Source organism: Fibrobacter sp. UWH6, from assembly GCF_900142465.1.
Lineage (GTDB): Bacteria > Fibrobacterota > Fibrobacteria > Fibrobacterales > Fibrobacteraceae > Fibrobacter.
Genome location: NZ_FRAX01000016.1, coordinates 57,672 through 101,438 on the forward strand (window position 1 = coordinate 57,672; position 43,767 = coordinate 101,438).

The window sequence follows — 43,767 nt, forward strand, 5'->3', positions numbered from 1 at the left end:
ATTGGCCTCGGACTTGATAACGCGAACGCCACCGGCATTCTTCTTGAACATATCTACGACAGCGGTATAGATGTCGTTTGCCAGCACCGGATCCAGAGTCTTATCGTCAACTTCATGGATGTTCACCGTCTTGATATGACTGGGAAGCGTACTCGCAGTAAAGCTATAACACCCCGACAGAACCGTCAGGGTGCATAGCCACAAAAAAGCTAGAGCGACTTTCAGGCAATACTTCATCGCTCTTAAATTTAGTTAAAACAACCTACTTTACAGAGAATATCCTGTTTAGAGCGCCGTTTTTCACAATGTACAAGCCCTTGTTAAGGTTCATGGAATTCAGTCGAGTCTGAATTTCACCGGGGCGAGAATTGAGCTTACATACAAAAGCCCCTTTCAAGTTGTACACGCGGAACGAGGTTTCGCTAGACAGCATAAGACGGTTCTTGGCCAAGCCCACCTCGTCAGAAGTAACTTCGGTCAGCTTGACATTATCGATGAACACAGATCCTGTGGCAAGACCAGCATTAATGGAAATACGGCCATTTTCATCGGTAGGTTCGTTCATGGTGAACATGATTTCATAAGTCTTGGATGTTGTGCCAAGGTCGAAGGTGGCGGCTTCGCCCAGGTAGCTGGTCCACGGGTCCGTATCCTTTTCCAGGTTCACTTCGAGAGTTCTTGCGACGGAAGCATAGGCATCAAAGGTCAGCTTGTAGCTCTTGCCCTTTTCGTAATGCATGCCGTTCTGAATCACCTGTACGTCGTAGGCGTTGGCACCCACCTTGGTCACATTGATTTCGCCCTTGCCTTCGTTAAACTTGAAAGTACCGTCACCGCTATGAACGGTCAGAGACCAACCAGCCAACTTCAGGGAATCAGAGAAAGTACCGTTGAAAACGGTATCCCTATTGGTGGGAACCACGATCGGTTCAGCCACGCCATCCAGGGAGTATTGCTTCACGAAATTCCAGATGTCGGAAACATCGGCCTTGGACGGGCTATGACCACGGCCCTGAAGTTTCAGGTGCTTGATATAGACGCCATCATCGCAGGGGCCCCAACTGTAAAGGGTTGCCCGGTTTTCGCTATTGGGATAGTTTTCCGTGACTTCGGCCTGAGCCGGGCAGTTAAACTGGTCACGATAATTCTTCAGGAAACTTTCCAGCGAGCTATACTGCAACACATCGTCATTGGTTCCGTGAGGGTGGAAAATGGGAACCGGGCGCATGGCCTTGGACGCACCATACACATTGGGGCCGGAACAGGGAGCGAAAGCGGCGATCTTGTCGGCAATCTTGCTCATGGCGTGGTAAGTAAACATACCTCCCATAGAGAAACCGGAAAGGTAGACGCGCTTGGTATCGATATCGTAATCCTTGACCATCTGGTTAATAATTTCGGTCACCCACTTGGTATCCTTATCGCCCTGGATATCCCAGGTAGACATTCCCGTACCGCCTCTAGGGTACACCACCACGAAACCAGCCGTATCGGCCACAGTTTCCCAGTGGGTCATATCCTGCTGGTAATTGGGATCCTGGTCCATGCCGTGCAGCGAAAGAAGCAGCGGGCTCTTCGGCGCCAGATTCGACGGGGCGTACACATGGATGTTGCGCCCGGAAACAGACACCTTCTTATAGTCATTCAGGGATTTTCCGCCTCCACCCCACTGGGCGAAAGAAACGGTTGCGGCAATCATTAGCAGGGGAAGAATTCTCATTTTTTGCACTCCTTTTAAATTCCCATTCCAATTTGGAATATATATGTGGGCATTCAAATTATTACTGCTACCTATAAAAAAATGATGTAAACCTCAACAACACCGCAGCCATTTTTTATTTTCTGTTTCGTATGAGGATTTCTATGGATTTAAGACAACTTACCACCATCGCCGCCATCTCGATTTTCACGGCATCTGGAGCCTTCGCCACAAAGGTGGCCTGCGTCGGCAACAGCATCACATTCGGATACGGCTTAAACTGGGACGAAAAAACATATCCGCAAAACCTGCAGATTATGCTAGGCGATGACTTCGAAGTGGGAAACTTCGGGCATTCCGGTATGATGTTCCATAAAAAATCTAACGAATCCTACTGGACGTCCCCCAAATTCAAGGAAGCCTACGAATTCCAGCCCGACATCGTGGTCATTGAACTGGGAACCAACGACAGCAAGTATTTCCACGACGGTGCAGGAAGTTCCACGGGGTACAACTACTACGCCTACGATTCCAAGGGCTATTCCCGGGCAGACCTCCTGGACGAAATGAAGAAGGACTACGAGGCCCTTATCGACACCTTCGCCCACCAGCCCCAGGCCCCCACCATTTACGCCACCCTGCAGCCCTACGCCAACAACTGGGACTGGTTCATTACAGACACCGTTATCGTGAACGTCATCAACCCCCTGATCAAGGAAGTGGCCACCAACAAGGGCGTACAACTCATCGACCTCCACGAATCCTTCAATAAGCCGGAATGGCTGCTGGATGACAACGTCCACCCCAATGCCAATGGGGCATACGAACTGGCAGCCATTATTGCGAAATCAATCAGACCGGCCAGCGGCAACGAAACACCCGCCAACAGTTCCAATTCGGCAGACATTTCCAGCAGTTCCTCTGCAAATAACGTATCGGACAACGAAGAAACAGGAATTTTGCACGAGACCACGGCCTTAAAAACCTACACCGGAGACGTCTCTATTTTTGATTTGAATGGGAATTACATCAAAAAGGTATACGCAAACGGTTCTTTAGACATAAAGATTGGCCATAAAGGAACGTTTATTGTGAAAGCGGGACGGAATACGCAGAAAATTATCCTAAAATAATTGCTATTATTACATCCGAAAATTTTTATCTAACCGAGGCATAAAATGCTTGACATTAAGAAGATCCGCGAAAATCCGGAATATTATATTGCTGAAACCGAAAAGAAGTATACTACCGTGAGCCTGCGCGATGTTCTCGCCATCGACGAAGAACGCCGCCCCCTCCTCACCGAAGTGGAACGCCTCAAGAGCGAACGTAACGCTCAGTCCAAGCTCATTGGTGAACTGAAGAAGAAGGGCGAAAATGCCGACGCCGCCCAGGCCGCTACCCGCGAACTGGGCAACAAGATCGACGAAATGGACAAGAAGCTGAAGGATCTGGAATACAAGCAGACCGAAATGCTCATGCACGTCCCCAACATCGCTCCCCGCTCCATCGAAGGTAAGGACTCCAGCGACAATAAGGTCGAAAAGGACGGTCCGATTCCTTTCGACTACTACACCAAGAACGATGACTTCGCCCGCGTCGACCACAAGACCCTCGGCGAACGTCTTGGCATTTTCGACTTTGAACGTGGCGCAAAGATTTCCGGTTCCGGCTTCCCGGTCTACCGCGGTCTCGGTTCCCGCCTGGAACGCGCCCTCATCCAGTTCTTCCTGGACGAACACCAGAAGGCTGGCTTCGAAGAATTCACTCCTCCGTACCTGGTAACCCGTAACACCATGCGTGGTACCGGTCAGCTCCCCAAGTTCGAAGAAGACATGTACCGCTGCGACAAGGATGACGACCTGTTCCTCATTCCGACCGCAGAAGTTCCTCTGACCAACCTGTACTCTGGCGAAGTGATTCCCGAATCCGAACTGCCCAAGCGCATTTGCGCCTACTCCGCTTGCTTCCGTCGTGAAGCAGGTTCCTACGGTAAGGACACCCGCGGCCTTCTCCGTCTCCACCAGTTCAACAAGGTTGAAATGGTTTACTTCGCTCATCCGGAACACTCCTACGAAGATCACGAAGAACTGACCCGCTTTGGCGAAATGCTTTTGGAAAAGCTGGGCCTCCCCTACCACCGTCTGGCACTCTGCAAGGGCGACCTCGGCTTTGGTGCAGCAAAGTGCTACGACCTGGAAGTCTATGCTCCGGTGGAAAAGAAGTGGCTCGAAGTTTCTTCCTGCTCCAACTTCGAAGACTACCAGGCACGTCGCGCAGGCATCAAGACCAAGATCAACGGCAAGAACACCTTCATCCACACCTTGAACGGTTCTGGCCTTGCTACTCCTCGCGTGATGGTTGGCATCTGCGACAACTACCAGCAGAAGGACGGCTCCCTGTTGATTCCTGAAGTGCTGCGTCCCTACATGGGCGGCATGGAAAAGATTGAGCCTAAGAAGTAATCACTTCGTTAGACCAATTTACAAAGGCGAAATTCCCTAGGGAGTTCCGCTTTTGTTTTGTAAAAAAAACACAAATAAAATCGTTTTTTGTTGATAAATGCTACAAAAAAGCCCGTAATGTTTTTTTTCTTCTCCGTAACCTCGAAAAAAAGCAAATTATATGCTAAATTGTAGCTCAAACTAATTAAGGAGTATATATGAATTTCAAACTCGTTTCCGTTGCTGCAGCTCTTGCAGTTTCCGCAGCCGTCGCTCAGGACTATGACGACGAATATGAAGAAGCAGCCCCCGCCGCTGCCGAAGAACAGGCTGAAGCCGCTCCGGCACCTGCTCCGGCACCCGCAGCTCCCGCTGTAGAAGATTCCTGGGACAAGACTGCAGAAGCAGCTCCCGCACAGGCAGCCGCAGCTCCTGCAACCGGTTTCAACGTTCTGCATGCCAATGCCTATAACGCTGTAGGCAACGAAGCTGCTGCAGCTACCATCAATGGCGATATGTCTATGCCTCACAAGATGGCAGGCCGTACCCTCTTGTACGTTCAGCCGTCTGCAAGAGAAGGCGTTGTCTCTCTCGCTAGCGGTGGCATGACCTACTTGATGCAGTACACCAACAACGGCGGCCCCGCAATGCTCACCGCCGGTATCGCAACTGGTGGCCTCGGTGTTACCGTTGATTTGGCTCTGAGCAAGACCTTCACCTCCCACGAAGTTTCCACTCAGGCAGGCACCGCTGAATCTGACGCCTCTACCACCGGCGCAGGCGACAACATCGGCGTGAACTTCTCTATGAACCTGGGCGCATTGGAATTCGGCGCACACGCATTCTGGGAAACCTTCCAGGATGAAACCGACACCGAAAACGATCAGACTGAAGTCGACCGCGACTATTGGGATATCGGAATTTCTGCCGTCGTTTCTAACGCACCTTCCGCCAAGAGCCTCGCCTGGTCTGCAGGTCTTTCTCTCATCCGCCATGCAAGCACCGAAGAAACCTCTACCGGAAACCAGTCTACCGAAGTCACCAACCCGGAATCCAGATTCACAATCACCCCCAACTTCAACCTTGCATTCCCCGTTGCAAGCGTAGCTAACGCTCAGCTGTTCCTCGGTACCAACACCTACCTCCCCATCGTGATGTACGATGAAATCAAGGATGATGACTCCAAGAACAACCGTTCTGAATTCGGTCTCTACACTACCCCCAACATGCTGGCAGAAATCACCCTGAACGACAACTGGATGTTCTTCGGTGGCGCAAGCTTCACTTGGGTCATCTTCGACCGTCTCGGCGAAGAAAACAAGGCTAACCTCCATACCGAAGACGATTCCACCATTCGTCTTGCAACTTCCACTGCATACGCAAACGCTGGTGCTCGTTTCTCCTTCAAGAACTTCGTCCTCGAAGCTTCTGTTAGCCAGACCAGTTCCCTGGATAACTTCGCAGGAAACCTGGGTGCCTTCATCCACTTCTAATTTGAGGTTGTCATGAAAGTTCTCGTAACAATCGCTGTCGCCACCGCCATGGCCGCCTTCGTTGGCTGCTCCGGTGATGGTGATGTGTCCAAGGCCTCCGGCAACTTCCAGGAAACCATTCCTAGCAGTCCTACCGAAGACGTCCCTGCAGCAGGTGACGAAGATTTTGACGGCGGAAGCAACGCAAATTTCGTCAACTGCAGTGCAAACGGTGAAGACTTCTCCATTTGCGTCGAAGCCTCTGAAGAAATCTACAACCAGTACGGTGCCTTCTGCGAAGCATTCGAAGGAAGCAAGGGTTCTGGTAAGTGCACCAACAAGGGCAGCAAGTCCTGCCAAATCAAAGGTGCCACTGTATACGTAGGTGGTGAAGCAGCCGAATCCTCCTGCGCAGAACTCGAATTGATTGTAAACGCAGTAATTTCCGGCCTATACGATTGGGAATAAGTATTTTACTTTAAATCGAATCGTTTAAACGTCAAAAATGGGACTGGTGAAAACCGGTTCCATTTTTTTTGTGCAATCTTTTCTAAAATTAGGCCCATGGTTTTAAATGTTATCTGGCTTGTATTCTTTTTTGGTGCATTCGTCGCCTGTATCGTTCAATGGTTGGCCTTCGGCGACACCGGAATTTTCAACAAAGCCATTTTGGGCGCATTCGACATGTCCAAGACAGCCTTCGAAATAGCCATCGGCCTCACCGGCATTCTCAGCCTCTGGCTTGGCATTCTGAAGATTGGTGAAAAGGCTGGTGCCGTGCAGATTCTCGCCAAGATCGTGCAGCCGCTGTTCAGCCGACTGTTCCCCCAGATTCCCAAGGGTCACCCTGTGGTGGGCACCATGCTCATGAACATCAGCGCCAACATGCTGGGCCTCGACAATGCGGCCACCCCCATGGGCCTTAAGGCCATGAAGGAACTGCAGGAAATCAACCCCAACGAAGACAAGTCCGTGGCAAGCGACTCCCAGATCATGTTCCTGGTGCTGAACGCCAGCGGGTTGACCTTGATCCCTGTCAGCATCATGACGTACCGCGCCCAGATGGGAGCGGCCAACCCCAGTGACGTATTCCTCCCCCTGCTGCTCTCTACATTCTTCAGTACCATCGCGGGCATCGTAGCCTTGAGCTTTTTCCAGAAGGTGAAGCTGAAGGACCCTGTAACGGTAGCATGGCTCGGCGGTCTTTCGGCCTGCGTTATCGCCATCATGGTCTACTTCAGCCACCTGACAGCAGAAGCCATTGGCGCCAGCAGCCTGTTCATTAGCGGTTTCGTGCTGTTCGGCGTTATCGTGGCCTTTTTGGGTCTGGCCTGCTACAAGAAAGTGCAGGCTTACGAAGCCTTCGTAGAAGGCGCCAAGGACGGCTTCCACACCGCCGTCATGATCATTCCCAACCTGGTAGCAATCCTTGTAGGCGTTGCGGTGTTCCGTGCCAGCGGCGCCATGGACCTCTTGATGAACGGCATCGCCGCCCTGCTGAACATGATCGGTGTCGGCAGCGATGTGGTTCCGGCCCTGCCCACCGCCATCATGAAACCCCTTAGCGGAAGCGGTGCCCGCGGCATGATGATCGACGCCATGAAGACCTTGGGCCCCGACAGTTTCGCCGGCCGCCTAAGCTGCATGTTCCAGGGAGCCGCCGACACCACCTTCTACATCATCGCAGTCTACTTCGGTTCCGTAGGCGTCAAGAAGACCCGCCACGCCGTGACCTGCGCCCTGATTGCCGATGCCGTGGGCGTTATGGCAGCCATCGCCATCGCCTACATCTTCTTCCCGCCGATGTAGCGGTTCCGTAGGCAGTTCACGTCAGCGTTATAGACGCTCCTATTGCTCCATAAACTTTAAAAGGGTTCCGCAGTTGCGGAGCCCTTTGTTTAAAAGTATGCTTTTCTATTCTGACTCTCACCCCAAAAAAGGCGAAGCCTATTTCAAATTAAATCGCGCCAGAGGCCTGGGCAATAAGCAATCCAAGGTAACCCACATATATGGCCAGCAAGACACCGCCGGCAATGCGGTTAATGCGGCCATCGCCCTTGCGGCGGAAGCCCAGCACCAGCAGCGACAGGGTGAGTACAGCCATCAGGGGAAGGTCGCGGGTCACCATGTCTCGTTCCACGGCTTCCATGGGGTCCAGGGTTGCGGCGATGCCCACCACCATCAGGGTGTTGAACAGGTTGGAGCCGATAATGTTTCCTACGGCCAGGTCGTCTTCGCCTTTGCGGGCGGCGGCAATGGAGCTGGCCAGTTCCGGCAAAGAGGTTCCAATAGCCACGATGGTAAGGCCTATGAGCAAGTCGCTCATGCCAAGGCTGCGGGCGATTTCAACGGCGCCCCACACCAGCATCTTGGAACTGACCACCAAAAGCACCAGGCCAAGAAGCAACCAGAAGATGGACTTGCCCAGACTCTTTGAAGAACCGTTGTCGGTATCATCCGCGGCACTTGCAGAAGCGTCTGCATTCAAGGTCTTGGAGCCGCGCATCTCGCTTACGATGTTATAGCCCATGACAGCAAAGAACACAGCCAAAAAGGCAATGCCGTTCATGCGGGTCACGCTTCCGTCGGCCACAAGGATAATGGCCAGGGCCGTCACACCGATAAGGATCGGCAAGTCCTTCTTGAGAACGGAGCGCTTGACTACCAGCGGGGTTATCAGGGCGGTAACGCCCAGAATCAGAGCGATGTTCGCAATGTTGCTGCCATATGCGTTACCCAAGGCCAGCTCAGGATTCCCCTGCAAGGCAGAAAGGGCAGACACCACCATTTCGGGGGCGCTGGTACCAAAGCCAACCACCACCATACCGATCAGGAGCGTAGACATACCACAGAATTCAGCAACGCCAACGGCGCCATCCACAAACTTGTCGGCGCTCCAGACCAGAACGGCAATGCCAGCCACCAGGGCAAGGATAGGCAAGATCATAAAGCGATCGTTCCTTTTTTACGAGTTATTAGAACGGGTAGAGGGTAAGACCAATGCCGAAGGAGGAGCAGCTCAGGTCCAGGCTGGGGAATTCGCTGTAACCTTCGTACAGGTCAGACAGGCCCACATCGGCCTTCACGTCGATGGACAGGCGCTTATGAGCCATGACAGAGAATCCAAAGACCAGGCTCCAGTCCATGTTCGTGCGGTAATCTTCATCCATCAAGTCAGTCGTTTCCTTGATTTTCTCCTGACCGTTCTTGTAAGACACCTTCAGTTCATCCTTCACCGGAATAGAAATCTGGGCACCCAGATCGAAGTAAAGGTTGGAAGATGCACCCTTGAAGGTAAAGAGTACCGGAATGTTCACCTTCATCTGGTCGAAGTTGAAGCTTACCGGAACAGCCTTGTTGTTGTTGTCGTAGTAGTCGTAAGTTTCGCTAGACTTGCTGCGTTCAAAGATTACACCCAGCTTGATACCCATAGTGTAATCATTCAGGGGAATGATGGACATCAAACCTGCGCGCCAGGAAATGCCATAGTAGTCATCATCGTCCCACTTGTCACCGGTCAGGTAATAGGAACCGATAGAACCATGAGCACCGATCTTGAACTGCATGGGAACAAGACCCATCAGCTGATCCATAGAAACGGTATCCTTAGAAGAGGACCTGTGCTGAGCCACATAGACAGTGCGCACGGGGGTACCATCTTCGCGGGTGTAGACGGTTTCGTAGTAAACGGTACGGGGAGCATCATCTTCGCCACGGACAGCCTTGGGGGCGGGGGCCGCAACGGGTTCGGCTACCTGGGGAGCGGGAGCTGCAACGGGTTCAGCGGCAGGGGCAGCGACGGGTTCAGCAACTTCTGCTGCGGGGGCAGCATCTTCGCCACGGACGGCCTTGGGGGCAACAGCCACATCGGCAGGTTCAGCTTCCTGGGGAGCGGGGGCAGCGACCGGTTCAGCTACCTGGGGAGCCGGGGCTGCAACGGGTGCGGCTTCGGCGGGGGCAACAGCCGGTTCTACGGCAGGAGCGGCAACTTCAGCAGGGGCGGCCACTTCGGCAGCGGGAGCGGCTTCAGTTGCAGGAGCAGCAGTTTCCTGGGCAAAGGCTGCAGAAAGAGCCAGTGCAGACACAATTCCAACATACTTAAGATTCATATAAAACCTCCTGTTCTTACATGGAATATAATAGCATTTTTTAACTACATTAATGACATATGAAATTGAATATTGTTAAAACTCCGTCGGGCAAGGCCAATGTGTCCGCCCTTCTTTTTGTCAAGCAGTCCATCCAGTTCTCCAACGTCCTTTCCGAAACCGCCGAAAAGCAGGTAGAATCCGTTCTGGCCGGCATGCAGGAAGGCCCCTTCGAAGACCTGGAACTTCTGGAAATCGATGGCACCTCCACCATTTTCGTCAACGCCGCCAAGGAGCGTGGCATCTCTAATCTGGACCGCTTGCGCATGGCCGCCTATCGCCTGGCCAAGAAGGCCATGGCCCGCCAGATTCCCGTAGTAAGCATCATGCTTGCCGATGCCGCCCCCGAACAGTTCAAGGCCATCGCCCACGGCCTCCACTACGCCGATTACAAGTTTGACGCCTACAAGAGCAAGCAGAAAGAAAACTTCCAGGTCACCTTCGAAATCGTCGCCGGCGAACACGTTGCCGAATTCAAGGCCATCGCCGAAGACGTAGCCATCGAACAGAAGGCCATCGCCCTGACCAAGAACTTGATCAACACTTGCGCCAGCGACCTTTACCCCGCCGAGTTCGTCGAACGCGCCAAGACCATCGCCAAGTATACTCCGGGCCTTTCCATCAAGGTCCGCGACATGAAGCAGCTGGAAAAGGAAGGCTTCATGGGCCACGTTACCGTTGGCAAGGGTAGCTCCCACGAACCCCACATGATTACCATGACCTACGACGGCACCAAGGCTGCAGCAGGCAAGCGCGGAGACCGCAGCTCCGCCGACCACCTGGTCATCGTTGGCAAGGGTCTCACCTTCGATACCGGCGGCCTCTGCCTCAAACCGCCCAAATCCATGCCCGAAATGATCAGCGACATGAGCGGTGCCGCCACCACTCTGGCAGCCATCCAGGCCATCGCCACCTTGAAATTGCCCATGAAGGTCAGCGCCATCTGCTGCCTGGCCGAAAACGCCATCGGCAACAAGTCTGTGCTCCCCGGCGATATCTTTACCGCCAAGAACGGTAAGACAGTCATGGTAGACAACACCGACGCCGAAGGCCGCCTTGTACTTTCTGACGGTCTGGCCGAAGCAGGCCTCATCGGAGCCACCCACATTATCGATCTGGCCACCCTCACAGGCGCCATGGTCCGCGCATTGGGTTATGCCGTTACCGGATTCTTCAGCAACGACGATGCCCTGGCCCTGAACGTCATCAACGCCGGCGAAGCCTGCTGCGAAAAGTTCTGGAGCATGCCTCTGGAAGAAGAATACGCCGATGCCCTGAAGGACAAGTTTGCAGACCTCAAGAACACCGGAAGCGACGCCGGTGCCATCAGCGCCGCCCTCTTCCTGCAGGAATTCGTACCCGAAAACACCGCCTGGTCTCACTGGGATATTGCAGGCACCGCCTTCGTTACCAAGAAGTGGAAGTACACCGAATACGGTGCCACCGGCTTTGGCGTGCAGACCCTTATCGAACTTGCCCGCCGCATGTCTACAGCATCTGAAACAACCGAAGAATACAAGGAGGTTTAACCATGTTCTCTTACGAAATGAAAGTGACCGACTCTATTAAGTACGTTGGTGTCAACGACCACGAAATCGACCTTTTCGAAGGCCAGTTCGAAGTGCCCCTGGGCATGGCCTACAACTCCTACGTCATCATGGATGAACAGATCGCCGTGATGGATTCGGTAGACCAGAATTTTGGAGAACAATGGCTTAAGAATATCGCCGAGACCATTGGCGACAAGCAGCCCGCTTACCTGGTGGTCCACCACATGGAAATGGACCATTCCGCAAACATCAAACTGTTTATGGAAAAGTATCCCGCCGCAAAGATCGTCTCTTCCAAGATGGCCTTCACCATGATGAAGAACTTCTTTGGAACCGACTTTGCCGATCGTCAGGTTGTAGCCGGCGAAGGCACCAAGCTGGAACTGGGCGCACACACCCTGAACTTCGTTACTGCCGCCAACGTCCACTGGCCCGAAGTCATCATGAGCTATGAATCCAGCGAAAAGGTCCTGTTCTCAGCAGACGCTTTCGGCAAGTTCGGCGCTAACGACGTTGAAGACCCGGAAGGCTGGGCCTGCGAAGCCCGCCGCTACTACTTCGGCATCGTAGGAAAGTTCGGCGCCAACGCCCAGGCTGTGCTTGCAAAGCTTTCTGACATTCCCGTAGAAAAGATTTGCGCCCTCCACGGTCCCACCATCGTGGGCAACGTAGAAGAGTACCTGAACTACTACAAGATCTGGACCAACTACGACGTGGAATCTGAAGGCGTCATGATCGCCTACACCTCTGTCTATGGCAACACCAAGCAGGCTGTAGAAAAGCTGGCAGAAATCCTGAAGGCCAAGGGCTGCAAGAAGGTAGTCGTCTCTGACCTTGCCCGCGAAGACACCTACGAATGCATCGAGAACGCCTTCCGTTACGGCAAGCTGGTTCTGGCCACCACCACCTACAACACCGGCGTGTTCCCCAAGATGCGCGAATTCATCGACCACCTGCTGGAACGCAACTACCAGAAGCGCACCATCGCCTTCATGGAAAACGGTTCCTGGGCCCCCGCCGCCGCCAAGAACATGGCCACTATGTTCGATGCCGCCAAGGACATCACCATCGCCCAGAACAAGGTCAGCATCAAAATCGCCATGAAGGACGATAACATCGCCCAGATGGAAAAGCTGGCCGACGAACTGTTGGCATAAATTCGAGAATTTGAACTCGTAAAAAAAGCCGCGGATCAATCAGATCCAGCGGCTTTCTCTTTAAGGGGAAAAATTATTCCCATTGCGCTTTCGCTTTGCTCAAGCGCTGGTCGCGCGGCTCGGTCGAGCCTATGCTGAATAATGTATTGATGGCTGTGATGCCGTGTGACGTCAATAGCACATACGCATCTTTGTATCAAATGGTTGCTAGCCAATTTGATTGGTGGCGGCATTTGGATGCGTCCGCTGCTCGAAATTGGCAATGCATACCCGCGATTTTGGATCGCGGCAGTCCGTACAAGTACGACGTACATGAGACAGACAAGTGTATTGACCTTGGGTGCGGAAACTTATCTGCTGAGTATTTGCGTCTTGCTCAGGCTGAGGCTGCCAACAAAGAACACCAGTAGCCCGCAGCCTAGAACCACGGGCAGTAACAGGAGGCCGAGAATGCAAACAAGAATGATGATTACAGGTGTAAAGGCTGACATGTCTTGCTACTGATAATCCTTTATGTCGTATCCGGGAATACGTCTGGCGTCCATAAAGTAGAACTTGTCCTTGATGTTGCCGGCTTCGTCGGTTACCACGTTCATGACAGAATCCAGGGTTGTGGCAAAAACGGAGGAATCTTCTTCCGAGCGGATATACCTAAGTATAGTAAAGAGTTCATCTTCTTCTTTTGTGGTGGCGCCTGTGGGCCAGGCGACTGCAAGGACTTGCACCGAGTCTTCGGAGGTGCTTTCGTCGATGAGTCCGTCATAGACATCTTTCCAACGCATTTGATGCATGACTCCAAGAGATGTTGTATGGTACAGTCCATAGGATTCGGAAGCGAAAATCTTTTCCCCCTTTACGGTGGTTCGTGTGAATAGGAAACTCACCAAATTGGAGGGCTCGACTGTACTTATATTATAATCATTAACGACTAGGTCTAATAGACGAAGTTTTTCCGCTTTCTTGAAATGGATGGAATGATTGTAGTATTTGAATTCCTTATTAACCTGTGCGGGTACAAGCCAGTCCTGGAAAATGAGCGCGCAGGACAACGTTGCGCTGGTATCGCCATTCAGGAAGTTGACCAAGGTGGCGCTGTCAAGAGATACTTCACCTCTCTGATAGCGACTGGAATTCATGATGTCGTAATCTTTTTCAAAATCAATCTTCAGTTCCATGGATTCCGATTCGGTTTTTAGGAAACATCTGGATTGGAGTGTATCTACGTAGGTGGAATAAAAACCTCCGTAGTAGCATGGAATGACCCTGGAGTAGAAATATCCCTCTACGTAAGTGCTAAAATAGTCATCGTAGTTGTAGCAGACTTCTGTAAAGTGAGCTTCACCTGGATTTTTTGATGGAACCAACGTGTAGGTTTCCTTCAGGTTTCCACAGTTGGCGGAATCCAACTGAATTTCCAGACGATGTGTTTCATCCTGCTTTTCGAAAATGTCGCTGAAAAGGAGTCCTCCGTAAGAGTCTGAAGATTGTTCACCTTTGATCTCTTTGCCGTTTAATAAAAACTTTGTGTTTTTGTAATTGCAGACCGTAGGATCGCTAAAGCGAATTTCTACGATCATATCCTTGACGAACTTATTGATTTCGATAGTGGTATCGGTATTGCGGGAGGGGCGGAATCCATCGGAAATATGTGTTCCGTTGCCTCCGCTGGAATGGTTTAATCGAATGACGGAACTCATCCCTCCAACGATGCTGTCGAGTAGATCTCGCTCAGCACGATAGGCTTCCAGTTCCTTTTCTCTTTCCTTTTCTTCGGGGGTCATGCCGCTGTCTGTGCAGGCCGTAAATGTGCAGAACAAAAAGGAAACAAGTGTAAACCACCTTATGTTTTTCATAGAATTTGCTAGTCCTTTATGCAACGAATAGAAAGAAATGAATCTGAGCCTACTCCGCTATTGCTAACGTTCGGGGTCCAATTTTCGAATGTTATGATTTCGGCCACGAAATCATTTCTGCGATCGGATGTCCAGAAAAAGGCTACGCCACCTTGATCATAGGGATTGATTTCTCCTATGTCATCGGCGCGGCCGGCCGGTAGCACGCAGAATCCGTAGTCGTCATAACCGTTTGCGTCGCGATTGTTGTATTCACTCCAGCCATCAAGGGACTTCAGTGATTTTTCAACATTGGTCCAATCAGGATATCCCGGTATTTTATGTCCTCCGATGGCGGTAAATAGGACCTGATATTCATTGACGTTGGGCAGATGCCAGCCTTCAGGACAGATTCCACGGACTGTGCCCTTGTTATCTTCGTTAGCGCATTTCCTGTAATCGTAGCCGCAGCCTTTACCGCTTTCTGAAAATACGGCTGCGGAATCCATGGCAGCAGACCATAGGTAAAGACGGCCGTATTTTTCGCAATTTCCTTCAGCTTCACTGTTGCAGAAACTGGAGGAGTCCTGTGTCTTTGTGGGTTCCGTATAGGCGTATGCAAGATTTTCGGCCATCCAGGTTTGACTGCCGATGGTCACGGTTTTGTATTCGCGATTGTCCCGCTTATCGACCATGGTTCCAGCGACAGCTTCTGAGGGCGGCACGTAGGCGATGCTGCTGGAAGATTCCCTGGGGTATTCCATGCTTGAGGAAGATTCCTCTTCGGCCATGGAACTGGAACTTTCCGCTAAGATTTTCGGTGCGCTGTTGCGATAATAGGTCTCGCCCTTTTCTTCCTTGCAGAGGCATCCGTCCAGTTTCCATTCAGGGGCCTTTGCGATCAAGGTGTTGAAGTCGCCGTCGCTTCCTAAATTGTATTTACAACCGTCAAGGGTAACCCAGACTTTCCTATAGCCATATTCAGACGAAAGGAATATTTCCAGGCGGTTATATTCGGAATTGTATGTTAATTCGTGACAAACCGTCTGAACGCCACCCTTCTGGTCGATGAATTCCGTAGCCTTGGAACAGGCAACGTCCTTGATCAAGGATGAGTCGGTGATCGTTTTCGACCAGGAGTTACTTCCGGAAATGCCATAACGATCTTCGCATTGGGCTATAGACAGACTGTTGGAAGAATTAGCCTGGTTTTCCTCCGGCGAATTCGGACTTCCTGAGTCGCTATCGCCGCAGGCTGTAAGGAAGACCGATGCAAGGATCGATGCAAGCAGGCAGGTGCAAAAAGACTTTTTCGTATAGTTTAGCATATAAACAACCTTCTCTCCCAAAAATCAAATTAGTTGTGGACGCAGCGAACGTTCATTCCCATGATTCGTTCTTCGAGGTCGACTCTTGCGGGTTCCTTGGCGTAATCGAACATTAATAGATAGGAAGAGAATTCATCGTCAGGGAGGAAAGACTTTTGGCGGCTCCAAATATTTACCAGTTCTCCGTAACCAAAGAAATATTCTTCTATCACGTCGCAAGCATCGCCACAATAGCCCGCCTCGTCAACGAATATTCCAAGGGGCAATGCGGAAAATCCGCTTTCGTTTGTTGCTGGGCTTTCTTGCCAAGTCCATTCCGCTGACTTAAGGGAGGCGTCGCTTACTGTTTCCAGAAGGGTGTAGATTTCATCACTGAACGGAAGATGCCAACCTTCGGGGCATGCCTTCATGGCCGCCACCTGGGTGTAAAAACGTCCAAAGATTTCACAGCTGTCGGGGTCGTTGCCTAGACAATGGGTTTTCCCTGCAAAGAAGGGGTGGGCGATGGAGTCGACATAGTTTAGGTTTTCTGCCATCCAGACCTGGTCTCCGATTTTGACACTCTTGTAACAATGGCCGTCTCGGTCATCCTGGAAAACATCATACTTTACTTTGGAGCTCAGATACTTCCAGCTCTCTTTTTGTACACTGGCGCAGACTTCTTCACTGGATGAGGGGGCGTCTTCTGATGAACTGGACAGCTCAATAGAGGAACTGGATGCGACGGAGGAACTGGAGGGAATGATCATTTCCATGAGCAAGGTATCCTTGACGCAACGTAAAGAAAATCCGTGGGATTTGGAGGATTCGTTGATGGAGTTGTCTTTTGGGTCGACGCCGAAACTGTTCACTCTTGATTGAGGTACCGTTTCGTCGAAGAAAGTATCCTGATTGTAGTCTACATAATAGTCCATTTCATCACTTTCGGTAGAAGTGATGAATCTGTCTGCGTCAGGCCAGTACGAGAAAAAATAGTTGTTGTAAAAACCGCCATGGAGAACCTTGAAACCGTAAGGGTCTTCTTTCATGATGTCGGTATAGCTCATCAGGTATTTCCATTCCAGAGTGTCGGGGACATGCCAACCCGGCATACAGATTCCCTGATGGTAGGGCTTTTTGATGGAATCCTCGGCTGTGTTGCGCAGGAAATAGGGTTTAAAATCCATGGCCTGCGTCCAATTGTACAGACGGCCGAACTTGACGCAGTTTGAATCATTGTCTTCGAAACAGCGGCTACCCTCGACCTTGTAACGAAGGTTCTCGGATGTCCAGATCAGTGCGCCAATTTCCGTGGTGTGGTAAATCTTGAAATCGCGAGGGTCGCAAATTTCATTTTCACCAAGCTTCTCGGGGCAGGATGTTGGAATATCAGCTTCAATGAGGCTAGAAGAACCTTGCTCGGTTGTTGAATTTCCGCTAATGTCGTCGGGCTCGGATGAGTTACTGCATGCGGAGAACTCGACTAGAATCGCCAAAAGGGTTGCGATGAAAAGAGGGAATGTTTTTCTTTTAAGCGAATGCATTTTACAAATATAGTATAGATACGTATAAATAAAAAAAGCCGAGGAAGATGTGTTGACCCGAATCCGCTGTCCAGCAGATTTCCACAAACTTTGTCCCCGTGACCTTGTGATATCTTGTTCAGGTTTGGGCCGTCTGGCGATCGGGGGGCAATGTATTAGCAGATCTATTGCTAGTGCCTTGCACACCCTTCGCAGAACTTGTGAAACTTTTAGAAATTGGCGAAATTGAACCAAAAACGCCAAATCCGTACTCAGACTTGGCTAAAAATGAAAAGCCGTGGAAGTGTTCCTTCCAGCGGCTTTGCTTCATATTCTCAATGTGTTTGTCGGTCTAATTCAGGCCTGGGCAACCCTTGTCCCGTCGTCGCAATCACTGTGCAAGCTTGTTGCAAAACTGTGCTAGTTCGGGGACAAGGATTTTGGGGCGTTACAGATCTGGAGATGCAGATGGTGGATTCAGGCGAACTGCCCAAGCGTGCCCGCTACTACCAGGATATCTGCGATACGGAAACTCTCGGGAGTTCCCATAAATACAAGGAACTCAAGGAACAATACGTCATCTTTCTCTGCCCGGAAGATATCTTCGGCAAGAATCGACCGATTTACGAATTTGAAAATCGCGAAAAGGAAGACCATTCCTTGATTTTGGGAGACCTGACTTACAAGATTTTTGGGAACTTCGTTCCTAATTTGTGCGGCTCAGAAATGGACAAATAAATTTGTCCGCTTCATTCGCCTTAGCAAATTTTGTAATTTTAGTAAGTACGAGGCCGTGACCGATGAATCCATTCGCGATTACCTAAAGTATTTTGCCACCGATGAAGCAACCACTGCCGTGACGCAAGCCATCCAGAGTAAGGTTGACTTCTACCATAAGGACCCTAAGACAAGGAGCGACTACATGACATTCAAGGACATGCTTGAAGAGGAACGTGACGAAGGCCGCGCAGAGGGTCGTGTCGAAGGAGCGAATGCAAAGGCCCGAGAAATGGCTAAGGCTATGCTAGCAGAAGGCGATTCAATTGATAAAGTTGCTAGATGCTCCGGTCTTTCCGAAGAAGAGATCAAGTCTTTGTAGAATACTCTCACCACTGGTGAGACAAATTGAAAAAAGTGCGGCGTAGTTTTCCTAAACTTCCATATAGTATTCTTTAGATGAAAGTTCTCTTAGTGTTACTTTTCCATTTTTTTCTTTGTTAATCTCGTTGACGTCGACATTCTTTCCATAGTGCGATTCACCTAAAGAAAGAACTTTTATCGGTGCTTGGTTATAATTATCTACAATATAGGGGGGGGGCAAATAAGGTCACTTCAATTTGAAACCGATTTTCTACACGACTAAATTTGACGTATAGTCAATCTATCTTATTGTCATAACAAACTGTAATCATATAACAGAGGATAGCTATATGGCAAATAAAATCGAGAAGGTTTCCAAAGGTTCCCCCATGGGTGTTCATGCAATTGGAGCCCCAAAGTCAAAGGTCGTATTCATTGTCGTTGAATATCAGGACAATACAAAAAGATCCATGACGTCAGACGGCAAGTGCGTTGGCTTTACAGAAGACAGTTTCTTGGTAAAGGTGAAAAAGGAATGGCGTTTCTACGACGCTGATTGCAATTTGATCTCAACCAAGGCTGTTGCTGAATTAGGTGAATGCGTCGAAGTGACCGACAAATTCTATCTGTTCGTCAAGGACGAAAACTACTTGACTGTAAATGCCTCTGGAGAAATCGCTCCATATCCCGACGAAAATTGGAGAGGCCTCCGTGTTGCAGACATTTTCCGCTTTGGTATCACCAAGCTGAAAAAGGCTTTAGAAAACGCCCGTTCAAATCAATAATTGATTAAAACAAAAGTCTACTCCAATTGGGGTAGATTTTTACATACACACATACTTGTCTTATCAACTATTTACAACAATTAAATATTTCGTAGATTTGAAAAAAAAAGAATTTCGTGATATATTTAGTTAAGAAGGTTTAATAAAACTCTACATACATTTTTATGGTTGGATATATGGATGAACAATTTCTTAATGATTTTTTTAATGCATTAGATGACGTCAGAAAGAAATATTGTGATATAAACAATAAAGCCGAAGCTGAATTCAACATTTTCAACATTCTTCATTTAGACACAAAAGAACTTATTCATTCCTCCTTTATTGCAGAATTACTAAATCCCAATGGCTCCCACAAGATGGGTAACAAGTTCCTGCAACTTTTCTATAAAGAACTTGGTTTAGAAATGCCAAATTCTGTGTCTGTGATTAAAGAATGCTCAACACAATATGGTCGTATTGATATTTACGTCAAATGTACAGAAAATGATTCTAAATCACTGATTATTGAAGATAAAATTTATGCAGATGATCAGCCCAATCAATTAGCTCGTTACCATGAGTATAATCCAAAGGCTGTTTTAGTGTATTTAACTTTAGAAGGAAGAGATGCAACTCCAAATAGTTTAGGCAGGTTAAAAGAAGATGATTATATAAAAATATCATATAAACAAGACATTACATCTTGGCTTGAAAAATGTATTGATATTTCAAAAGAAAAACCATTAATTAAAGAAACCATTTATCAATATGCAGTCTTAGTAAAACAGTTAACAGGCCAAACTTTATTAGAGGAGGAAAAAATGGACGTTGCAAAAGTCGCTTGTTGCAATGATAAACGAATGAGTCTTGTTTTCTATTTATTACAAAATGAAAGTGCCATATACAAACTTTTTGAAAATCGCTTGTGGCAAGAAATAGAAGCTGCTGCAGAAGAAACCGATTTGAAAGTAAAAAAAGAAAAGCCTCTAATTGAACGATATGCAGTTGTAACGTTTGAAACAGGATTAGATTATAATATTGTACTTAGTCCCCAAAACAATAATTTTACAGGAATTGTTTATGGAATACAGTCCGTAATTGACAAGCGACAATTATCTATAGAGAAAATAAACGAAATTCGAAATCTGTATAAGGAAATAATGAATATAGAGCCAATGAATCCGGCTTCATTCATTCTTCATAATTATTGGCAAAAATACAATAAATGGACATTCAAGCAATATGAGAGTGTTTTAAATGGAACTTTTAAATCTGATTTGAAAAAGTTATTGAATGATTTAAAAATTTGCATTCAGAAGATCAAGTAAACCTAATTATCCTCATATTTTCCCACAAGAGTCTGCCCGATTTCGAGCAGTCTCTTTTTTAATGAATCTGGCTTTACCACGTTTACGCCATTTTCTGTATGGAAAAGGATCCATTGCACCAGTTGGGAATTGACATTGACTTCCATGGTTACGTGTAGCATGCCCTTACGCTCCTTAATAACCATAGATCTATGATAAGGGCGCTCCTCTACGTATTTACGGGAAAGCAGAGGGAAGGTCAGCTCTATTTTTTCGGTACCGGGTTCACGGTCAAACAACGAAAGGTCTCGAACTTTTTTACGAAGAGCTTCTAAAGAAGCATTGTTCTCCACAAAGGTCTTTTGAATAATATCAACCGAAATAATGCGGCGTAGCTTAATGGCATACACATGCAACGGGTCTCCATGACTAACGCACCCGATGTAGATTTCATTCTGGTACAGAACCATCATTAAAGGCACCCTGTCAGAAATAATCTCTTCACCATAGGTGTTTTCGTAATGGGTGTGGATTTCGTGGTGGGTGCGTATTGCCTTAAGGATCGTATTCAGTTTTTCGTTGGCTGTCTCATCAATATCCGGCTGCATGCCCATAAAAAGTACCCTGGAACTGATGTCCCTGTATACTTCCTCCAATCTATCACGCTGTTTATAGGGTAGGTTCTTCTGTATACGTTCAAGCAGGTCCTTTATAAGGTCCGCCGTTCCCGGGTAAATGTTCATTATTCGCTGCAAAAATACAAACTGGAGCAAGACTTCTTCAAAGTTGGGGAGTTCCAGCTTGTCCATAACATTAAGGCCCGTTTTATAGGTCTTGTGAGCACCGCGGCCTTCGCTTATCACAAGGTTATTTGGCTGATTGACCAGGTCGTTCATATCGCGCTGAACGTTACGTCGTTCCGCTTCGGACAATCCCATGGCATGCATCATCTGACTCACCGAAAAGCTTTGCTTCGGCTTTGTCAGAAATTGAATAAGTATCTGAATTTGTCTTTCGCATTTTTTGTAATCAGCCATGATCACCCCTTTGTCACTCAAACGATAAAAGTTTTATGCGACAAGTATTGTCGTATACCTAATCTATACTTTTTATCAAAAAAAGAGGTGATTTATGAACTCAAACTACAAAAATGACGCAGAAAACTATACAAAAAGCACCTTAGATAGGCTTAATTCAGAAACCGCTTATGCAACCAAGCAAGAATCCAAGCTTAGCTTTTTAAACATCAAGATTATAGAGTACTGGATTCGTTTTATCCGAAACTATCCAAATGGTGATATGTCAAGATTCCTTGACGTGTACCTGGATGATGAATATCGCTGCTTTTTACTCAAGCAGGTCTACGAGACTTGCTCTAGCATGGAGTTCCTAGACAAGACAAATATTTATGTCAACATGAATCCTATGCCTCTTAGGGATGCTTTAAAAAGGTTTAATGAAACCAAGGACGGTAAATTATCAAATTCCATTATATCGACCTTTATCATCAAACCCCCTGATCACTCGGTAAAAGGATTAATGGGGGAGGCTGTAAAAAGGTGTGCATACAGCCGTGTCAATGAAGGGTTTAATCCAGAGGACATTTCTTTCAAAAGTGCACTTGAACTCAAAAAGATTTTCAATCTTTCAAATGAAGCCTTGGAACTGGTTCTTTACCTTTGGCTTAAGGATCATAGGAATATGTTCTTTAAACTTTACCGAAGCTATGGCGAAGAACGTGATTCTAATTTTGACCCTCATACACGGGGGACTTTCGAACGTGTACTTATGTTGACTGGTTTGAACATCGAAACATTGCATAAGCTTTGTTCCGAAGACAGTCCGCTGGTTAAATTCAAGATTATCGGAACACTGGATAATAGCGATGACAACGTCCCCGATAATACTGTCTGCCAGAAAGAGCTTTACCTAAACAAGGATATTTCTGATTTTCTCTATGGTTTTTCAACCAATGCAAAGATTTTGAACTTTAAAGAGGCTTCAAAACCTGTAGTTTCTTTTAGTCAAATTTGTAAGCAGAATTCCAAGGCTCTTTATGTAATGGAATTTCTGAAAAAGCATTTTGAATGTTCAAAGGATAAGCCATTACATATTCTTTTTTATGGCCGCGAAGGTACCGGCAAGACAGAACTTGCTAAGGTGCTTGCTAGTGAGCTTGGTATGCGACTTTTGGATGTGGGTATGGGTGACGAGAATATGGACAACATGACCCGTCTAAACAATCGTATTCGTTCTTTGTTGATGGCCGATTGGGAATGTCAAAAGGATGGGGGCTTTATTCTAATGGATGAAGCAGACCAGGTTTTGAATTGTGCCGAAAAAGGGTATTTGAACATCCTTTTTGAAAACATAAAAACACCGATTATCTGGATTACCAACAGCATGAATTCCGTTACGAACAGCACTCGTAGGCGTTTTAATTACGCCCTGGAATTCAGTTCCTTTGGCAAAGAAGAACGTTTGTCCATATGGAAGTCTGTACTTAAGGCAAACGATGCGGAGTGCATGCTCACCGCTGATCAATTAAAGTCTATCGCAGAAGAAATTCCTGTAATGGCAGGCACTGCAACCTTGGCTATACAGCAGGCTAAACTTTTAAAAAACAATTCTGCTTTCGATGTGGTGCGAGAAGTCGCTACTGCCCATGCAAAACTTTTGGATATTCCTATATCTGCAAGAAAGAAATCTGCATCAAGCCATCTTTATAACACAGAGTTCATCCATTTTGATGATGAAACTTTTGATTTACACGCTATTGAGCCAATGCTCAAAAACTTCAACGAAATGTGGAAAAAATCCATAGATTCGGGAACACAAGAAAATGTAAACATTCTTCTTTATGGTCCTCCCGGTACAGGAAAAACAGCATTTGTTGAATACATCGCCTCTATATTGATGGGGCGCGAACTGGTTGTGAAACGAACCAGCGATATTTTGGGAAGATATGTGGGGGAGACCGAAAAAGGTATTCGAGATGCCTTTGAAGAGGCTGAAAAAACGCAGTCCATATTATTCTTGGACGAAGCAGACAGTCTTTTGGAAAGCCGTCAATCTGCAGAAAAGCATTGGGAAATAACTCAAGTGAATGAGTTCCTATGCCAAATGGAAAATTTCAATGGATTGTTTATTGCTGCCACAAACAATTTGTTTGCTTTGGACTTAGCAATACGCAGGCGTTTCCAAATGAAGATTGGCTTTGGGTATATGAATCAAAAGCAGATTGAACTGGCTTGGAGAACTTTCTTTGGTGAAATTCCGTGTTGTGCAAAGTGTGTTGTGTGCCCTCGGGACATTTCTGAAAAAACAAATCTAACCATAAGTGATTTTGCATCGATAAAACGAAAGATTCGTTACATGCCAAATGATTCTTTGAGTTTGAATTTGATTTCAGAAATGATGACTGAAGAAATCGCCTGCAAGGATGAACATCGTGGTAGGCGCTTGGGTTTTTAGGAGAGTTTTTTAACAAAGGATGAATGATGAATAATTTCGTAAGAATAGTCGGTTTAGGAACTTCCGGAGCCAAGGTTGTAAATGATGTTTGCAAGCTTTGCGAACAAAAAAGTCTTATGAACGTAGACTTTCACACGATTGACGTGGGTGCGGATCAGTTGGATTTCGAAAATTGTTGCTGCCCCAGCTTCAAAGCCATGACAAATAACAAATTGATGATTATTGTCTGCGGTTTGGGAGGTCTTTATCCATACAATAAATTACTTCAATTGTCACGCAGCGCAAAGGCAGCGGGATGGCGAGTAGGTCTCATCATGAGCAGTCCATTTGTATTTGAAGGAAGCGAACGTAAACAACGTGCAGAACTTCTTAAGAAAACAATTTGCGATGCGGTCGACGCAAGGGATTTCTATACGGTATTGGATTGTAATCAAGTCCTTAAGGGCGAATTGTCCAAAGAATGCTTTAATACAATCTATTTGCAGGTAGATTCGTTGATGAAAAACTGCGTACTATCTTTGCTATGGTTATCTAACGAAGATGGAGTAATTTCTGTAGACTATGATGAATTTTGCAAAGGAATCGGTCCAAATGCTTGCTTAGAATACAAGGGCGTAAACTTAAGCAACGCAATTAGTCTTGAAAAAATCAACATTCCAAAGACTAAGATTTATATGGTTGTGGTATCTCACAATTGCGATTATACTATCCAGGAATTCTGTGATGCTTTGGAAGGCATTCAACATGCTGTAGAAAAAAATACTCCAAAGGAAGAACTCTGCTTTATGTGCAGTGCAATGCAATTGCCAGGAACATGGAGTCCCTATGCTCATGTATGGTATGTTAATGCATCCTGAATAAAATGCTCGGAAAATCTTGGTGATTGATATAAAAAAGCCTGCCGAGATGAAACTCGGTAGGCTCTTTTAAATTTGGATTGAGGGATGCGGCGCTCGGCTTGCACATTACTCCCATGGCGCTTTTCGCCTTACGGACGCTTACGCCTGCGGCTCCAGCGTCTGCCCTTCGGCTCACCAATGAAAACATGCAAGCATGTTTTCGCTGGATTCGGTTTACTCCCATTCAATGGTTCCGGGGGGCTTGTGGGTGACGTCGTACCAGAGGGAGCCGGCGCCTTCTGCTTCGAACTTGCGCCAGAGACCTGCAAGCATGCCCTGGTCAATTTCTGCGAAGTTGGCGGTCATGGCTTCGGTGGAGTTCACCGGGCGCATCACGATGCAGGGCTTGCCTGCGGTGCGCAGCGGAACGGATACCACAGGCATCTGCCAGATTTCTTCGTACAGCTTGTTTTCCTGCAGGAAGGTGGTGCAGATGTCGTCGAACTTACGCAGAGTATCGAAGTTCTCGCGGGTGGCGTACTGTTCCACAAGCTTCGGGTCTTCATCGGCCACGGTACCGATCTGATAGATTACGCGGTTGATGGCCTTGAAGCGGTTTGCAAGTTCGGTGGAGAACTTTTCGCAGTCCTTCCAGGAGAGACCAGCGGTCGTCAGCAGGAACGGCTGTGCATAGGTACGGCCATCGCCCTGAACGCCAACGCTCTTGATGGGGAGCATGCGGCCAGAAATGTTATTTGCCTTCAGGTAGTCGGCCAAGGAGCCGCCCTGAGAGTCCTTCACGTCTTCAAACTTGACCATGTCGTCGGTCAGGACGCCATCGCTGCAAAGCAGACGGACGCCCAGACCCGGACCCGGGAAGGGGTGACGCCATACAAGGTTGTGGGGAATGCCCAGTTCTTCGCCCAGGGCACGGACTTCATCCTTGTAGAGGTCGGCCAGCGGTTCCAGCACAAGGCCCTTTTCCATCAGGTCCAGAACTTCCTGGACGCGGTTGTGGTGGGTCTTGATCTTGTCTGCATTCTTGGTGCCACCGGATTCGATGGTATCGGGGTAAATGGTACCCTGGGCCATCATCCACTGGTTGGGGTCAAGGTTCAGCTTGGCCATTTCCTCGTCCTTGACGACAAGGAATTCCTTACCGATGATGCCGCGCTTGGTTTCAGGAGCGGTAACGCCCTTGAGCTTTGCCAGGAAGTGTTCGCTGGCGTCGCGGATCTGAAGGTTGTTCATGCCTTCGGCCTTGAGGAAGTCCATGATCTTCTGGGATTCACCCAGACGCATCATGCCGTTATCCACGTGGAGGCCAAGAACCTTTTCGGGGCCCAGCACGCGGTTCAGGAGAACGAATGCCACCGTGGAGTCCACACCGCCAGACACCAGGAGGAACACCTTGCGGTCCTTCACCTGTTCCTGGATACGGGCGGTGATGAGGGGCAGGTAGCTCTTCATGTTCCAGGTCTTTTCAGCGCCGGTAATGTCGATGAAGTTTTCGAGAAGCTTCATGCCGAACTTACTGTGGGTCACTTCGGGGTGGAACTGAATGCCGTAGATCTTGCGTTCGTCGAAAGCGACGGCTGCGATTTCGCAGTCCTTGGTGCTTGCCACGATGCGGTAGCCTTCGGGCAGCTTGGTCACCTGGTCGCCATGACTCATCCACATGGGGGAGGCCTTGGGCAGGTCCTTCAAAATCGGGCACTTTTCGTCGCCAACAATCAGGTCGGCGATGCCGTATTCCTTTACCTTGCCCGGTTCAACGTGACCACCCAGCTGCTGGGCGATAAGCTGATGACCGTAGCAGATACCCAGCTTGGGCACCGGCAGGTTCAAGATTTCGGGATTGTATTCCGGAGCGTCGGCTGCATAAACGCTGGAGGGGCCACCGGAATAGATGATTCCCTTGACGCCTTCCAGTTCGGAAACGTCGCAGTTTGGGGAATGAATTTCGGTGAAAACGCCGAGGCGGCGGACACGATTTGCGATCAGGTGGGCATACTGGCCACCAAAATCAAGAACGGCAATAGTATCTACATTCTTCATACGGGGGTAAAGATAGAAAAAATATTTATCAAACAAACCCCTTCTCTAGGCGATCAGCGATCCGATTATCCACTTCATATTCAAATCAGCAAGGTTCGTTTTCTACGGTCGCATCAATCATCTCCAGATCGTTCATCGTGCGTTCAAGCTGATCGGCATTGGCATTCTCGATATCAAAGGAAATGACGATGTCGATACCGTAAGCGTCCGCCTGGCGGATAAATTCCAGCATCCGTCTTTTCAATTGCCTGCGGAGAATTTTCGTTTTTGATTCGCTCAGGAGCAGGTCTCGATGGGGTGCCATTTTGGGTGTGATCGGCACAAAAAGTCAATTATATGGGTTATTTATTTTAGTCCGTTAGATTTTTTTTGGGGAAAACATATTATTTTCCTTTCTATAGACGCTTTTAAGAAGAGCGCACAAGAACTGGAGAAAATCATGATTTTATGCCCCAACTGTTATGCCGAGATTACTGACGCCACAACTCATTTCTGTATGAATTGTAAAAAGGCGCTCCCCTTGATCAAGGGCTGCAAGAAATGCCATAAGGATATTTCCTTCAATTTCAACTACTGCCCCCATTGTGGAGCCAACAACCAGGATATTCTCCCGCCCGAAAAGTTGGAAGAGCTCAACCGTATCGCCAGCGAAGCCAACAAGGTTTCCAGTGAATTTACCGACCCCCGTGACGGCCGCACCTACAAGACGGTCATCATCGGCAACCAGGAATGGATGGCAGAGAATCTCGCATTCGTGGTAGAAGGCGCCAACCCGTACAACAACAGTTCCGAAAAGGCGACCACCTACGGCCTGCTGTACACCTGGGAACAGGCAAAGCTTGCCGTACCCGAAGGCTTCCGCCTCCCCACCCGCGAAGATTTTGTCGAACTGGAAAACTTCTGTCAGAAGAGCACGGGCCTGCAGGCAGGTACAGCCCTAAAGTCCAACACAGAGCACTGGTGCGAAACCGGCATGCTTGGGACACGTATTCCCGGCCAGGACTCATTCGGATTCAAGGCATTGCCCGCAGGATCCCAGAGCAGCCTTAAGGTCTTCAACTATCTGAACAATTACGCCTACTTCTGGACCGACGAAGAAAAGGACCAGGAAAAGGCATACTTTAGACATTTGAGTTACTACAACGAAACCTTCGCCGAACTATCGTCAAACAAGAATTGCAAGTTCAGCGTCCGCGCCATCAAAATCAAGTAACAGTCTCACAAAGGGAATCGTCATGAACAGCAAGTATCTAAGTCTACTGGCCGCATTCCTTATTGCTTGCAGCGGCGAAAGTTCCACATCGGCCAACGGAAACTCCGTCGACATTCCCTCCCAGGGTGAACCCACAAACAACTTCGTTAGCGAAGATGTGTCTTCTGTCGATTTCGCTTTCGACAGTTCCCCTAACTTCGAAATGGAAAGCGGAGTGATACACGTTACCAGCGGCGACGGCAAGGCAAACAAAAGTATCAGGAACTGGATCCTCAGTGCCAACTACACACGCTTTGTGGCCTGCGGTTTTGTGGTTCAAATCAAGATAGGCGACAACATGAACTATGCAGGCATTCAGCTGTTCAAGAAAAACAGTTATGATGACTACCGCTTTGACGTCCACGCCGACGGAAAGTTCACCATCAACGACCCCGGCAAGAACATTTTGAAATTGTCGGCCGATTCCTCATTCATCAAGATCGGGGAATTCAACCAGGTCAAGGTACAGACAACCGATTCCGGCAACTTACAGGCCTTCGTAAACGGTCACCTGGTCAAGACCATAGACAAGAATGACCTGGCCTTTGACTTGACCAACACCGACAAGATCGCCGTCGACTACAACGTACTGTCTACAGCAACAGAAAAGACCCCGGCCGAAGCCTGGGTCAAATTCGAGTCCATGCAAAATGTAAAGGACTAGGCTTATTCCGCCTTGGTAGCCTTAGCTTCCTTGGCGGCCTTTTCTTCTTCCTTAATTTGTTTATGCAGTTTGCGTAAAATTACCGGAGAAAGAATCACTAGAGCGACGCCCACAGTCACAAAGGAATCCGCCACGTTAAAGGTGGGAAATCTTGTCATGATGAAGTCGGGGAAATCGCAGTCGATAAAGTCTACCACCATCTGCAGGCGCATACGGTCAATAAAGTTTCCGATGGCGCCACCGATGATCATCACCACACCAAGGCGGCTCAGGTAGTCGCGTTTGTCGATGCTTCTGTAGAACCAGAACAGCACCACCGCAGCCACAACAGAAATCAGCAAGAAGAACAGCCAGGGCGGCAAGAAGGGCATCAGGTCCTGGGGGCGGCTACTGAAGGCGGCACCCTTATTGAACACCAGCTGGAATCGGGCCAGTTCGCCAATCACGTTAATGATTTCATGATTGGGAGCGCCGGTTTCGTTGGTGAATCGGGCCAAGGCCCACAGCTTGGTAAGCTGGTCAGAAACGATACTAAAAATGATAACCGCAATATGGAACGGCAACTTGTTATAGAACTTCATTAGGTTCGAACCTCTTTAAACTTTCGGTCGATCCACTTATCGCTGTAGAAATGCTTCATGGTGGACTTCACAATCTGCTTGACGGTATCGCGGGAAATCTTCACCTTCTTGTCGCTTGCGAAGATGGCGGAGCCGTCGCCGATCAACTTCATGTTTTCGGCGGCCATGAACAGGGGCCACAGGCAGAACAGGCGGGTACGCATCTTGATGTTGGGAATCAGCTTGGTATAGGCGATGGCATCATCCAGATGACACCAGGCCTTCTGCACCAGCTCACCCATGACGGCAGCACGACGCTTTTCGAAGTCGGCAGATCCTGCGGATCCTGCAGCGGGAGCGGATCCTGCAGCGGGAGCGGAACCGGCCTCGCCCACGAACATGTCGTAGCTATGGGCAAAACCGTGCCTGCGGCAGATTTCTTCGGGAACAAAGCACACGCGGCGTTCAGAATCTTCGCGGCAGTCCTTTACGATATTTGCAACCTGCAGGGCCAGGCCGAAGCTAACATCCAGCTTCTGCATTTCGGCCTTGCGGGCGTCGCTAATCAGGCAGGTGTCTGCGGCAAAAAGGTGAGTCAGCAACTTGCCGACGATACCTGCAACATAGTAGCAGTATTCATCCAGATCGCCAACGGATTCCAGAGTGAACCAGCCGGAGCTGAGGGCGGCTTCCTGACGCTTGGCAAACTTGGCCATACCACCGCACATTTCAACAGTCACATCACGGACCGGAGCGGCATAGACTTCGGGCAGTTCCTTGAGCAGGGGAACCACCACATGGGTATGCAGGCACAGATCAAAATAAGGTTCCGTAGCGCGGGCACGCCAGCTGGCCGGCAAAGAACCCTCGAATTCAGAAACGGCCTCTTCACGCAGTTCAGCGGATCTAAAAATCTTGGCGAACTTTTCCAGTATGACTTCCTTTTCCGAGGCAACCATATCAGGATCGTCTTCTACCGTATCGGCAATTCGCAGATACAGGTAGGCAAGCAAGATGCTCTTGTGCAGCTTACCCTTCAAGACATTAATGTTCAGGGCGAACGTCCTGGATACCTTCAGCAGGATGTCTTCGGAATAGGCCCATGCCTCCTTACCGGTCAGCACAGCCTCGCCCATACCAGCCTGGTCGAGAATGTTAGACATACATGGTCTCCGCGTAAATGTCGGGGGGAATCTTCTTAGTCTTGGCCATGGCGTTCACATACTTCCACAGACGACCATGGGCCTCGGCATTCTTCAATTTCTTGGTGTAGCTCCAGACAGTCTGATTCTGTACGTCAGCCTCGTTCCTGAAGTTTCCCTTGACTTCGTACTTGTAACGCACCTTGCGGTACTCAAGGAAGTAAGCACTCTGGTAAAGTTTGGCCGTTTTGTTCTTGGCGGCCCTGCAAAGAACAAAGCCAACCGCCAAAAACAGGGGCGAAGAAGCAAAACCCATGTACCATGGGGAATCAGTCCACCTATTTACGATCCAAATGGCGGGAAGCGCCGACAACAGGGCCGCAGCCAGGGTAAAAACCTTGTCGCACAGAGCCCAATAGCCCTTCCAGGCCGGGATGTAGGCCCATTTTTGGCCCTTGCGCATCTGACTTTTAAAATAAGTGGGGTAAGAAATTCGATTAAACCAACGATAGAGGCCTACCCAGGCAAAAATCGGGGTCCAGAACCAGTAATCCAAACTAGAAAGAATGTCCATAACACGGCAAATTTAAAAAATTCCGCATAGGGGCACCCCTTGAAGCCGGCGCCAAGCGCCCCAAAAAGCCGGCTCCCCCACCGGCCCGATAGCCTAACTTATTGAATATCAAACAGTTATAGCCCAATTTTTTATAAAAATTTTCCCATTTTTTAGCAAACTTATCAACAGTCCATCCAATTTTTACTACATTTATAAGCCAATTGTTGATAGATTTGTATTAAGCGTTGCTGCTTATCGAGGAAGAGGAAGATCATGACAGTCGAATGGGAAAGATGTTTGAGCTATCTCCATGGGATGCTTTCGGACACAGTCTTCAAGACATATTTTGCTCAGACCAAGTTGGTCAACCAGACCATCGGTCACGCTGTCATTTCGGTTCCCCACGGTCTTGATGTTGCAGTCTATGCCGCCTACAAGGCACTGATCGGCGTCGCCTGGAAGGAAGTCAGCCACGACGAAACTCCCATGGAATTTGAATTCCAGAATCAGGAAGCGGCTCCCCAGCCTACCGTAACCGCCGTCCGTGACGAAAGCAACAGCATTTTCAAGTCTAGCATCCCCCTATCTAGCAGTTTCCGTTTTGAAAACTTCGTGCCTGGCGACAAGGCCCAGCTGGCATTCAACGCCGCCCTGTCTGTAGCCCGCAACCCCGACGGCACCCAGTACAATCCGCTTTTCATTTACGGCCCCTCCGGCCTGGGCAAGACCCATCTGCTCCAGTCTATCGGTAACTACATCCTGGAAGAAGACCCCACAAAGCGAGTCCGCTACCTGACTTCCGAAGACTTCTCCCAGCAGTACATGAAGTGCCTCCGCGACCAGCGCATCACCGAAATGAGCGACTTCTACCGCAACGAAGTGGATATCCTCCTGATCGACGATATCCAGAACTGGTCCGGCAAATACGAACTTCAGAACGAATTTTTCTCCATTTTCAATGCCCTGCATCAGGGCGGCAAGCAGATTGTTCTTTCTTCTGACGCTCCCGCAACCGAAGTCAAGAACCTGTCCGACCGTCTGGTCAGCCGTTTCGCCTGGGGCCTTACCGTGGACATCCAGCCCCCTGACGTCGACACTCGCGAAGCCATTCTCCACAAGAAGGCCGAAGAACGCCACCTGGAAATCAGCGACGAAGTTCTGCATTACCTGGCAGAACATATCGCCAGCAACGTCCGTGCATTGGAAAGTGCCATTATCAAGCTGACTTTGCAGTCTAGCCTCATGAGCCACGACATCGATATGAATATCGCTCAGAAGGTGGCTACCGAATTCGCACCTAACCCCCGCCGTCGCGTCAGCCTGGACGCCGTTCTCCGTGCCGTTTCTAACCAGTACGAAGTTCCCGAATCCAAGCTTATCGAATCCGGCCGCGGAACCAAGGAAATTTCCAAGGCTCGTCAGGTCGCCATGTTCCTGATGCGCGAATGCTCCCCCATCAGCCTCCAGAGCATCGGTTCCCGCTTCGGCGGCAAGGACCACTCTACCGTGGTTCATGCCATCAAGAGCATCAAGAAGGAAATGGAAACAGATCCCAGCTTCGCAAGAATGATCGAGAATCTGAAAAATTCCATTCACGACTAGGTCTTTTCAAGACTTGTAAAACGCGAGGAAAAAATCCTCGCATTTTTTTTGCAGACGAATTTTGCAGACGAATTTTGCAGACGAATTTGCAGACGAAAAAAGCGAGGCTGAACCTCGCTTTTTAAACTTTTAGCAGGCATGGCACCGGCGCGCAGGCACGTCGTCGTCCAAGACAGAGAGAGATTACTTCTTGGCTTTCTTGCCCTTGGCGGCCTTGGGTGCAGCCTTAGATTCCTTAGCGGCCTTGCCCTTCTTGCCCTTGACATTCTTGGCAGCCTTCGGATCTTCAGCAGCAGGAGCAGCAGCAGCTTCGGCGGCGGCATTCACACCGGCAGCCTTTGCAGAATCAGCCTCGGCCTTGGCCTTTTCTTCGGCGGCCTTCTTGGCGGCAGCTTCAGAAATCTTTGCCAGACTATCGGCCACAACAGCGGCACGTTCTGCCTTGATTACATTGGAATCGGCGATGGCAGCATCCTGCTTGCGGATAGCCACGGCTTCTTCGGCAATGGCCAGAGCATCGTGAGCCTTCTTGGCTTCCTTCTTGGCCTTTTCAACCTGTTCCAGAGCGCGGATAGCGATCTGACGCGGGTCGCGGCTCAGAGAATCCTGGATCGGGTCGGGGCAGTCCATATCAACCTTGCCCTTCTTGCCATTCCAGCATTCCATGGTGCCCTTGGGCATACCCATGTTGTAGGCGCCCCACTGCTTTTTCTTGAGACGTTCTGTATAGCACACAGAGGAACCGGGAAGCCATTCATAGCAGGTATCCTTCACAGACCAGAAAGTAATCATGCCGTTGGGCAAACCATCCTTGAAGACACCGCCGAAGTCACCAAAGTCCACAAAGCCATCCAGGTTGTTGGCATTGTAGGTAATGGCCAGGTTCTTCTTCTTGAAGGGGTTGAACACGGTTGTACGGCCGTGGAGACCGCCACGCTTGGTGGAGACTTCAGCCATGACAAAGCCCTTGTCGCTGAGCATACGGACAGTACCGTCAACATAGCCCTGCTTGTAGGGGACTTCAAGGTGCTTGAAGTAGTAAGGCTTTTCGGCCTTGTCCATGACGCTGGACTTATAGAAGACAGCCGTACCTTCCTTCATACCATTTTTATAGTTAGCGGTCCATGCCACCTGTCCCCATTCATCACCTTGCTTAGAAGGATAGTTGGGGTCGTTCATGTAACCGATTTCTTCACCCTGCAGTATGCCCTTGTCGTCTACGTGGCGAACATTTTCCTTATAGCCGTTGTAGGCAAAGCCGGTCAGTTCGTTTCCATCGAGGCAGCGGGCATCACTAAAGTCGTTAAAGCGAGCGATAGTTTCGGGAAGCAACTTCTTGGGCAGGCCCTTCATGTGGAAGATGCCGGAGTTGTTCCAGTCGGCGCTATTAGGGAGATCGGGGCGACCATGCACGTTCAGGAAGCAGGTAATTTCGCGGGCACGTTCCTTGCGCTGGTTGAAGTATTCGCCAAAGGGAGTCATATCCCAGCCTTCATCAAAGACCAGAGGCACGGCACCGGCCAGAGGATGACCATCGACGAATTCAGACAGGGCAAAAGCGGTCTGACGCACGTTATCCATGCACTGTTCAAGAGCCTTGCCCTTGAGGCAGGATCCGTCGTCGCACTTCATGACGTGCGGCTTGGGAAGGTCGTAGACCTTGAGAATCTGTTTGGGATCATCGTTACCGCGCCAGCCAAAGCCGCCATTTTCGCGAACTTTGAAGCAACCACAGATGCCGGAATCGTCTGTAGCCTTCAAACGGGCCTTTTCAGCGGGAACAAGGGCGCTACCCTTTTCCATCCAGCAGTCAAAATATTCAATATGGGTGGCATCGGGAGCAGCGAAGGCCTGAGAAAGACCAAAAACAGCACCGAAAACTAACAAGGAACGATAAAATCCGAATTTCATGCCCCGAATTTAGATTTATATAGCGAATTTGTACTGTAAAATTTGTTTACAAGGGGGTAAAACAGCTAATTTTTTGCAAGCGAAGGGGATTCTCTGCCTTTAGGACAGGGCCTTGGCAAGCATCGGCACAACATCAAGCTTGCGACTCAGGCGACGTTCGCAATAAACAATGCCTTCCCGCTTAGATTTTCCGAAGGCACGTTCTGCAGTGGCCTTGGCAAACCGGGCAGACGAACTATCTACACCGCCATAAAGCATGTAGGTCTTTTCTTCAAAACCCACACGGCAGAAAACCATATTGCATCCCGAAGCCTTGGCTACGTTAGGCATTACCGCCAACAGCCGATCCGCAAATTCATCGATGGTTGAAACGTCACGCCAATCCAGGCTACCCAGGCGGAACTTGGCGGTTCCCATCACGTAATCCTTGGCATCGGAATTAAAGATGTCCTCGTCGGTCATGGAACTAAAGTCGTGGGCAGCCTCCACCATTCCGTCAAAAATTTCAGACGCCTTCTGGCGGGCACAATCCTTATCCAGATTCCAGTCGCGGGCCAGCATTTCCAGCAGGTCTTCGTAGATGGCACGGTCTACATCAGTCACGGTCACCTTCTTCAGGTTTAACGTATCCGACAGAAGTCCCGCAAAAAGAATCTTCGCCACCTCAGACGTAATTTCGACATCAAGTTCCCTGTAGCTTGTATACACGATACTGCAGGTAGAACCCACAGGCATATACTTGGCATAAAGCAGTTTGGATTCCGAAATGTTTCCGATACCGTGATGATCCAGCACCTGGAGGATTCTTGCATCGCGGGCCCCGTCTACGGCCTGGGCGTAATCGCTGTGATCCACGAGAATTAGACGAGCAGGTCCGCAGTTTCTATCCGCTAACGAACAAGACGAAACGCTAGGCAAATTTTCGGGCAGTTCAATTCCCAGAACCTTAGCCACAAACAAAGTTTCGTTGTTCGGCTTTCCGGCCATCTTGGCCTCGGCCTTATATCCCAGAGACTGCATCAGCTTGGCATAAGCCAAGGCTGACATCACAGAGTCACCATCGGGAGACTTGTGTCCAATGACAACCGCTCCCTCGCCCCAGTCCAGCGCCTTTAAGGCATCGCGGTACAGGTTCCCCATTTTGCGCCCGCTTATTCGCCCATGTTCTGGGAAACGTTCTTCAAGAAGTCTTCCATGAACTGGCCATAAAGTTTAGAAATGGACTGGGCCACATGCTGGGGCTCGGAACCGTCCATGGTCAGTCGTTCGTTGTATTCCTTTTCAAAGAGCGGAGCGCCTTCGGTCTTGCGGAAGGTCAAGGTCATATCCAAATGGGCGTAACGGCTGGAGCCTTCATCCACTTCTTCGATAGCATCGATGTTGCCCAGAATTTCGTAGTCGGGCTTGGCGGTTTTTGAACCCTTGGCAAAGAGGCCGCTCTGGTCGATGTACTTTACAGCAGTCTTGTTCAGCATCTGGTCGGGGCGAGAGGCCCACAGGTCCAAATCATAGAACATGAAGGTGTAGGCGGATTCGCGGTATACGATGTTGCTGCGCTGGTATGCCGGGTCAATGGTAAACTTGCGGACCTGAACGGTCTTGGAAGCATTGCCAGCACCTACAGTGCCAATGTTTTCTACATCCACCATGTAATAGCGGGTTGGTTCGCTGGAACCACCGCCAATGCAAGCGGTCATCATGCCGGCCACGAGGCTTACCAATACGGCGGTCAGGACTTTAACAAACTTCATTTTCAAACCTTCCTTTTACAGTCTGCAGGCCTTACCCACAGTCATCATAAAAATTTATTGTCTACGGCTCTTGTTTTCGGAACGGATAAGGGCAGAGGGATTATTCTTGATCTTCTGGCTAAATTCATCCAGATTTTCAAGCACGGTGTTCAGTTCCGTCAGCACGTCGCCCACCTGATCCTGGTTGTTGTAGACCATCGCATCCAGACGCTGGGCCAGCTTGTTGATGGACTCCATGGCCTGGGCAAGATTGTCGTTCATGCTCTTGGTATCGATGGCATCAAGCTTTTCCTTGAGCAGATCCAAGTTCTCGCCAGCCTTGGCCGCGATCTTTGCTTCTTCGACGCTGGCCATGACAGACTTCATGGACTCGGCGGCAGCCTGCATGGATTCAGCAGTCTTGGTCACGCTTTCGATGGGCTTTGCCATTTCGCGAGTGGTGCGGTTCAAGTTCGCAGACATGTTGGCCATGTTCTTCAGAGTGATGCGGATGTTCTCGGCATTCTCTGCAGTAAAGACGCTGCTAAAGTTGGAGAGCAAGGTGTCGACCTTTTCAACCATGCCGCCAGCCTGGTCCGCAAACTTATCGAAAGAAGAAGCTTCTGCAGGAACAAAACCGCCTTCCTGCAAATTAGGTTCGCTAAAGTGACCACCCGAAAGAACGATGTGCTTTTCGCCAGTGAGGGAAAGACCGTTGGTCATGCCGGCACGGGTACCCGGCTTAATGGGAGTTCCATGCTTCACCTTGAAGCTCACCACCACCTGATCCAGGCTAGAGGAATCGATCTGGATTCCGGTGACGTTACCCACGTCGATACCGTTCAGTTTGACCTTGGCTTCGTTATAAAGACCGATGACCGATCCCTTGAACACGGTGTAGTAGTTGTCGTATTCGGCGCTAATGAAGCGATTCAGCACATAACCCAAAAAGGCGATAATCAGCGCCAGGCATATGAACATGAATACGCCAAGTTTGATTCTTTCAGAACGAGTGGTTTCCATCTAATGCTCCGACTCAGTCAATAAAATTAAAGTGGTAAGTGTCATCGGATTTCGGTTCCTTTGAACTCTTACGGCTAAAGAATGTCTTAAGAATTGGATCTTCGGAATCCAGGCCCTGCTGCAAGGTGCCGTCAAAATGGACGTAGCCTTCCTTCAAATACACAAAACGGTCACATACGATCTTGATGCTTTCCAGTTCGTGGCTCACGATTACCATGGATACGCCCAAGGTGTCCCGCAGTTCCAGCAGAAGTTCATCGAGAGAGTGTGCGGTTACCGGATCGAGACCCGTAGACGGTTCATCGCAGAACAGAAGTTCCGGCTTAAGTGCAATGGCGCGGGCCAGGGCAGCACGCTTCTTCATACCGCCAGAAAGTTCCGAGGGATACCTATGGAAGGCATGCAGCAAATGAACCTTTTCCAGACGGTCGGCAACGATGGCTTCCATCTGGCTCTTGGGCATATAGGGCATGCTGCGTTTCAGGGGAAGCATGGCGTTTTCGGCTACAGTCAAGTCCGAAAGCAGAGCGCCACTCTGGAACAGCACGCCGGTACGCATACGGGTTTCGGCATCCAGCCCATCCTGGGCCCCGAAGGTCTTACCGAAATAGGTAATGGTTCCGCTCTGGGCCTTGTACAGCTTAAGGATGTTATTTAACAAGGTAGACTTACCGCATCCCGAACTACCGAGAATCATACGGATTTCGCCCTTGCGCACACCGAAGGTAATGTCGTGGAGGATAGTACGTCCACCGTACCCCGCCTTCAGATGATCCACTTTGAGAATTTCGTCCATAACTGCTCCCTAGTAGAAAATGAAGGCAAAAAGTGTATCTGCAATAACAATGCTGGCAATGGAAGTCACCACGCTAGAGGTTGTCGCTAGGCCGACGGCTTCGGCGCCGCCCTTGGCATTCAAACCTTTATTACAGGAAATAAGAGTAACAAGCCAACCAAAAGCAAGAGCCTTAATGGAGCTCTTCGCAAACACCATGGGGTCGATCCCTTCGCGGATCCCCTGGAGGTAGTTGGTAAAGGTAATGTCGCAGCAGAAATAGCCAATCAGGAAGCCGGCGAAACATCCGAAAATGGAAGCGCAGAAATTCAAGATAGGAGTGCAAACGCTCATGGCCAAAAATCTCGGAACCACCAGATACTGCACCGGTGAAATAGCCATGGTCTTGATAGCCTTCACTTCTTCGCAAACAGACATGTTGGCAATTTCAGCCGCAATCGAGGAACCAGAACGGCCTGCAAGAATGATGGTGGTCAACAGCGGACCAATTTCAGCAAAAATCAGGAATCCAAGACCCGAGGCCAAATAAGAACCGGCACCGATGGTATTGAGCATCACGGAACTCTGCAAGGCCATGGTCAAGCAGACCAGCGCCACCATCAAGAAGCAGATTCCGGTAGCCTCGCTACCCAAGCGGAACATCTGCTTGGCCACGCCGCCAAAACGAAGCTTGCCCTTGTCGAAAGGTCCCAGGAAGGTCCAGTAAATGCACATGTTCAACAAGATGAACACCTGCACCACTTCCTTGATGAAGTCAAAACCCACTCCACCCAAGGCCTCGAAAACATTCGTAGTTTCGCGACGGTCTTTTTCGGGAATGGTAAACTTACGCAGGTCAGACAGATGCTGCTTAATGTCATCGTTAAAATGGAGCAGCTCCAGACGGTTTCCAGTCTTGGCAGAAACCTCGGCCAGCAGGGCAAAAAAGGCATCACCGCTATAGTCCATGAAGGTCATTTCAGAACCATCAAGACGAAGAGCTCCCTGTCGGAGCGCCCTTCTACACGAGCGCAGCAATTCCTTGCTGTTTGCCGCCGTCAAATTTTGCGGTAATTTCATTTCTGTCTGCATCTACGGAGGTCAAATGTAGAAAAAAAATTTTCAACCTCTTGGCATACATTCTATATTTGGGCGCAATGAAATTTGTCACAAAGATTTTCGCCATATTCTGTATGTTCTCCCTGGCCCACGCCCAGGATGTGCAAGACGACTTCCAGCGATTTTCATTGGTACCGGTACTGGGCTACACCGAAGAAACGAAACTACAGTATGGTGCCATGTTCCTTCTGTTTCTAAGACCCAATGAAGGGGGCGACAAGGTTCACGAAATCGGACTTACGATGTTCCGCACCACCCGCGACCAGATCCAGGTCAACATCGAGCCCATCTTCTACCTGTTCCACGACAAAATCAGCGTCTGGACCATCTTACGTTATCAGGACTGGTTCGCCAGCTATTTCGGCGCAGGGAACAACCCCGACATCGACATATTCACCAACTACGACCGAGAACTATTTTATCTAGAATCCACCTGGGAATCTTCCATCGGCATGCCCAGGGGAATCAAGTACGGCGTTGTATTCCATTTTGAAGACTCTCAAATTGACTTCAACGAAAACCAAAGCGGTCTAGAATTACCAGACACCCATTCTGGATGGCGCAACGGCATAGGCTACACCATCAGCTACGACTCCCGATACAACATCAACTGGACAAAGCACGGATTCCTGGCCCAATGGAAGCAGCAATTCTACAGCGACAAGCTGGGAGACTACACCTTTGATGTTGAATCCATTGATTTGCGCGGTTACACCAAGTTACTCTGGGGAGCCACCTTCGCCCAGGGATTACTCTGGCAGCGCACCAACGGAGACGTTCCCTTCGACATGCTGGCCGGCCCCGACGGGGTCAAGCGATTCCGCGGAGTAGAAAGCCGTTACTTCAACGGCAACCAGGCCATTATTTCCCAGTCCGAAATTCGCAAGTACTTCGCCTACCGCGTGGGAGCCCACCTATTTTTTGAAAGCGGTAAGGCAGGCGATTACTTCAGCGACCTTTGGCGGAACAAATGGCACAAGTCCCTGGGCGCAGGCGCACTGCTGGGGCTGAACCTAAGCGAAGGATTATTCGCCCGAGCCGACTTTTCATGGGTAGACTTCGACCACCTGGGAATTTCTTTTAACGTACGCCAGGCCTTTTAAACGCAGGCAATCTGACAGGTAAAAAAGATTATGGAACTTTGCAGTCACAAACACACTAGCCACATAGAAGTCCGCTATTCCGAAACCGATCAGATGGGCATCGTACACCACGCCGTTTACCCAATCTGGTTTGAACAGGCCCGACTGGAATTTTTCAAGTCCCTAGGTTCCAGCTATGTTGAAATTGAAGCACAAGGGTACGCCTGCCCGGTTTTGGAACTGACAGTCAGGTACCGCAACTCCACCCACTTCGGCGAGACCGTGGATATCGACACCACCCTGGAACGCAAGGGCAAATACCACTTCAAGTTCACCTACAAGCTGAGCGTAGAGGGCAAGCTGTGCGCCACAGGAACTTCGGAACATTGCTTCCTGAAAAACGGCAAACCCACCCCCGATTTGCCGGAACAGGTGAAACTTTTATTCCCGAACGGCTAAACGCCCCCATTTTATCTATAAATTTTCAGGAAAACTAAAACTTTTTCCAAGAACTCATACTAATTTTATGAACGGTGTTAGCAAAGGGTTCTTGAATGAAAAAAAATGCTTGTTATATAGCATCGGTTTTTGCCGTATGCCTTTTACTCGCCGCCTGTGACGACGAACTTTCGTATTACAATCCGAATATCGTCTCAGACGATTCCCTCACCGAGGATTCCCTAGAAGTCAACCAGACAGACTCGTCACAAAAGCCTTTTTTCAAAGACTTCCTGCAAAGTTTACCTTCCAGCGCGCAGGTATCCAGTTCTTCCCAATATAGCGAGCCTTATCAGCCCGAACAAGAACCATCCTCTTCCAGCTATTTCCTATTCGACGAACCTGCCCCAGAAAGTTCCTCTAGTTCATACCAGTTTAACGAACCTATCGTGGTAATCCCATCTAGTTCAAGCAAACAGATGAGCACGGAATGCGAAAACATCCGCGCCACAAGGGACCAATTCCACCAGTTGACCGATGTGGTAAACTGCGTCATGGAAAACGAGAAGGTGGCCTACGTCATAAGGCATGCCGAGCGCAATAAGAGCAGCACGGGTACGGAGGGACGTCTAAACGATAACGGCCGTGAACAATCCGTTACACTGGGCGAAAGACTGGCACCCCTTGGCCCCATTTACTTTATGCATACCAAGGTCTACCGGACTATGGAAACCGTGCTGAAAATCGCAGAAGGAAAAGGCCAGGAATTTTCAGAAAGTTCCATCCCCTTTACCGCCACCTCCGCAGACGATCACGAACAGAGAACCGACCTGCTGGACAGCTATTTCATCAAGGATGAATCCCAGGCTAACGCCTGCAAGAATCAGCATAGCTGGAGCTGGTCCGCCTATTCCTACTTCGCTTACGAGGAGGACGTCTCAAGAGAATGTCAGGCCGGATTCTACGACGTAGACGACCGCATCCAGGAATTCATCAAGGACAACTTCACCTACAGCAAGATGCCCGACATCACCATCGCCATTTCCCATGACCAGTTCCTGATTCCGTTCATCATTTCGGTTTGCGAACGAAATACCATCGACCTGCGATTCCACAAACACGAAAATGAAGAAAGCCGTTACGACTACTGGATCAACTACCTTACCGGCGTTGCCATTATCGTAGACGAAAACGACCAGGCAATCACCATCCCGGTTACCGCCATGGAAGATCCCTACCTAAGAGTCTTCCCGGAAAAATAAAAGCGAACACCATATGCAAATGCATAAGCAAAAAGACCCGGGCTAAAACCCAGGTCTTTTTCGCAAAATCAGATGCTGACCTCCGTCAGCATGACCTATTGGGGTCGCTAGACCCGTGCGGTCATTAAAGGAGGTGCCGAGCGTTTTTCGAACTACAGCAAGTGAGCGCGGAGTTCTTCGCCGCTCTGTTCGCTCAAGTATGCAGGAGGAACATCGAGAACAGTGAAGCAACCGGTCTTGCCTTCAGCCTTCATGCGGAGAGCTGCGCGAGCAAATGCGATAACAGCTGCAGTGGTGAATTCCGGATTGGAGTCCAGTTTCAGGCTGTATTCGATCACGTGGGTGTGTTCGTTGTTCATGCCAGTCTTGCCAGTACGGATCACGAAACCACCGTGAGCGAGACCGCTGTGATTCTTGTTGAATTCTTCTTCGCTGATGAAGTTGACGGTGGTGTCGTATTCATCGAAGTAGTTCTTCATGGTCTTGATTTCGTTTTCGACGTAGGCTGCATCAGCACCTTCTTCAAGAACCACGTAGCAAAGGCGGGTATGCTTCTGACGGGTGGTCAGTTCAGGCATAGAACCGCTGCGGACAGCATCCAGAGCTTCGGGAACCGGGCAGGTGTACTGCTTGGCGTTCTTCACGCCCTTGATGCGGCGAACAGCGTCGGAGTGACCCTGAGAAACGCCCTTGCCCCAGAAGGTGTAGTCCTTGCCATCAGGGAGGATTGCGTTTGCATAGACGCGGTTCAGGGAGAACATACCCGGATCCCAACCCACGGAGATCATGGCAATCTTGCCAGCAGCCTTAGCAGCGGCGTCAACGTTGGCGAAGTGAGTGGGGATGTTTGCATGGGTGTCGAAAGTATCGATCACGTTGAACTTTGCAGCCATTTCCGGAGTCATCTTGGGAAGGTCGGTAGCGCTACCGCCGCAGATCACCAGCATGTCGATCTTGTCGGCCCACTTTTCGATTTCAGAAACGTTGAGAACGGGAATGTTCGGGGTCTGAATCTTGACAGTAGCCGGATCACGACGAGTGAACACAGCAACAAGTTCCATGTCCTTGGTCTTCTTGACAGCGCATTCGATGCCGCGGCCCAAGTTACCATAACCGAGAATAGCGATTTTTGCCATAATAAGTCCTTATAGAGAGGCTTTTTTATCGTTTATTTTAATTTTTGCGCTTGAAAAATAACAAAGAGTGAAAAACAAAACCACAAGTTTTTTGTCAATTTTTGGATAGAAAACACCATTTTTGACCACTTTCTTTACATTTTATGTAAAAATAGACATTTTTGCACTTTTCGTTTTACATTTTTCGTAAAGCAGTATTTTAGTCATTTTTGGGGTTATTTCCAGTTTTCACCGAGATCCCGCCACACCTGCAGTCATCAAGCGGGTTCGATATCCAAATTACCTTCCGCGTAGCGTTTCAGGACACTTGCCGCCAGGGTCTGATATGGGATCCCTACCCTATTGGCCTTCACCTTCAATTTTTCAATGACGACCGTTTCCACTCGCATGGAAATCATGCGTTTCTTGATTTCGGCACAAGCTTCTGCAACAGAACCGCAGTCCAGTTTCGTTCCCGCATTATCCCCAAAAGTTTCGTATTCCTTCTCAAAATCCAAAGCACTTTTTTTCGATTTACTTTTCTTCATAAAACCTCTACTTCAACGGGAATACCGTTACAAGAATATCCTCTACTGCATTATAAACAAGGCGATACTTCTTTCCGTCAATCAAGGCATCCGCCAAAAGAATCGATTCATCTTTGTCACTCAATTTCAATCCTAGCAGGCCTTCATTCGTCACAAAGAAATGAATTATCTGTTCTTCGGTTATGCCTCGTTCATGCATTCGTTGTTTTGCATGTTCACTGAATTTTATATTCATGGGCGATTTCTAATCGCTAACGCATAATGTTGAACTTTTTCAAAAGATACTCATTTGGTGTTAGGTAGTCAAGCCTTTTTCTTGGTCTATTGTTCA

42 protein-coding genes (1 of these 42 cut by a window edge) are annotated in these 43,767 nt (G+C 49.1%); 19 read left to right on the forward strand and 23 right to left on the reverse strand.

Annotation, left to right across the window (positions count from 1 at the left end):
* Both BUB73_RS12900 and BUB73_RS12905 read right to left on the reverse strand, forming a co-directional pair.
* Nucleotides 1-237 carry the 5' end (the start) of an LptE family protein gene (locus BUB73_RS12900; protein WP_073160477.1) on the reverse strand. The gene continues 270 nt to the left of window position 1, outside the view, so only the first 237 of its 507 coding nucleotides appear in the window; the start codon lies at nt 235-237; its stop codon lies off the left edge, out of view.
* 25 nt (nt 238-262) lie between these two features.
* On the reverse strand, nt 263-1,720 hold the full coding sequence (locus BUB73_RS12905) for a carbohydrate binding domain-containing protein (protein ID WP_083539776.1): 1,458 nt from the start codon (nt 1,718-1,720) through the stop codon (nt 263-265).
* A 143-nt stretch (nt 1,721-1,863) separates the two neighbouring features.
* On the opposite strand from BUB73_RS12905, the gene BUB73_RS12910 reads away from it, so the two are divergent.
* The 5 genes from BUB73_RS12910 (at nt 1,864) to BUB73_RS12930 (ending at nt 7,424) form a co-directional block, all read left to right on the forward strand.
* The gene (locus tag BUB73_RS12910) at nt 1,864-2,832 is read left to right on the forward strand and encodes a GDSL-type esterase/lipase family protein (protein WP_073286427.1); all 969 of its coding nucleotides are present in this window, start codon (nt 1,864-1,866) and stop codon (nt 2,830-2,832) included.
* 45 nt (nt 2,833-2,877) lie between these two features.
* On the forward strand, nt 2,878-4,164 hold the full coding sequence (gene serS / locus BUB73_RS12915; protein ID WP_073286428.1) for a serine--tRNA ligase: 1,287 nt from the start codon (nt 2,878-2,880) through the stop codon (nt 4,162-4,164).
* A gap of 197 nt (nt 4,165-4,361) precedes the next feature.
* Nucleotides 4,362-5,636, forward strand: a complete 1,275-nt coding sequence (locus tag BUB73_RS17590) for a hypothetical protein (protein ID WP_073286430.1) — start codon at nt 4,362-4,364, stop codon at nt 5,634-5,636.
* A gap of 12 nt (nt 5,637-5,648) precedes the next feature.
* Nucleotides 5,649-6,083, forward strand: coding sequence for a hypothetical protein (locus BUB73_RS12925; RefSeq protein WP_073286432.1), 435 nt, complete (start codon nt 5,649-5,651; stop codon nt 6,081-6,083).
* A gap of 96 nt (nt 6,084-6,179) precedes the next feature.
* Nucleotides 6,180-7,424, forward strand: coding sequence for a nucleoside recognition domain-containing protein (locus BUB73_RS12930; protein WP_073160463.1), 1,245 nt, complete (start codon nt 6,180-6,182; stop codon nt 7,422-7,424).
* A 148-nt stretch (nt 7,425-7,572) separates the two neighbouring features.
* On the opposite strand, the gene BUB73_RS12935 is transcribed toward BUB73_RS12930, so the two are convergent.
* Nucleotides 7,573-8,562, reverse strand: a complete 990-nt coding sequence (locus BUB73_RS12935; RefSeq protein ID WP_073160461.1) for a calcium/sodium antiporter — start codon at nt 8,560-8,562, stop codon at nt 7,573-7,575.
* Between the two features lie 28 nt (nt 8,563-8,590).
* Nucleotides 8,591-9,724, reverse strand: a complete 1,134-nt coding sequence (locus BUB73_RS12940; RefSeq protein WP_073236629.1) for a porin family protein — start codon at nt 9,722-9,724, stop codon at nt 8,591-8,593.
* Nucleotides 9,725-9,783: 59 nt separating this feature from the next.
* Between BUB73_RS12940 and BUB73_RS12945 the strand changes: the two genes are divergently transcribed.
* Nucleotides 9,784-11,292: a leucyl aminopeptidase family protein gene (locus tag BUB73_RS12945; RefSeq protein ID WP_073286434.1), complete on the forward strand. Its 1,509-nt coding sequence runs from the start codon at nt 9,784-9,786 to the stop codon at nt 11,290-11,292.
* Between the two features lie 2 nt (nt 11,293-11,294).
* A complete protein-coding gene (locus tag BUB73_RS12950) occupies nt 11,295-12,470 on the forward strand; it encodes an FprA family A-type flavoprotein (RefSeq protein ID WP_212668351.1) in 1,176 nt (391 codons plus the stop codon).
* Between the two features lie 350 nt (nt 12,471-12,820).
* Here BUB73_RS12950 and BUB73_RS17400 read toward each other — a convergent pair whose 3' ends face one another.
* Genes BUB73_RS17400 through BUB73_RS12970 form a run of 4 tightly spaced genes read right to left on the reverse strand, consistent with a single transcriptional unit; the run spans nt 12,821 to nt 17,105 of the window.
* Nucleotides 12,821-12,961 carry a hypothetical protein gene (locus BUB73_RS17400; RefSeq protein ID WP_158236594.1) on the reverse strand — a complete coding sequence of 47 codons (141 nt, stop codon included), beginning with the start codon at nt 12,959-12,961 and terminating at the stop codon, nt 12,821-12,823.
* Between the two features lie 6 nt (nt 12,962-12,967).
* Complete coding sequence (locus BUB73_RS12960; protein ID WP_139259219.1) at nt 12,968-14,323, reverse strand: hypothetical protein; 1,356 nt, start codon at nt 14,321-14,323, stop codon at nt 12,968-12,970.
* Nucleotides 14,324-14,331: 8 nt separating this feature from the next.
* Complete coding sequence (locus tag BUB73_RS12965) at nt 14,332-15,630, reverse strand: fibrobacter succinogenes major paralogous domain-containing protein (RefSeq protein WP_073286440.1); 1,299 nt, start codon at nt 15,628-15,630, stop codon at nt 14,332-14,334.
* A 29-nt stretch (nt 15,631-15,659) separates the two neighbouring features.
* Nucleotides 15,660-17,105: an FISUMP domain-containing protein gene (locus BUB73_RS12970; RefSeq protein WP_073286443.1), complete on the reverse strand. Its 1,446-nt coding sequence runs from the start codon at nt 17,103-17,105 to the stop codon at nt 15,660-15,662.
* Nucleotides 17,106-17,549: 444 nt separating this feature from the next.
* Between BUB73_RS12970 and BUB73_RS12975 the strand changes: the two genes are divergently transcribed.
* The 4 genes from BUB73_RS12975 to BUB73_RS12990 all read left to right on the forward strand — a co-directional run bounded on the left by BUB73_RS12975 (nt 17,550) and on the right by BUB73_RS12990 (nt 20,307).
* Entirely contained in the window at nt 17,550-17,870 is a 321-nt protein-coding gene (locus tag BUB73_RS12975) for a hypothetical protein (protein ID WP_139259220.1), read from the forward strand.
* A gap of 55 nt (nt 17,871-17,925) precedes the next feature.
* Nucleotides 17,926-18,231, forward strand: coding sequence for a hypothetical protein (locus tag BUB73_RS12980; RefSeq protein WP_073286449.1), 306 nt, complete (start codon nt 17,926-17,928; stop codon nt 18,229-18,231).
* Between the two features lie 331 nt (nt 18,232-18,562).
* The gene (locus BUB73_RS12985) at nt 18,563-18,997 is read left to right on the forward strand and encodes a hypothetical protein (protein WP_073286453.1); all 435 of its coding nucleotides are present in this window, start codon (nt 18,563-18,565) and stop codon (nt 18,995-18,997) included.
* Between the two features lie 176 nt (nt 18,998-19,173).
* Complete coding sequence (locus BUB73_RS12990; protein ID WP_170932287.1) at nt 19,174-20,307, forward strand: PDDEXK-like family protein; 1,134 nt, start codon at nt 19,174-19,176, stop codon at nt 20,305-20,307.
* Nucleotides 20,308-20,309: 2 nt separating this feature from the next.
* On the opposite strand, the gene BUB73_RS12995 is transcribed toward BUB73_RS12990, so the two are convergent.
* On the reverse strand, nt 20,310-21,323 hold the full coding sequence (locus BUB73_RS12995; RefSeq protein WP_073286500.1) for a WYL domain-containing protein: 1,014 nt from the start codon (nt 21,321-21,323) through the stop codon (nt 20,310-20,312).
* A 94-nt stretch (nt 21,324-21,417) separates the two neighbouring features.
* Here BUB73_RS12995 and BUB73_RS13000 point away from each other — a divergent pair, with 94 nt between their 5' ends.
* On the forward strand, nt 21,418-23,760 hold the full coding sequence (locus BUB73_RS13000; RefSeq protein WP_073286459.1) for an AAA family ATPase: 2,343 nt from the start codon (nt 21,418-21,420) through the stop codon (nt 23,758-23,760).
* A 23-nt stretch (nt 23,761-23,783) separates the two neighbouring features.
* Nucleotides 23,784-24,617, forward strand: a complete 834-nt coding sequence (locus tag BUB73_RS13005; protein ID WP_073286462.1) for an FtsZ/tubulin family protein — start codon at nt 23,784-23,786, stop codon at nt 24,615-24,617.
* A 216-nt stretch (nt 24,618-24,833) separates the two neighbouring features.
* Here the strand turns inward: BUB73_RS13005 and guaA are convergent, their stop codons facing one another.
* Nucleotides 24,834-26,657 (reverse strand): glutamine-hydrolyzing GMP synthase, encoded by a 1,824-nt coding sequence (guaA, locus tag BUB73_RS13015; RefSeq protein ID WP_073286502.1) that lies wholly within the window; start codon nt 26,655-26,657, stop codon nt 24,834-24,836.
* 85 nt (nt 26,658-26,742) lie between these two features.
* The gene (locus tag BUB73_RS17010; protein ID WP_139258415.1) at nt 26,743-26,961 is read right to left on the reverse strand and encodes a hypothetical protein; all 219 of its coding nucleotides are present in this window, start codon (nt 26,959-26,961) and stop codon (nt 26,743-26,745) included.
* A 135-nt stretch (nt 26,962-27,096) separates the two neighbouring features.
* On the opposite strand from BUB73_RS17010, the gene BUB73_RS13020 reads away from it, so the two are divergent.
* Nucleotides 27,097-27,870 carry an FISUMP domain-containing protein gene (locus tag BUB73_RS13020; RefSeq protein ID WP_175547678.1) on the forward strand — a complete coding sequence of 258 codons (774 nt, stop codon included), beginning with the start codon at nt 27,097-27,099 and terminating at the stop codon, nt 27,868-27,870.
* 22 nt (nt 27,871-27,892) lie between these two features.
* Nucleotides 27,893-28,573, forward strand: a complete 681-nt coding sequence (locus BUB73_RS13025; RefSeq protein ID WP_073286468.1) for a hypothetical protein — start codon at nt 27,893-27,895, stop codon at nt 28,571-28,573.
* Between the two features lie 2 nt (nt 28,574-28,575).
* Here BUB73_RS13025 and lspA read toward each other — a convergent pair whose 3' ends face one another.
* The 3 genes from lspA to BUB73_RS13040 are packed head-to-tail and all read right to left on the reverse strand — an operon-like array spanning nt 28,576 to nt 30,849.
* Nucleotides 28,576-29,154 (reverse strand): signal peptidase II, encoded by a 579-nt coding sequence (gene lspA, locus BUB73_RS13030; RefSeq protein ID WP_073236605.1) that lies wholly within the window; start codon nt 29,152-29,154, stop codon nt 28,576-28,578.
* A complete protein-coding gene (locus BUB73_RS13035; RefSeq protein WP_073286471.1) occupies nt 29,154-30,296 on the reverse strand; it encodes a squalene/phytoene synthase family protein in 1,143 nt (380 codons plus the stop codon). Before BUB73_RS13035 ends, lspA begins: the two co-directional genes overlap by 1 nt.
* Complete coding sequence (locus BUB73_RS13040) at nt 30,289-30,849, reverse strand: hypothetical protein (protein ID WP_073160447.1); 561 nt, start codon at nt 30,847-30,849, stop codon at nt 30,289-30,291. Before BUB73_RS13040 ends, BUB73_RS13035 begins: the two co-directional genes overlap by 8 nt.
* A 255-nt stretch (nt 30,850-31,104) precedes the next feature.
* Here BUB73_RS13040 and dnaA point away from each other — a divergent pair, with 255 nt between their 5' ends.
* Complete coding sequence (gene dnaA, locus BUB73_RS13045; protein WP_073236598.1) at nt 31,105-32,433, forward strand: chromosomal replication initiator protein DnaA; 1,329 nt, start codon at nt 31,105-31,107, stop codon at nt 32,431-32,433.
* Between the two features lie 183 nt (nt 32,434-32,616).
* On the opposite strand, the gene BUB73_RS13050 is transcribed toward dnaA, so the two are convergent.
* The 6 genes from BUB73_RS13050 to BUB73_RS13075 form a co-directional block, all read right to left on the reverse strand.
* Nucleotides 32,617-34,344 (reverse strand): toxin-antitoxin system YwqK family antitoxin, encoded by a 1,728-nt coding sequence (locus BUB73_RS13050; RefSeq protein ID WP_073286474.1) that lies wholly within the window; start codon nt 34,342-34,344, stop codon nt 32,617-32,619.
* A 99-nt stretch (nt 34,345-34,443) separates the two neighbouring features.
* Nucleotides 34,444-35,484: a DHH family phosphoesterase gene (locus BUB73_RS13055; protein WP_073286477.1), complete on the reverse strand. Its 1,041-nt coding sequence runs from the start codon at nt 35,482-35,484 to the stop codon at nt 34,444-34,446.
* 11 nt (nt 35,485-35,495) lie between these two features.
* Nucleotides 35,496-36,095 carry an ABC-type transport auxiliary lipoprotein family protein gene (locus BUB73_RS13060; protein ID WP_073236587.1) on the reverse strand — a complete coding sequence of 200 codons (600 nt, stop codon included), beginning with the start codon at nt 36,093-36,095 and terminating at the stop codon, nt 35,496-35,498.
* A gap of 54 nt (nt 36,096-36,149) precedes the next feature.
* Nucleotides 36,150-37,097, reverse strand: coding sequence for an MlaD family protein (locus BUB73_RS13065; protein ID WP_073160437.1), 948 nt, complete (start codon nt 37,095-37,097; stop codon nt 36,150-36,152).
* A 13-nt stretch (nt 37,098-37,110) separates the two neighbouring features.
* The gene (locus BUB73_RS13070; protein ID WP_073160435.1) at nt 37,111-37,893 is read right to left on the reverse strand and encodes an ABC transporter ATP-binding protein; all 783 of its coding nucleotides are present in this window, start codon (nt 37,891-37,893) and stop codon (nt 37,111-37,113) included.
* A gap of 9 nt (nt 37,894-37,902) precedes the next feature.
* Entirely contained in the window at nt 37,903-38,952 is a 1,050-nt protein-coding gene (locus tag BUB73_RS13075) for an ABC transporter permease (protein ID WP_254795030.1), read from the reverse strand.
* A gap of 77 nt (nt 38,953-39,029) precedes the next feature.
* Between BUB73_RS13075 and BUB73_RS13080 the strand changes: the two genes are divergently transcribed.
* The 3 genes from BUB73_RS13080 (at nt 39,030) to BUB73_RS13090 (ending at nt 41,773) form a co-directional block, all read left to right on the forward strand.
* On the forward strand, nt 39,030-40,094 hold the full coding sequence (locus tag BUB73_RS13080) for a BamA/TamA family outer membrane protein (protein WP_073286505.1): 1,065 nt from the start codon (nt 39,030-39,032) through the stop codon (nt 40,092-40,094).
* A gap of 30 nt (nt 40,095-40,124) precedes the next feature.
* Nucleotides 40,125-40,532 (forward strand): acyl-CoA thioesterase, encoded by a 408-nt coding sequence (locus tag BUB73_RS13085; protein ID WP_073160431.1) that lies wholly within the window; start codon nt 40,125-40,127, stop codon nt 40,530-40,532.
* A 95-nt stretch (nt 40,533-40,627) separates the two neighbouring features.
* Nucleotides 40,628-41,773, forward strand: a complete 1,146-nt coding sequence (locus BUB73_RS13090; RefSeq protein ID WP_139259221.1) for a histidine phosphatase family protein — start codon at nt 40,628-40,630, stop codon at nt 41,771-41,773.
* Nucleotides 41,774-41,925: 152 nt separating this feature from the next.
* On the opposite strand, the gene BUB73_RS13095 is transcribed toward BUB73_RS13090, so the two are convergent.
* The 3 genes from BUB73_RS13095 to BUB73_RS13105 all read right to left on the reverse strand — a co-directional run bounded on the left by BUB73_RS13095 (nt 41,926) and on the right by BUB73_RS13105 (nt 43,671).
* Nucleotides 41,926-42,909 (reverse strand): diaminopimelate dehydrogenase, encoded by a 984-nt coding sequence (locus BUB73_RS13095; RefSeq protein ID WP_073286485.1) that lies wholly within the window; start codon nt 42,907-42,909, stop codon nt 41,926-41,928.
* 257 nt (nt 42,910-43,166) lie between these two features.
* Entirely contained in the window at nt 43,167-43,436 is a 270-nt protein-coding gene (locus BUB73_RS13100) for a CopG family antitoxin (RefSeq protein ID WP_101478955.1), read from the reverse strand.
* Between the two features lie 7 nt (nt 43,437-43,443).
* Complete coding sequence (locus BUB73_RS13105) at nt 43,444-43,671, reverse strand: DUF4258 domain-containing protein (RefSeq protein WP_073286488.1); 228 nt, start codon at nt 43,669-43,671, stop codon at nt 43,444-43,446.
* Nucleotides 43,672-43,767 lie beyond the last annotated feature (96 nt).

Coding starts and splice junctions, on each gene's coding strand:
- BUB73_RS12905 (WP_083539776.1), bottom strand. CDS start 1,720: ATGAGAATTCTTCCCCTGCTAATGATTGCCGCAACCGTTTCTTTCGCC.
- BUB73_RS12910 (WP_073286427.1), top strand. CDS start 1,864: ATGGATTTAAGACAACTTACCACCATCGCCGCCATCTCGATTTTCACG.
- serS (WP_073286428.1), top strand. CDS start 2,878: ATGCTTGACATTAAGAAGATCCGCGAAAATCCGGAATATTATATTGCT.
- BUB73_RS17590 (WP_073286430.1), top strand. CDS start 4,362: ATGAATTTCAAACTCGTTTCCGTTGCTGCAGCTCTTGCAGTTTCCGCA.
- BUB73_RS12925 (WP_073286432.1), top strand. CDS start 5,649: ATGAAAGTTCTCGTAACAATCGCTGTCGCCACCGCCATGGCCGCCTTC.
- BUB73_RS12930 (WP_073160463.1), top strand. CDS start 6,180: ATGGTTTTAAATGTTATCTGGCTTGTATTCTTTTTTGGTGCATTCGTC.
- BUB73_RS12935 (WP_073160461.1), bottom strand. CDS start 8,562: ATGATCTTGCCTATCCTTGCCCTGGTGGCTGGCATTGCCGTTCTGGTC.
- BUB73_RS12940 (WP_073236629.1), bottom strand. CDS start 9,724: ATGAATCTTAAGTATGTTGGAATTGTGTCTGCACTGGCTCTTTCTGCA.
- BUB73_RS12945 (WP_073286434.1), top strand. CDS start 9,784: ATGAAATTGAATATTGTTAAAACTCCGTCGGGCAAGGCCAATGTGTCC.
- BUB73_RS12950 (WP_212668351.1), top strand. CDS start 11,295: ATGTTCTCTTACGAAATGAAAGTGACCGACTCTATTAAGTACGTTGGT.
- BUB73_RS17400 (WP_158236594.1), bottom strand. CDS start 12,961: ATGTCAGCCTTTACACCTGTAATCATCATTCTTGTTTGCATTCTCGGC.
- BUB73_RS12960 (WP_139259219.1), bottom strand. CDS start 14,323: ATGAAAAACATAAGGTGGTTTACACTTGTTTCCTTTTTGTTCTGCACA.
- BUB73_RS12965 (WP_073286440.1), bottom strand. CDS start 15,630: ATGCTAAACTATACGAAAAAGTCTTTTTGCACCTGCCTGCTTGCATCG.
- BUB73_RS12985 (WP_073286453.1), top strand. CDS start 18,563: ATGGCAAATAAAATCGAGAAGGTTTCCAAAGGTTCCCCCATGGGTGTT.
- BUB73_RS12990 (WP_170932287.1), top strand. CDS start 19,174: ATGGATGAACAATTTCTTAATGATTTTTTTAATGCATTAGATGACGTC.
- BUB73_RS12995 (WP_073286500.1), bottom strand. CDS start 21,323: ATGGCTGATTACAAAAAATGCGAAAGACAAATTCAGATACTTATTCAA.
- BUB73_RS13000 (WP_073286459.1), top strand. CDS start 21,418: ATGAACTCAAACTACAAAAATGACGCAGAAAACTATACAAAAAGCACC.
- BUB73_RS13005 (WP_073286462.1), top strand. CDS start 23,784: ATGATGAATAATTTCGTAAGAATAGTCGGTTTAGGAACTTCCGGAGCC.
- guaA (WP_073286502.1), bottom strand. CDS start 26,657: ATGAAGAATGTAGATACTATTGCCGTTCTTGATTTTGGTGGCCAGTAT.
- BUB73_RS17010 (WP_139258415.1), bottom strand. CDS start 26,961: ATGGCACCCCATCGAGACCTGCTCCTGAGCGAATCAAAAACGAAAATT.
- BUB73_RS13020 (WP_175547678.1), top strand. CDS start 27,097: ATGATTTTATGCCCCAACTGTTATGCCGAGATTACTGACGCCACAACT.
- BUB73_RS13025 (WP_073286468.1), top strand. CDS start 27,893: ATGAACAGCAAGTATCTAAGTCTACTGGCCGCATTCCTTATTGCTTGC.
- lspA (WP_073236605.1), bottom strand. CDS start 29,154: ATGAAGTTCTATAACAAGTTGCCGTTCCATATTGCGGTTATCATTTTT.
- BUB73_RS13035 (WP_073286471.1), bottom strand. CDS start 30,296: ATGTCTAACATTCTCGACCAGGCTGGTATGGGCGAGGCTGTGCTGACC.
- BUB73_RS13040 (WP_073160447.1), bottom strand. CDS start 30,849: ATGGACATTCTTTCTAGTTTGGATTACTGGTTCTGGACCCCGATTTTT.
- dnaA (WP_073236598.1), top strand. CDS start 31,105: ATGACAGTCGAATGGGAAAGATGTTTGAGCTATCTCCATGGGATGCTT.
- BUB73_RS13050 (WP_073286474.1), bottom strand. CDS start 34,344: ATGAAATTCGGATTTTATCGTTCCTTGTTAGTTTTCGGTGCTGTTTTT.
- BUB73_RS13055 (WP_073286477.1), bottom strand. CDS start 35,484: ATGGGGAACCTGTACCGCGATGCCTTAAAGGCGCTGGACTGGGGCGAG.
- BUB73_RS13060 (WP_073236587.1), bottom strand. CDS start 36,095: ATGAAGTTTGTTAAAGTCCTGACCGCCGTATTGGTAAGCCTCGTGGCC.
- BUB73_RS13065 (WP_073160437.1), bottom strand. CDS start 37,097: ATGGAAACCACTCGTTCTGAAAGAATCAAACTTGGCGTATTCATGTTC.
- BUB73_RS13070 (WP_073160435.1), bottom strand. CDS start 37,893: ATGGACGAAATTCTCAAAGTGGATCATCTGAAGGCGGGGTACGGTGGA.
- BUB73_RS13075 (WP_254795030.1), bottom strand. CDS start 38,952: ATGAAATTACCGCAAAATTTGACGGCGGCAAACAGCAAGGAATTGCTG.
- BUB73_RS13080 (WP_073286505.1), top strand. CDS start 39,030: ATGAAATTTGTCACAAAGATTTTCGCCATATTCTGTATGTTCTCCCTG.
- BUB73_RS13085 (WP_073160431.1), top strand. CDS start 40,125: ATGGAACTTTGCAGTCACAAACACACTAGCCACATAGAAGTCCGCTAT.
- BUB73_RS13090 (WP_139259221.1), top strand. CDS start 40,628: ATGAAAAAAAATGCTTGTTATATAGCATCGGTTTTTGCCGTATGCCTT.
- BUB73_RS13095 (WP_073286485.1), bottom strand. CDS start 42,909: ATGGCAAAAATCGCTATTCTCGGTTATGGTAACTTGGGCCGCGGCATC.
- BUB73_RS13100 (WP_101478955.1), bottom strand. CDS start 43,436: ATGAAGAAAAGTAAATCGAAAAAAAGTGCTTTGGATTTTGAGAAGGAA.
- BUB73_RS13105 (WP_073286488.1), bottom strand. CDS start 43,671: ATGAATATAAAATTCAGTGAACATGCAAAACAACGAATGCATGAACGA.